The organism is Nocardioides ginsengisegetis, from assembly GCF_014138045.1.
In the GTDB taxonomy this organism is placed as follows: Bacteria; Actinomycetota; Actinomycetes; order Propionibacteriales; family Nocardioidaceae; genus Nocardioides; species Nocardioides ginsengisegetis.
In genome coordinates this window covers 2,378,792-2,434,076 of the sequence record NZ_JACGXA010000001.1, presented here as the reverse complement: position 1 = coordinate 2,434,076, position 55,285 = coordinate 2,378,792, and the positions used below count along the sequence as shown (strand labels likewise).

General features: G+C 70.8%; 61 protein-coding genes (2 of these 61 cut by a window edge). 34 read left to right on the top strand and 27 right to left on the bottom strand.

Features of this window, described 5'->3' with window-relative positions:
* The 3 genes in view from FB382_RS11695 to FB382_RS11685 are tightly spaced (at most 2 nt apart) and all read right to left on the bottom strand, a layout consistent with a single transcriptional unit that may run on beyond the window.
* Positions 1–1,166 carry the 5' portion of a PTS fructose transporter subunit IIABC gene (locus FB382_RS11695; RefSeq protein ID WP_182539321.1) on the bottom strand. 922 nt of this gene lie to the left of the window's left edge, so the window shows 1,166 of its 2,088 coding nt (coding positions 1–1,166); it begins with the start codon at positions 1,164–1,166; the stop codon falls past the left edge of the window.
* 2 nt (positions 1,167–1,168) lie between these two features.
* A complete protein-coding gene (locus FB382_RS11690; protein ID WP_125038745.1) occupies positions 1,169–2,128 on the bottom strand; it encodes a 1-phosphofructokinase family hexose kinase in 960 nt (319 codons plus the stop codon).
* On the bottom strand, positions 2,125–2,898 hold the full coding sequence (locus tag FB382_RS11685) for a DeoR/GlpR family DNA-binding transcription regulator (protein WP_246377162.1): 774 nt from the start codon (positions 2,896–2,898) through the stop codon (positions 2,125–2,127). Before FB382_RS11685 ends, FB382_RS11690 begins: the two co-directional genes overlap by 4 nt.
* A 95-nt stretch (positions 2,899–2,993) precedes the next feature.
* Between FB382_RS11685 and ptsP the strand changes: the two genes are divergently transcribed.
* Positions 2,994–4,703 carry a phosphoenolpyruvate--protein phosphotransferase gene (ptsP, locus tag FB382_RS11680; protein WP_182539319.1) on the top strand — a complete coding sequence of 570 codons (1,710 nt, stop codon included), beginning with the start codon at positions 2,994–2,996 and terminating at the stop codon, positions 4,701–4,703.
* 17 nt (positions 4,704–4,720) lie between these two features.
* Here the strand turns inward: ptsP and FB382_RS11675 are convergent, their stop codons facing one another.
* The gene (locus FB382_RS11675) at positions 4,721–6,877 is read right to left on the bottom strand and encodes a molybdopterin-dependent oxidoreductase (protein WP_343055576.1); all 2,157 of its coding nucleotides are present in this window, start codon (positions 6,875–6,877) and stop codon (positions 4,721–4,723) included.
* A 133-nt stretch (positions 6,878–7,010) separates the two neighbouring features.
* On the opposite strand from FB382_RS11675, the gene FB382_RS11670 reads away from it, so the two are divergent.
* The 4 genes from FB382_RS11670 to FB382_RS11655 all read left to right on the top strand — a co-directional run bounded on the left by FB382_RS11670 (position 7,011) and on the right by FB382_RS11655 (position 11,697).
* A complete protein-coding gene (locus tag FB382_RS11670) occupies positions 7,011–7,259 on the top strand; it encodes a DUF6458 family protein (RefSeq protein WP_182539315.1) in 249 nt (82 codons plus the stop codon).
* Between the two features lie 197 nt (positions 7,260–7,456).
* Positions 7,457–7,732, top strand: coding sequence for a 30S ribosomal protein S15 (rpsO, locus tag FB382_RS11665; protein WP_125038736.1), 276 nt, complete (start codon positions 7,457–7,459; stop codon positions 7,730–7,732).
* A 355-nt stretch (positions 7,733–8,087) separates the two neighbouring features.
* Positions 8,088–10,322 (top strand): polyribonucleotide nucleotidyltransferase, encoded by a 2,235-nt coding sequence (locus tag FB382_RS11660; RefSeq protein WP_182539312.1) that lies wholly within the window; start codon positions 8,088–8,090, stop codon positions 10,320–10,322.
* Positions 10,323–10,329: 7 nt separating this feature from the next.
* Positions 10,330–11,697, top strand: a complete 1,368-nt coding sequence (locus FB382_RS11655; RefSeq protein WP_182539310.1) for an insulinase family protein — start codon at positions 10,330–10,332, stop codon at positions 11,695–11,697.
* A 9-nt stretch (positions 11,698–11,706) separates the two neighbouring features.
* On the opposite strand, the gene FB382_RS11650 is transcribed toward FB382_RS11655, so the two are convergent.
* The 3 genes from FB382_RS11650 to FB382_RS11640 form a co-directional block, all read right to left on the bottom strand.
* Positions 11,707–12,246, bottom strand: coding sequence for a hypothetical protein (locus tag FB382_RS11650; protein WP_182539308.1), 540 nt, complete (start codon positions 12,244–12,246; stop codon positions 11,707–11,709).
* Positions 12,239–12,847, bottom strand: coding sequence for a transposase (locus FB382_RS11645; RefSeq protein WP_182539306.1), 609 nt, complete (start codon positions 12,845–12,847; stop codon positions 12,239–12,241). The genes FB382_RS11650 and FB382_RS11645 overlap by 8 nt, the downstream gene beginning before the upstream one ends.
* 81 nt (positions 12,848–12,928) lie before the next feature.
* The gene (locus FB382_RS11640) at positions 12,929–13,444 is read right to left on the bottom strand and encodes a class I SAM-dependent methyltransferase (RefSeq protein ID WP_125038731.1); all 516 of its coding nucleotides are present in this window, start codon (positions 13,442–13,444) and stop codon (positions 12,929–12,931) included.
* Between the two features lie 112 nt (positions 13,445–13,556).
* Between FB382_RS11640 and dapB the strand changes: the two genes are divergently transcribed.
* Together dapB and FB382_RS11630 are read left to right on the top strand one after the other, a co-directional pair.
* Positions 13,557–14,300: a 4-hydroxy-tetrahydrodipicolinate reductase gene (gene dapB, locus FB382_RS11635; RefSeq protein WP_182541488.1), complete on the top strand. Its 744-nt coding sequence runs from the start codon at positions 13,557–13,559 to the stop codon at positions 14,298–14,300.
* A 109-nt stretch (positions 14,301–14,409) separates the two neighbouring features.
* Positions 14,410–16,011 (top strand): M4 family metallopeptidase, encoded by a 1,602-nt coding sequence (locus tag FB382_RS11630; RefSeq protein ID WP_182539304.1) that lies wholly within the window; start codon positions 14,410–14,412, stop codon positions 16,009–16,011.
* 299 nt (positions 16,012–16,310) lie between these two features.
* Here FB382_RS11630 and FB382_RS11625 read toward each other — a convergent pair whose 3' ends face one another.
* From FB382_RS11625 to FB382_RS11610, 4 genes are all read right to left on the bottom strand, one after another.
* Entirely contained in the window at positions 16,311–16,613 is a 303-nt protein-coding gene (locus FB382_RS11625; protein ID WP_182539302.1) for an AzlD domain-containing protein, read from the bottom strand.
* Positions 16,610–17,278 carry an AzlC family ABC transporter permease gene (locus tag FB382_RS11620; protein ID WP_343055680.1) on the bottom strand — a complete coding sequence of 223 codons (669 nt, stop codon included), beginning with the start codon at positions 17,276–17,278 and terminating at the stop codon, positions 16,610–16,612. The genes FB382_RS11625 and FB382_RS11620 overlap by 4 nt, the downstream gene beginning before the upstream one ends.
* Positions 17,279–17,313: 35 nt before the next feature.
* On the bottom strand, positions 17,314–17,532 hold the full coding sequence (locus FB382_RS11615; protein ID WP_182539300.1) for a hypothetical protein: 219 nt from the start codon (positions 17,530–17,532) through the stop codon (positions 17,314–17,316).
* 101 nt (positions 17,533–17,633) lie between these two features.
* Positions 17,634–18,179 (bottom strand): GNAT family N-acetyltransferase, encoded by a 546-nt coding sequence (locus FB382_RS11610; RefSeq protein ID WP_182539298.1) that lies wholly within the window; start codon positions 18,177–18,179, stop codon positions 17,634–17,636.
* 86 nt (positions 18,180–18,265) lie between these two features.
* On the opposite strand from FB382_RS11610, the gene paaA reads away from it, so the two are divergent.
* Genes paaA through FB382_RS11580 form a run of 6 tightly spaced genes read left to right on the top strand, consistent with a single transcriptional unit; the run spans position 18,266 to position 22,908 of the window.
* Positions 18,266–19,273 carry a 1,2-phenylacetyl-CoA epoxidase subunit PaaA gene (gene paaA / locus FB382_RS11605; RefSeq protein WP_343055575.1) on the top strand — a complete coding sequence of 336 codons (1,008 nt, stop codon included), beginning with the start codon at positions 18,266–18,268 and terminating at the stop codon, positions 19,271–19,273.
* A complete protein-coding gene (gene paaB / locus FB382_RS11600; RefSeq protein WP_125038725.1) occupies positions 19,270–19,572 on the top strand; it encodes a 1,2-phenylacetyl-CoA epoxidase subunit PaaB in 303 nt (100 codons plus the stop codon). The genes paaA and paaB overlap by 4 nt, the downstream gene beginning before the upstream one ends.
* Positions 19,569–20,312 carry a 1,2-phenylacetyl-CoA epoxidase subunit PaaC gene (gene paaC, locus FB382_RS11595; protein WP_182539294.1) on the top strand — a complete coding sequence of 248 codons (744 nt, stop codon included), beginning with the start codon at positions 19,569–19,571 and terminating at the stop codon, positions 20,310–20,312. The genes paaB and paaC overlap by 4 nt, the downstream gene beginning before the upstream one ends.
* Positions 20,312–20,800 (top strand): 1,2-phenylacetyl-CoA epoxidase subunit PaaD, encoded by a 489-nt coding sequence (gene paaD, locus FB382_RS11590; RefSeq protein WP_148099315.1) that lies wholly within the window; start codon positions 20,312–20,314, stop codon positions 20,798–20,800. Before paaC ends, paaD begins: the two co-directional genes overlap by 1 nt.
* Positions 20,800–21,870, top strand: a complete 1,071-nt coding sequence (gene paaE / locus FB382_RS11585) for a 1,2-phenylacetyl-CoA epoxidase subunit PaaE (protein ID WP_182539292.1) — start codon at positions 20,800–20,802, stop codon at positions 21,868–21,870. The genes paaD and paaE overlap by 1 nt, the downstream gene beginning before the upstream one ends.
* A 33-nt stretch (positions 21,871–21,903) precedes the next feature.
* Positions 21,904–22,908, top strand: a complete 1,005-nt coding sequence (locus tag FB382_RS11580; RefSeq protein ID WP_182539290.1) for an aldo/keto reductase family protein — start codon at positions 21,904–21,906, stop codon at positions 22,906–22,908.
* Here the strand turns inward: FB382_RS11580 and FB382_RS11575 are convergent.
* On the bottom strand, positions 22,826–23,713 hold the full coding sequence (locus FB382_RS11575; RefSeq protein ID WP_182539288.1) for a hypothetical protein: 888 nt from the start codon (positions 23,711–23,713) through the stop codon (positions 22,826–22,828). The genes FB382_RS11580 and FB382_RS11575 overlap by 83 nt on opposite strands.
* A complete protein-coding gene (locus FB382_RS11570) occupies positions 23,710–24,303 on the bottom strand; it encodes a DUF3043 domain-containing protein (RefSeq protein ID WP_260430964.1) in 594 nt (197 codons plus the stop codon). The genes FB382_RS11575 and FB382_RS11570 overlap by 4 nt, the downstream gene beginning before the upstream one ends.
* 148 nt (positions 24,304–24,451) lie before the next feature.
* On the opposite strand from FB382_RS11570, the gene FB382_RS11565 reads away from it, so the two are divergent.
* Genes FB382_RS11565 through pspAB form a run of 4 tightly spaced genes read left to right on the top strand, consistent with a single transcriptional unit; the run spans position 24,452 to position 27,027 of the window.
* Entirely contained in the window at positions 24,452–25,237 is a 786-nt protein-coding gene (locus FB382_RS11565; protein WP_182539286.1) for a PspA/IM30 family protein, read from the top strand.
* The gene (pspAA, locus tag FB382_RS11560; RefSeq protein WP_182539284.1) at positions 25,234–25,512 is read left to right on the top strand and encodes a PspA-associated protein PspAA; all 279 of its coding nucleotides are present in this window, start codon (positions 25,234–25,236) and stop codon (positions 25,510–25,512) included. The genes FB382_RS11565 and pspAA overlap by 4 nt, the downstream gene beginning before the upstream one ends.
* Positions 25,513–25,544: 32 nt before the next feature.
* On the top strand, positions 25,545–26,453 hold the full coding sequence (gene htpX, locus FB382_RS11555) for a zinc metalloprotease HtpX (RefSeq protein WP_182539282.1): 909 nt from the start codon (positions 25,545–25,547) through the stop codon (positions 26,451–26,453).
* 1 nt (position 26,454) lies between these two features.
* Entirely contained in the window at positions 26,455–27,027 is a 573-nt protein-coding gene (pspAB, locus tag FB382_RS11550) for a PspA-associated protein PspAB (RefSeq protein ID WP_182539281.1), read from the top strand.
* Positions 27,028–27,058: 31 nt separating this feature from the next.
* Here pspAB and nadA read toward each other — a convergent pair whose 3' ends face one another.
* Together nadA and FB382_RS11540 are read right to left on the bottom strand one after the other, a co-directional pair.
* On the bottom strand, positions 27,059–28,231 hold the full coding sequence (nadA, locus tag FB382_RS11545; protein ID WP_182539279.1) for a quinolinate synthase NadA: 1,173 nt from the start codon (positions 28,229–28,231) through the stop codon (positions 27,059–27,061).
* A 20-nt stretch (positions 28,232–28,251) separates the two neighbouring features.
* Positions 28,252–29,160 (bottom strand): GNAT family N-acetyltransferase, encoded by a 909-nt coding sequence (locus FB382_RS11540; protein WP_343055574.1) that lies wholly within the window; start codon positions 29,158–29,160, stop codon positions 28,252–28,254.
* Positions 29,161–29,194: 34 nt separating this feature from the next.
* On the opposite strand from FB382_RS11540, the gene FB382_RS11535 reads away from it, so the two are divergent.
* Positions 29,195–30,280: a glycerate kinase family protein gene (locus FB382_RS11535; protein ID WP_182539277.1), complete on the top strand. Its 1,086-nt coding sequence runs from the start codon at positions 29,195–29,197 to the stop codon at positions 30,278–30,280.
* Positions 30,281–30,363: 83 nt separating this feature from the next.
* Entirely contained in the window at positions 30,364–30,726 is a 363-nt protein-coding gene (gene erpA, locus FB382_RS11530) for an iron-sulfur cluster insertion protein ErpA (RefSeq protein ID WP_125038714.1), read from the top strand.
* A 62-nt stretch (positions 30,727–30,788) separates the two neighbouring features.
* Here the strand turns inward: erpA and FB382_RS11525 are convergent, their stop codons facing one another.
* Positions 30,789–31,031 (bottom strand): hypothetical protein, encoded by a 243-nt coding sequence (locus FB382_RS11525; protein WP_182539275.1) that lies wholly within the window; start codon positions 31,029–31,031, stop codon positions 30,789–30,791.
* A 92-nt stretch (positions 31,032–31,123) separates the two neighbouring features.
* Between FB382_RS11525 and FB382_RS11520 the strand changes: the two genes are divergently transcribed.
* A complete protein-coding gene (locus tag FB382_RS11520; protein WP_125038712.1) occupies positions 31,124–32,098 on the top strand; it encodes a carbohydrate kinase family protein in 975 nt (324 codons plus the stop codon).
* Positions 32,099–32,102: 4 nt separating this feature from the next.
* Here the strand turns inward: FB382_RS11520 and FB382_RS11515 are convergent, their stop codons facing one another.
* A complete protein-coding gene (locus FB382_RS11515; RefSeq protein ID WP_182539273.1) occupies positions 32,103–32,336 on the bottom strand; it encodes a sulfurtransferase TusA family protein in 234 nt (77 codons plus the stop codon).
* Positions 32,333–33,475, bottom strand: coding sequence for an aminotransferase class V-fold PLP-dependent enzyme (locus FB382_RS11510; protein ID WP_182539271.1), 1,143 nt, complete (start codon positions 33,473–33,475; stop codon positions 32,333–32,335). Before FB382_RS11510 ends, FB382_RS11515 begins: the two co-directional genes overlap by 4 nt.
* 93 nt (positions 33,476–33,568) lie before the next feature.
* Between FB382_RS11510 and ctaC the strand changes: the two genes are divergently transcribed.
* The 4 genes from ctaC to FB382_RS11490 all read left to right on the top strand — a co-directional run bounded on the left by ctaC (position 33,569) and on the right by FB382_RS11490 (position 38,004).
* On the top strand, positions 33,569–34,495 hold the full coding sequence (gene ctaC / locus FB382_RS11505) for an aa3-type cytochrome oxidase subunit II (RefSeq protein WP_182539269.1): 927 nt from the start codon (positions 33,569–33,571) through the stop codon (positions 34,493–34,495).
* Complete coding sequence (ctaD, locus tag FB382_RS11500) at positions 34,492–36,255, top strand: aa3-type cytochrome oxidase subunit I (RefSeq protein WP_182539267.1); 1,764 nt, start codon at positions 34,492–34,494, stop codon at positions 36,253–36,255. Before ctaC ends, ctaD begins: the two co-directional genes overlap by 4 nt.
* Positions 36,255–36,653, top strand: a complete 399-nt coding sequence (locus tag FB382_RS11495) for a cytochrome c oxidase subunit 4 (RefSeq protein WP_125038707.1) — start codon at positions 36,255–36,257, stop codon at positions 36,651–36,653. The genes ctaD and FB382_RS11495 overlap by 1 nt, the downstream gene beginning before the upstream one ends.
* 124 nt (positions 36,654–36,777) lie before the next feature.
* Entirely contained in the window at positions 36,778–38,004 is a 1,227-nt protein-coding gene (locus FB382_RS11490; RefSeq protein WP_246377160.1) for a L,D-transpeptidase, read from the top strand.
* Positions 38,005–38,442: 438 nt separating this feature from the next.
* Here the strand turns inward: FB382_RS11490 and qcrB are convergent, their stop codons facing one another.
* From qcrB to ctaE, 4 genes are read right to left on the bottom strand one after another with little or no spacing between them, the layout of a single operon-like run.
* Positions 38,443–40,179, bottom strand: a complete 1,737-nt coding sequence (gene qcrB, locus FB382_RS11485) for a cytochrome bc1 complex cytochrome b subunit (RefSeq protein ID WP_182539265.1) — start codon at positions 40,177–40,179, stop codon at positions 38,443–38,445.
* Positions 40,180–40,187: 8 nt separating this feature from the next.
* Positions 40,188–41,255, bottom strand: a complete 1,068-nt coding sequence (gene qcrA / locus FB382_RS11480) for a cytochrome bc1 complex Rieske iron-sulfur subunit (RefSeq protein ID WP_125038704.1) — start codon at positions 41,253–41,255, stop codon at positions 40,188–40,190.
* A complete protein-coding gene (qcrC, locus tag FB382_RS11475; protein WP_343055573.1) occupies positions 41,252–42,133 on the bottom strand; it encodes a cytochrome bc1 complex diheme cytochrome c subunit in 882 nt (293 codons plus the stop codon). Before qcrC ends, qcrA begins: the two co-directional genes overlap by 4 nt.
* A 33-nt stretch (positions 42,134–42,166) precedes the next feature.
* Complete coding sequence (ctaE, locus tag FB382_RS11470; RefSeq protein WP_182539263.1) at positions 42,167–42,808, bottom strand: aa3-type cytochrome oxidase subunit III; 642 nt, start codon at positions 42,806–42,808, stop codon at positions 42,167–42,169.
* A 73-nt stretch (positions 42,809–42,881) separates the two neighbouring features.
* On the opposite strand from ctaE, the gene FB382_RS11465 reads away from it, so the two are divergent.
* Genes FB382_RS11465 through trpD form a run of 3 tightly spaced genes read left to right on the top strand, consistent with a single transcriptional unit; the run spans position 42,882 to position 45,320 of the window.
* Positions 42,882–43,853 (top strand): cytochrome c oxidase assembly protein, encoded by a 972-nt coding sequence (locus FB382_RS11465; protein WP_182539261.1) that lies wholly within the window; start codon positions 42,882–42,884, stop codon positions 43,851–43,853.
* Positions 43,854–43,863: 10 nt separating this feature from the next.
* A complete protein-coding gene (locus FB382_RS11460; protein ID WP_221767661.1) occupies positions 43,864–44,277 on the top strand; it encodes an Rv3143 family two-component system response regulator in 414 nt (137 codons plus the stop codon).
* A gap of 14 nt (positions 44,278–44,291) precedes the next feature.
* Positions 44,292–45,320: an anthranilate phosphoribosyltransferase gene (gene trpD, locus FB382_RS11455; RefSeq protein ID WP_343055572.1), complete on the top strand. Its 1,029-nt coding sequence runs from the start codon at positions 44,292–44,294 to the stop codon at positions 45,318–45,320.
* Between the two features lie 2 nt (positions 45,321–45,322).
* On the opposite strand, the gene FB382_RS11450 is transcribed toward trpD, so the two are convergent.
* The 3 genes from FB382_RS11450 to FB382_RS11440 are packed head-to-tail and all read right to left on the bottom strand — an operon-like array spanning position 45,323 to position 47,038.
* Positions 45,323–45,949, bottom strand: coding sequence for a hypothetical protein (locus tag FB382_RS11450; RefSeq protein WP_343055571.1), 627 nt, complete (start codon positions 45,947–45,949; stop codon positions 45,323–45,325).
* Between the two features lie 10 nt (positions 45,950–45,959).
* The gene (locus tag FB382_RS11445) at positions 45,960–46,355 is read right to left on the bottom strand and encodes a DUF2304 domain-containing protein (protein WP_182539257.1); all 396 of its coding nucleotides are present in this window, start codon (positions 46,353–46,355) and stop codon (positions 45,960–45,962) included.
* Positions 46,352–47,038, bottom strand: a complete 687-nt coding sequence (locus FB382_RS11440) for a glycosyltransferase family 2 protein (RefSeq protein ID WP_343055570.1) — start codon at positions 47,036–47,038, stop codon at positions 46,352–46,354. The genes FB382_RS11445 and FB382_RS11440 overlap by 4 nt, the downstream gene beginning before the upstream one ends.
* Positions 47,039–47,263: 225 nt before the next feature.
* On the opposite strand from FB382_RS11440, the gene FB382_RS11435 reads away from it, so the two are divergent.
* The 4 genes from FB382_RS11435 (at position 47,264) to FB382_RS11420 (ending at position 51,446) form a co-directional block, all read left to right on the top strand.
* Positions 47,264–48,724, top strand: coding sequence for a DUF2142 domain-containing protein (locus FB382_RS11435; RefSeq protein WP_182539255.1), 1,461 nt, complete (start codon positions 47,264–47,266; stop codon positions 48,722–48,724).
* Positions 48,717–49,571: a glycosyltransferase gene (locus FB382_RS11430; RefSeq protein ID WP_182539253.1), complete on the top strand. Its 855-nt coding sequence runs from the start codon at positions 48,717–48,719 to the stop codon at positions 49,569–49,571. Before FB382_RS11435 ends, FB382_RS11430 begins: the two co-directional genes overlap by 8 nt.
* Positions 49,568–50,200, top strand: coding sequence for a class I SAM-dependent methyltransferase (locus FB382_RS11425; RefSeq protein ID WP_182539251.1), 633 nt, complete (start codon positions 49,568–49,570; stop codon positions 50,198–50,200). Before FB382_RS11430 ends, FB382_RS11425 begins: the two co-directional genes overlap by 4 nt.
* A gap of 133 nt (positions 50,201–50,333) precedes the next feature.
* Positions 50,334–51,446: a hypothetical protein gene (locus FB382_RS11420; RefSeq protein ID WP_182539249.1), complete on the top strand. Its 1,113-nt coding sequence runs from the start codon at positions 50,334–50,336 to the stop codon at positions 51,444–51,446.
* Here FB382_RS11420 and FB382_RS11415 read toward each other — a convergent pair.
* Both FB382_RS11415 and FB382_RS11410 read right to left on the bottom strand, forming a co-directional pair.
* Entirely contained in the window at positions 51,398–51,676 is a 279-nt protein-coding gene (locus FB382_RS11415; RefSeq protein WP_125038694.1) for an Lrp/AsnC family transcriptional regulator, read from the bottom strand. The two genes, FB382_RS11420 and FB382_RS11415, sit on opposite strands and share 49 nt — an antisense overlap.
* Positions 51,677–51,686: 10 nt before the next feature.
* A complete protein-coding gene (locus tag FB382_RS11410) occupies positions 51,687–53,468 on the bottom strand; it encodes a DEDD exonuclease domain-containing protein (protein WP_182539247.1) in 1,782 nt (593 codons plus the stop codon).
* 101 nt (positions 53,469–53,569) lie between these two features.
* Here FB382_RS11410 and FB382_RS11405 point away from each other — a divergent pair, with 101 nt between their 5' ends.
* The 3 genes from FB382_RS11405 to FB382_RS11395 all read left to right on the top strand — a co-directional run.
* The gene (locus tag FB382_RS11405; protein ID WP_125038692.1) at positions 53,570–53,827 is read left to right on the top strand and encodes a hypothetical protein; all 258 of its coding nucleotides are present in this window, start codon (positions 53,570–53,572) and stop codon (positions 53,825–53,827) included.
* 10 nt (positions 53,828–53,837) lie between these two features.
* Positions 53,838–55,112 (top strand): NYN domain-containing protein, encoded by a 1,275-nt coding sequence (locus FB382_RS22860; RefSeq protein ID WP_182539245.1) that lies wholly within the window; start codon positions 53,838–53,840, stop codon positions 55,110–55,112.
* An 89-nt stretch (positions 55,113–55,201) separates the two neighbouring features.
* Positions 55,202–55,285, top strand: the start of a protein-coding gene (locus FB382_RS11395) for a glycosyltransferase (RefSeq protein ID WP_182539243.1). Its footprint extends 858 nt past the window's final position; the window shows 84 of its 942 coding nt (coding positions 1–84); its start codon is at positions 55,202–55,204; its stop codon lies beyond the right edge, outside the window.

The following is a 55,285-nucleotide window of genomic DNA, read 5'->3' as shown; positions in this document are numbered from 1 at the left end:
CCGATGATGAAGAAGATCGCGCCGATGTAGGCCAGGAAGCCGGACCCGAACAGGGCGTGGTCCAGCCCGAGCCCGCTCGCGCTCGGCGGGTCGAAGAGGGTGTTGTTGACCGCGATGTCGCCGTAGGGCCCGACGATCTCGTAGCCGCCGAGCAGGAAGCTCAGTGCGATCAGCAGACCACCGGCCGCGACGAACGGGATCATGTAGGACACACCGGTCATCAGGACCCGGCGCACGCGCCCGCCCCAGCTCTCCTGGGCACCCGCGCCCCCGCCTTCACCGGCGGTGACCGAGCCCTCGACGCGCGGGGCGTTGGGGTCGTCGGCGTAGCGAAGCGCCTCGGCGATCATCTTGTCCGCCTCGTCGATCGGGCGCTTCACGCCCGAGGAGACGACCGGCTTGCCCGCGAAGCGGCCCCGGTCCCGGACGCCCACGTCGACCGCGAAGATCACGGCGGCCGCCTGGGCGATGGTGTCGGGGGAGAGCGGGTGCGAGCCCGCCGAGCCCTGCGTCTCGACGGCGATGGTGATGCCTGCGCGCGCGGCGGCGGCCTCGAGGGCCTCGGCCGCCATGTAGGTGTGCGCGATGCCGGTGGGGCAGGCGGTCACGGCGACGAGGCTCTTGGGAGCCGATGCACCGGCGGACGTCGGCACCGCAGTTGCCGCCGCGGGAGGCGCACCCGCAGCGTGCTTGGCGGTGCTGGCCGGCGCCGGGCTGGTGCCGAGCTCGTGGTTGACGAGGTCCACGACCTCGTCGGGGGACTCGGCCGCGCGCAACGAGTCGGTGAAGGCGGGCTTCACGAGCGCCCGGGCGAGCTTGGTCAGCAGCTGAAGGTGGGTGCTGTCACCACCGGCAGGAGCCGAGATCAGGAAGGCCAGGTCGGCCGGACCGTCCTTGGCGCCGAAGTCGACCGGCGGGGCGAGCCGGACGAAGGCGAGCGTGGGCTCGTCGACGCCGGTGGTGCGGCAGTGGGGGATCGCAATGCCGCCGGGCAGGCCGGTGGGCGACGTGGCCTCGCGAGCGAGGGCGTCCTCCACCAGCTGGGCCACGTCGGTGGCGCGCCCGGCGCCGCCGACCACGTCAGCAAGTGCGCGGATCGCCGACTCCTTGTCGGAGCCGAGGTCCACGTCGAGGCGAACCAGATCGGTCGTGATCAGGTCGGACATCGTCACCCTCCTAGGGTGAGGTTGAGGTCGCGCACCGTGACGAGCTCGGGCTTGACCTGGTGGGGATGCGGGATGGTGGTGCCGGGCAGCCCGGCTGCCGCACTGCCGTAGGCAACGGCGAGCGCGAGTCGTTGGTCGGGGGTCCGACGCTGGATGTCCCCGAGGAGGTAGCCGAAGAGGCTGGAGTCGCCGGCACCGACGGTGCTGACGACGTTCGTGGGAGGCGGGGTGGCGTGCCAGGCCCCACCTGCGGTGACGAGCACGGCGCCGTGCGGGCCGAGCGTGGCCAGGACGGCATCGACCCCCTGCGCGACCAGGCCCATGGCCGCCTTGGCGGCGGCGTGCGGGTCGGACTCGAGCAGCTCGGGGTCGCCGCCGGTGAAGGAGGCGAGCTCCTCGCCGTTGGGCTTCATCAGGTGGGGTGCGGCCTCAGGCAGTCGGCCGACCAGGGCGCGGAGCGGCTCGTCGGAGGTGTCGACGGCGATCCGGGCGCCGTACTCGCGGAGCGCGGCGACCAGGTCGGCGTACCAGTCGACGGGGGCGCCGGGCGGCAGCGAGCCGGCGAGCACGATCCAGTCGGCGGTGCCGGCCCGGCGACGCAGGGCCTCGAGGAGCCCGGTCAGCACCTCGGGCGTGACCGTCGGGCCGGGGCTGTTGAGCTTGGTCGTGGTGCCGTCGGGCTCGCTGATGGTGATGTTGACGCGGGGACCGCCGTCGCTGGGGACGGTGCGGCAGTCGATGCCGGCCGCGAGCAGCTCGAGGACGAAGGGGTCGTCCTTGGGGGCGGGCAGGACGGCCAGGGACGGGATGCCGGCCGAGACGGAGGCACGGGAGATGTTCACGCCCTTGCCGCCGGCCTGCGAGGTCACCGACTCGGCGCGCTGGACCGCGCCGCGCTCCAGGGGAGCGCTCAGGGTGACCGTCCGGTCGTGGGAGGGGTTGGGGGTCAGGGTCACGATCATGCGACGACCACCTCGAGGCCGGCTCTGGTCAGGGCCTTGTGGTCGGCCTGGTGGATGGAGTCGTCGGTGACCAGGACGTCGACCTCGTCGAGCGCGGCGAACCGCACCGGGGTCTCGGTCCCGATCTTGCTCGCGTCGGCGAGCACGACCACGCGCCGGGCGCTGGCGACCATGGCGCGCTTGGTGGCCGCCTCGTCGTGGTCGGGGGTGGACAGTCCGTGCTCGACGGTCAGCCCGTTGGTGCCGAGGAAGACGATGTCGGCGCGGAGGTTGCCCAGGGCCACCACCGTCTCGGAGCCGACGGCGGCGTGCGTGGTCGAGCGCACCCGGCCGGGCAGCAGGTGCAGCTCGATCTGGGGGCTGCCCGCGAGTCGCGCCGCGATCGGGACGGCGTGGGTGACGATCGTGAGCCGGTGGTCGCGGGGGAGCATGCTGGCCAGCCGGCTGGTCGTGGAGCCCGCATCCATCAGCACCGTCGAGCCGGCCGGCGGCAGCAGCTCGAGGGCGGCGCGGGCGATCCGCTCCTTCTCCGCGGTGAAGGCCTGGTCGCGCTCGCCGAGGCCCGATTCGATCACTGCGAGGCTGTCCGCTGGGACGGCGCCGCCGTGCACCCGCCGGACCAGGCCCATCCGCTCGAGCGCGGAGAGATCGCGCCGGACGGTTTCGGTGGTGACGTCGTACTGCTCGGCGAGTACGTTGACCGAGAGACGCCCGTGCTCGGCCACCAGTTGGGCCATCGCCTGCTGCCGCTCTTCGGCATACATGCTCATCCGGGCCCTTTCTCTCGTCGCGTCAATCTGTGTATCTGTGGTTTTACGCCCGAATGTGTTGACTGTCAAGGGGTACGAGGCGTTAACTTGTGACCATGGTCACCAGTTCGGACACCCAGGCACAGCCCACGTCCCCGACCCTCCTGCGCGGCACCCCGGTCGTCCCGGGCGTGGCCCACGGGCCCGCGCTGGTCGCGCGCGGGGAGGTCTCGCCCGAGGCCATCGCGGCCTACGGGGTGGGCTCCTTCGCCGACGCCGAGGCCGCCCTCGCGGCGTACGACGAGGCGGCGGCAGCGGTCTCCGAGGGCTTCTCCCGCAAGGCGGCGAAGGCCTCGGGTGCGGCCGCGCAGGTGCTCACCGCGAGCGCCGGCCTGGCCACCGACAAGGGACTGCGCGGTGCGGTGCGCAAGCAGCTGCGGGCCGGCGACGACCTGCTGTCCTCGGTGCACGCGGCCGTCGAGCAGTTCGTGGGCATCTTCACCGGCATGGGCGGCCTGATGGCCGAGCGGGTCACCGACCTGCGCGACATCGAGCGGCGCGTGGTGGCCCACGTCGTCGGCGAGCCCGAGCCCGGCGTGCCGGTCCCCGACGTGCCGTCGGTGCTGGTGGCCGAGGACCTCGCCCCCGCCGACACCGCGGGTCTGGACCCGGCGGTCGTCGTCGGCCTGGTGACCGAGCGCGGCGGCCCGACCAGCCACACCGCGATCATTGCCCGCCAGCTCGGCATCCCGTGCATCGTCGGCACCGCCGGCATCCTGGCCGTCCCGGGCGGCACCCGCCTGCTCGTCGACGGCACCGCCGGCACGGTCGAGGTGGAGCCCGACGAGGCCTCCGCCGAGGAGCGGGTGCGCACCGACCGGGAGGCCCGCGCCGCGCTCGCGACGTGGTCCGGGCCCGGTCGCACCGCCGAGGGCACCCCGGTCAAGATCCTGGCCAACGTCGCCGACGGCGAGTCCGCCCGCACGTCCGCTCAGGCCCCGGTCGAGGGTGTCGGCCTCTTCCGCACCGAGCTGTGCTTCCTCAACCGCAAGGAGGAGCCGTCGGTGGAGGAGCAGGCCGAGATCTACGGGGAGGTGCTGGCGGCCTTCTCCGGCGACAAGCAGTACGTCGTGGTCCGCACGCTCGACGCCGGCTCCGACAAGCCGGTGGCGTTCGCGACGCACGAGGGCGAGGAGAACCCCGCCCTCGGCGTCCGCGGGCTCCGGCTCTCCTTCAGCAACCCCGCGCTGCTCGATCGCCAGCTCGACGGCATCGCGGCCGCGGCGCAGCAGACCGGCACCGAGACCTGGGTGATGGCGCCCATGGTGGCCACCGTCGCCGAGGCCGAGGAGTTCGCGACGAAGGTCCGCGCCCGCGGGCTCAAGGCCGGCGTGATGGTGGAGGTGCCGAGCGCGGCCCTGCTGGCCCACCGGATGCTCGAGGTCGTCGACTTCCTGTCCATCGGCACCAACGACCTCACGCAGTACACGATGGCCGCCGACCGGATGGCCACCGACCTCGCGCACCTCACCGACCCGTGGCAGCCCGCGGTGCTCCAGCTGATCGCGATCACGGCCGAGGCCGGGCGCCAGGCGGGCAAGCCGGTCGGGGTGTGCGGCGAGGCTGCCGCCGACCCGCTGCTGGCCTGCGCCCTGGTCGGCATGGGCATCACCTCGCTGTCGATGGCCGCGGCCGCCGTACGCCCCGTGGGTGCGCGGCTCGCGACGGTCGGGATGCAGGCCTGCGAGGACGCCGCCGAGGCCGCGCTGGCCGCCTCGGACCCGATGGCCGCGCGCGCCGCTGTGCTCGAGGTCCTCGGCGGGTAGCGCAGTCCGCCGGCCCTTCAGGCGGTGACGGTGACCGGTACGCCGTTGAGCGCGGCGTTCCCCGAGACGTCGAGTCGCTCGGGGTCGGTGAGGTCGTTGATCGAGACGCCCGGCACCTTGACCGCGTGGCCGAGACGGGTGCCGTCGACCTGGTGGCCGTAGCCGTGGGGGAGGGACACGACGCCGGGCATCATGTCCTCCGCGCCGGCGACCTCGACGACCACCGACCCGACCCGCGAGGTGACCGTCACGTGCGTGCCGGGCTCGATGTCGCGCGCGGCCAGGTCGTCGGGGTGCATGAGGAGCTGGTGGCGCGGCTTGCCCCGGGTGAGCCGCTCGGTGTTGTGCATCCAGGAGTTGTTGTCCTGCTGGTGGCGCCGCCCGATCAGCAGCAGCTGGTCGGGGTCGGGGACCTCGGTCGACGCCAGCGACGCACGCAGCCGGGCCAGGTCGTCGGTGACCAGGGTCGGGTTCAGCGAGATCCGCTTGTCCTTCGTCTGGAGCCGCCCGGGCAGCGTCGGGCGCAGGGGCCCGAGGTCGACGCCCTCGGGGTGGGCGCGCATCTGCCGCATCGAGACCTTGCGTCCGGTGGCGAGCAGCGCCGTGAGCTGGATCGTCGGCGACAGTGCGAAGCGCGCACGCTGCGCCAGCCGCTTGCGCAGCCCGGGCTTGCTGTCGAGCCGGTCCTGCACGCGGCGCGCCAGCTCGGCGAAGACCTGCCAGTCGTGGCGCGCGTCGTCGGGCTTGGCGAACACGGCAGGGGTGAACCGCGCGGTGTTCCGCACGGCCAAGCCGTGGAAGACGATGTCGTAGTGGTCACGCTCGAGCGCGGTCGTCGGCGGCAGGATCACGTCGGCGTGCCGGGTCGTCTCGTTGAGGTAGATGTCGACCGCCGCCATGAAGTCCAGCGAGTCGAAGGCACGCGCGAGCGACTTGCCGTCCGGGGTCGACAGCACCGGGTTGCCCGCCACGGTCAGGACCGCCCGGATCTGCCCGTCGCCGGGCGTCTCGATCTCCTCGCGCATCACCGAGACCGGCAGCTCCCCGCCGTACTCCGGGATCCCGCGCACGCGGCTCCGCCAGATGTCGAAGTGACCGCGCCCGATGATGCCGCGCCCGACCGCGTCCACCGCCGGCTCCGGGAACAGCAGCCCGCCCTCGCGGTCGACGTTGCCGGTGAGCAGGTTCAGGCACTGGATGGCCCACTGGCAGATCGAGCCGAAGCCGTGGGTGGAGACTCCCAGCCGGCCGTACGCCGCCGCGCCGTCGGCCGCCGCGAACTCGCGGGTGATCCGACGGATCACGTCGGCCGGGACCCCGCTGAGCGGTTCGGCGTGCTCGGGGGTGAAGTCCGAGACGAGGTCCCGGACCGCCTCGACGTCGTCGACGTACGCCGCGGGGGAGATCAGGTCCTCCGCCAGCAACACCTGGAGCATCGCCAGCAGCACCACCGCGTCCGAGCCCGGCCGCACGAAGTGGTGCTCGCTCGCGACCTTCGCGGTCTCGGTGCGACGCGGGTCGAGGACGACCATCCGACCACCGCGCTTCTTGAGCGCGCGCAGCCGCTTGGGGAAGTCCGGCACCGTCATCAGGGAGCCGTTGGAGGCCATCGGGTTGGCCCCGAACACCAGGAAGTACGACGTGCGGTCGATGTCCGGGATCGGCAGCAGCAGCTGGTGGCCGTACATCTGCCAGGCCACGAACTGGTGGGGGATCTGGTCGACCGAAGAGGCGCTGAACCGGTTGCGGGTGCGCAGCGTCTTGATCATGGGCAGTCCGTGCGTGGACGAGCCGAGCGAGTGGGCGTTGGGATTGCCCAGGTAGATCCCGATCGCGTCGCGGCCGTGCCGGTTGGCCGCGGTCGCCAGCCCCTCGGCCACCAGGTCGAGCGCCTCGTCCCAGTCGATCTCGACCCACTCGGCGTCGGCGCCGCGACCGATCCGTCGGACCGGGCGACGCAGCCGGTCGGGATCGTCGTAGATGTCGGCCAAGGCGACGCCCTTGGGGCAGATGTGGCCGCGGGACAGCGGGTCGGCCTCGTTGCCCCGGATCGAGGTCACCCGACCGCCCTCGATGCTCAGCTCGAGCCCGCAGATCGCCTCGCAGAGGTTGCACACGCCCAGGCGCGTGCCGGTGAAGTCGTCGGGAACCGGTCCGTTCGTCAGGATGCCCACGGCCGCCATCGTGCCACCGGAACTGTCACGGTGACAGGGGGCCGCGTCCACCGGATGGCCACCCCACCCGGCTAACCTGCGGGTGCAGAGCCGCCCGCCACCCGGGCGGCCACGTCTGAAAGGGACCCCCGCCATGGGATACGGACTCGGTGTCTTCCTCCTCGCGATCGGCCTGATCCTGGCCCTCGCGGTGACCGACAACATCAACAGCGTCGACCTGACGATGGTCGGGTGGATCCTCACGCTCGCCGGCGTGCTCGTCATCGCCCTGACGGCCGTCCAGGCCAACCGCAGCCGCCGCTCCACGGCGGTCGTCACGCACGCCGACGGCTCCCAGACGGTCAGCGAGCGCCGTGACGACGTGCCGCCGCCCGCCGTCTGAGCTCGATCACGCGACAGCACCCAGTTCCACCCGGCGCCCGGCGCGGGACCGCGATTCGGCGGTGCCGCCCGGGCGTTGGTAGTCTCTCCCGGTTGCCCCCGTGAGGGGTGACACGCCGTCCAACGGCCGCGGACAGAGAGCGCCCCGGGCACCAGGCCCGGAGCACCGCGCAACGGAAGAACTGGAAGGAGCCCCGCATGTCGATCGGTACCGACGCGGAGACCAAGAAGAGGATCATCGCCGAGTACGCCACGGGCGAGGGCGACACCGGTTCGCCGGAGGTCCAGATCGCGCTGCTCAGCCACCGCATCAGCCACCTCACCGACCACCTCAAGACGCACAAGCACGACCACCACAGCCGTCGTGGCCTGCTGCTGCTCGTCGGCCAGCGCCGCCGCCTTCTCAACTACCTGCAGAAGACGGAGATCGACCGCTACCGGTCGATCATCGAGCGTCTCGGCCTGCGTCGCTGATCTCCAGCTTCGAAGGGTGGAGCGGCTGCCCTGTCCGGGTGGCCGCTCCGCTCACATTTCGGGTCTTTCCCGCTAGGGTCTGACCGTCGGCGGTCACCGGCCGTGCCCGGAGCCGCCACAACTGAACAAACACACCACACCAGGAGCGACCCGCACGTTCTGGCCCGGTCCTCGGTAGTGGCTCTCAGGGCTCCCGCCCCGCTCACGCGGGCGAGTCGCTGCGAGCCTCGATCGAAGACCGGCCCCCTCCCAGCAGACACGGGGAGGGACCACAGGGCGGGATCCTCGAGAGAGAGACACCCCGCCACCGAAGCGGGACGCCGCGGATCGCTCCGCGAACAGAAAGGGACACCCCTTGAACGAGGGCCCCGTCATCTCCGCCGTCGAGACCGTTCTCGACAACGGCAAGTTCGGCAAGCGCACCGTCAAGTTCGAGACCGGCCTGCTGGCCCGTCAGGCGGCCGGTTCGGTCACCGCCTACCTCGACGACGACACGATGCTGCTCTCGGCCACCACGGCCGGCAAGCACCCCAAGGACCACTTCGACTTCTTCCCCCTGACGATCGACGTCGAGGAGCGGATGTACGCCGCCGGCCAGATCCCCGGCTCGTTCTTCCGCAGCGAGGGTCGTCCCGGTGAGGACGCCATCCTCACCTGCCGCCTGATCGACCGCCCGCTGCGCCCGACCTTCAAGAAGGGTCTGCGCAACGAGGTCCAGGTCGTCATCACGGTCATGGCGCTCAACCCCGACACCCCCTACGACGTGCTCGCGATCAACGCCGCGTCCATCTCCACCCAGCTCTCCGGCCTGCCGTTCTCCGGCCCGGTCGGCGGCGTCCGCGTCGCCCTCATCGAGGGCCAGTGGGTCGCCTTCCCGACGCACAGCCAGCTCGAGGACGCCGTCTTCGACATGGTCGTCGCGGGTCGCGTGACCGACACCGGTGACGTCGCGATCATGATGGTCGAGGCCGAGGCCACCGAGCAGACCTGGACGCTCGTCCAGGGCGGCGTGCAGGCTCCGACCGAGGAGGTCGTCGCCGGCGGTCTCGACGCGGCCAAGCCGTTCATCAAGCAGCTCGTCGAGGCGCAGCAGGAGCTCGCCAACGTGGCGGCCAAGCCCGTCCAGGAGTTCCCGATCTTCCTCGACTACGAGGACGACGTGTACGACGCCGTCGAGGCGTCCGTGAAGGCCGACCTGGCTGCGGCGATGACCATCGCGGACAAGCAGGAGCGCGAGGCCAGGACCGACGAGCTCAAGGCTGCGCTGCTCGACGACCTCTCCGGCAAGTTCGAGGGCCGCGAGAAGGAGATCGGTGCGGCGTTCCGCTCGGTCAACAAGCAGGTCGTGCGCGAGCGCGTGCTGCGCGACCAGATCCGCATGGACGGCCGCGGCCTCGCCGACATCCGCCCGCTGCACGCCGAGGTCGCGGTCCTGCCGCGGGTCCACGGCTCGGCGCTGTTCGAGCGTGGCGAGACCCAGATCCTGGGCGTCACCACCCTCAACATGCTGACGCTGGAGCAGAAGCTCGACACCCTCTCCCCGGAGAAGTCGCGCCGCTACATGCACAAGTACGTCTTCCCGCCGTTCTCCACCGGCGAGACCGGTCGCGTGGGCTCGCCCAAGCGCCGCGAGGTCGGCCACGGTGCGCTCGCGCGCCGTGCGCTGCTGCCGGTCCTCCCGACCCGCGAGGAGTTCCCCTACGCGATCCGCCAGCTCTCCGAGGCCATGGGCTCCAACGGCTCCACCTCGATGGGCTCGGTCTGCGCCTCGACGATGTCGCTCCTGCAGGCCGGTGTCCCGCTCCGCGCGGCCGTCGCCGGCATCGCCATGGGCCTCATCTCCGACCAGGTCGACGGTGAGACCAAGTACGTCGCGCTGACCGACATCCTCGGTGCGGAGGACGCGTTCGGCGACATGGACTTCAAGGTCGCCGGCACGCGCGAGTTCGTCACCGCGCTCCAGCTCGACACCAAGCTCGACGGCATCCCGGCCGAGGTCCTCGCTGCGGCGCTGACCCAGGCCAAGGACGCGCGCCTCGCGATCCTCGACGTCATGGCCGAGGCCATCGACGAGCCCGAGGAGATGTCGGTGCACGCGCCGCGCATCATCACGGTGCGCATCCCCGTCGACAAGATCGGCGAGGTCATCGGCCCGAAGGGCAAGGTGATCAACCAGATCCAGGACGACACCGGTGCGTCGCTGTCCATCGAGGACGACGGCACGATCTACATCGGTGCGACCAACGGTGAGGCTGCGGAGGCGGCCCGCCAGGCGGTCAACGCGATCGCCAACCCGACGATGCCCGAGGTCGGCGAGCGCTACCTCGGCACCGTCGTGAAGACGACCAACTTCGGTGCGTTCGTCTCGCTGCTGCCCGGCAAGGACGGCCTGCTGCACATCAGCAAGCTGCGTGGCCTCGCCGGTGGCAAGCGCGTCGACGCCGTCGAGGACGTCCTCTCGGTCGGCCAGAAGATCCAGGTCGAGATCGGCGAGATCGACGACCGCGGCAAGCTGTCGCTGGTCCCGGTCCTCGAGGAGGGCGCGGCCGAGGCCGAGGCCGAGGCACCCGAGACCGAGTCGGCCGAGTGATCACTGCGTGACGCAGAGCAACAACGCCGCGACGACCGGCCAGCAGGCATCTGCTGGCCGGTCGTCCGGTCTCACCCAGAAGTCCGGCTCCACCCGCACCCTCCAGACCGTGCGCGACCCCGACGGACAGGTCACCTCGCGGGTGCGCCGTACCCTCCTGCCCGGTGGCCTCCGCGTCATCAGCGAGCAGATGGCGGGCGTGCGGTCGGCCAGCATCGGCGTGTGGGTCGGTGTCGGCTCGCGCGACGAGACGCCCACCCTGCACGGCTGCTCGCACTTCCTCGAGCACCTGCTCTTCAAGGGCACCGCGGAGCGGTCCGCCCTCGACATCTCGATCGCGCTCGACGCGGTCGGCGGTGAGTTCAACGCCTTCACCGCCAAGGAGTACACCTGCTTCCACGCCCGGGTCCTCGACGAGGACCTCGGCCTGGCCGTCGACGTGATCGGCGACATGATCACGAGCTCGACGATCACCGACGCGGACGTCGAGGCCGAGCGCGACGTGATCCTCGACGAGATCGCCATGCACGACGACGACCCCGACGACGTGGTGCACAACCTCTTCGCCCAGCAGGCGTGGGGTGACTCGCCGCTGGGCCGGCCGATCGCCGGCACCGACGCGTCGATCACGGCGCTCACCCCGGCGCAGATCAAGCGCTTCTACGCGCGCCACTACCGCCCGGCCAACATGGTCGTCTCGGCCGCCGGCAACGTCGACCACGCCGCGCTCGTGCGAATGGTGCGCAAGGCCTTCGGCCGCAACGGCTGGCTGGACCGCGAGGAGTCCCCGGTCCCGCCGCGGCACGGCCGGACCCGCCGCGTCTCGCCGGGCGAGGTGCACGCGACCCGGCCCTTCGAGCAGGTCAACGTCGTGCTCGGCATGGAGGGCCTGACCCGTCAGGACGAGCGGCGCTTCGCGCTCGGCGTCCTCAACACCGCCCTCGGTGGCGGCACGTCCTCGCGGCTCTTCCAGGAGGTGCGCGAGCACCGCGGCCTGGCCTACTCCGTCTTCTCCTTCGCCAGCCACCACGCCGACTCCGGCCTCGTCGGGGTCTCCGTGGGCTGCCTGCCCAGCAAGCTCGACGACGTGCTCGCCGTGGTGCGGGCCGAGCTCGCCAAGGTCGCCGCGGAGGGCATCACCGCCGAGGAGCTCGCCCGTGGCAAGGGCCAGATGCGCGGGGGACTGGTGCTGGGCCTGGAGGACTCCGGCTCGCGGATGTCGCGGCTGGGCAAGGCCGAGCTTGTCTACGACGAGCTGCTGGCGATCGACGAGGTGATGGCGCGCATCGACGCCGTGACGCTCGAGGAGGTCCGGGCGGTGGCCGCGGACCTGTTCGCCAAGCCCGAGATCCTCGCCGTCGTCGGGCCTGCCTAGTCCGTCTGGTCAGAGCCAGAGGACGAGCCGCACCGTGCCCGCGCACGCGGCGGCCCAGAGCACGCTGGTGAACGTGCCGATGATGAAGCGCTCGGCGGCGCCGGCCACCTCGCCGCTGCGCAGCTCGGGGTAGCGGCCCAGGCCCTTGAGGCCGAGCACGATCGCCACGCCCTCGGGGATCCCGGCGGCGAGGCTGGCGAAGACCGCGGCGCGCTCGAGGGCGCCGATCCAGGTGCCGCCGCGCAGGACCTCGCCGGCCCGGCTCACCGAACCGTCGTCCTGCGTGTGGCGCGGCCCGTCGACGAGCGCGAAGACGCGCGTCGTGACCGGGCCGCCGCCCGCGATGGCCAGGAGGGCCGAGACGGCCACGATCAGCGCCCGCTCGCCCTCGTTGAGGACCGGGTCGGTGACGTTGGCGGCCGCGAGGTAGGCCGTCACCGCGAGCCCCAGCAGCGTCAGCGGCAGCGCGACGACGACCGCGCGGCGCAGCCAGGCCAGGCCCGCGGCCACGAGCGTGAGGGTGAGCAGGAGCAGGAACACGTCAGGCATCCTGCCCGAGCAGGCGGGCGGTCAGCGCGGAGGCGAGCTCCCGGGCGCGTCGGCCCTCCACGATGCCGGCGGCCTGGGCGCGCTGGCTGACGGCCGACTGGGTGACACCGAGCCGCTCGGCGGCCTCCTGGTAGGTCAGCACCGAGTCCGCGCCGTCGACGAGGTCGGCGACCTCCCACCCGCGCTCGGTGCGCCGGCCCAGGACCGCCGCCCACAGCCACAGCGTGGTCTCGAGCGACCGGACGTCCGGGTCCTCGCCGCAGACCCGCAGGTGCCACGGGCTCCCCTTGGCGGTCGTCACGGCCTCGCGGGCCGCGAGGTAGGCCGGGCCGCGGCCGGCCCTCGCGGTCTCGGGGGCGGGGTCGTCGATGACGCCGATGCCGATGCCGATGTTCCAGGCGTCCTCGCGGAGCAGCCGCTCCACGATCCGGGGGAGCGTCGCCGGGTCGTCGGTGACGCCCTGGAACTCGTCGCCCGCGGTGCGCTCGAAGGGCAGCAGCATCGGGACGCCCGACAGGGCGTCCACCGTGGCGGGGACCAGGTCGGGACCCAGGCGGCTGCTGCGCTGGTCGACGGTGAGGACCGCGACGGAGCGGCTCATGCGGTTCCTCCTCGGCTCGTTCCTGATGACGAGCGTACGTTAGGGAAAAACCTAATGCAAGAGTCCTATAAGGCTGAAACCTTATCGGCGCCCGATGATGCCCACGACCGCGGGGGCCTTCTGCTCCACGACCGAGACCCGGAAGCCGCCGTCGGCCAGGGCCTTGGAGGACTTCTCCACGATCGTGCGCACCAGCTCGGGGCTCTTGGCCTCGTAGAACAGGAACACCGCGCCGCCCGGCACCACCCGCTCGTGCAGCAGGGCCACCTCGTCGGCGCACGCGCGCACCCAGAACAGGTTGACGTTGAAGGAGTAGACCTTGTGCAGCCGCTTGACCGGGACGCGCAGGGTGGCGAGGTCGATCTGCCGCACGGTGAGCCGGCCGGACTCCACGAAGGCGTGGTTGCGGCGCTTGGTGCGGTCGACGCCCGACTCGGAGCGGTCGATGGCGAAGAGCTTGCCGGTGGTCAGGCGGTTGCAGATCAACTCGGCCCCGGCGCCCGCGCCGCACCCGATCTCGAGGACGTGGTCGGAGGGTTGGACATCCATGAGCTCGACCGCCCACCGGATCCGCGCCGGAATCTGATGCAGTGCCATGGGGCCAGCCTGCCAGAAGCCCACCGACGCAGTCAGAGACCCTCCGGCCATGAGCCGGAGGCCGCGTCGGCGGGGCGCTGGGATGGCCTAGGTTTGGGGGGTGAGCGAGCAGATGAAGGTGGGCGTGCTGGGCGCGCGCGGCAAGGTCGGGTCCGAGGTCTGCCGGGCGGTGGAGGCGGCTGAAGACCTCGCGCTGGTCGCGCAGGTCGACGCCGGCGACGACATCGCCGAGCTGGTCGAGGCGGGGGTCGAGGCGGTCGTCGACTTCACCCACCCCGACGTCGTGATGGACAACCTGGAGTTCTGCATCCGCCACGGCATCCACGCCGTCGTCGGCACGACCGGCTTCGACGCCGGGCGGCTCGACACCCTGCGTGGCTGGCTGGCCGACAACCCCGCTGCCGGCGTGCTCATCGCCCCCAACTTCTCCATCGGCGCGATCCTGATGATGCGGTTCGCCGCTGCGGCCGCGCCGTTCTACGAGTCCGTCGAGGTCGTCGAGCTGCACCACCCGGACAAGGCCGACGCACCCAGCGGCACCGCCCGGCGTACGGCGGAGCTGATCGCCGCTGCCCGGCGTGAGGCCGGCTGCCCGCCGGTCCCGGACGCCACCACCACCTCGCTCGACGGCGCGCGGGGCGCCGACGTCGACGGGATCCGCGTGCACGGGCTGCGGATCCGCGGCCTCGTCGCCCACCAGGAGGTCGTGCTGGGCGGGGTGGGGGAGACCCTCACCATCCGGCACGACTCGCTCGACCGGGCCTCGTTCACGCCCGGCGTGCTGACCGGCCTGCGCGCCATCGCCGCGCACCCCGGCCTCACCGTCGGGCTCGAGCACTTCCTCGACATCGACTGACGCTTGCACCTTTGTGCGATGCACAAACCTGCAAGTGACGATGCGTTACCCGTCTCGTTGGGCTGGGCAAGAAGGTGCAAACCACCCATGCACGACGAGAGGGATTTTCATGCGTAGAACCTTGGGGCTCGCCACTGCCGCGGTGCTCGCCGCCGGCACGTTGGGCGTCCAGGCCGCCGACGCGTCGGGTCAGACCGCTCGCACGGCGAACACCGGAGTCTCGGCGATCACGGCGCTCCAGCAGCACCCGGGCGCGGCCCGCGCCACGGACGGGCAGGCCTTCCGGGTCACCGACACCATCATCGACAAGGACGGCACCAGCCACGTGCGCATGTCCCGCACGATCGACGGCGTCGCCGTCCTCGGCGGCGACCTCGTCGTCCACCGCGGCCCGCAGGCCGGCTGGCGTGGGGTCAGCCAGACGCTCGCCGCCCCGCTGGACCTCTCGACCACCCCGGTCGTGACCGTCGCGGCCGCCAAGGCGAAGGCCCTGGCGCCCGCCGCGGCCACCCGCACCATCACCGGCGCCACGGCCACCGGGTCGCGCCTGGTCATCGACGCCACCTCCGGCACCCCGCGCCTCGCGTGGGAGGTCATCACCGGCGGTGTCCAGAAGGACGGCACGCCCAGCCGCCTCGCGTCGTACGTCGACGCCCGCACGGGCGCCGTGATCCGCCGCGAGCAGCAGATCGAGACGATCGACGGCTCGGGCCAGACCCTCTACTCCGGCACGGTGCCGCTGAGCGTGACGCAGTCGGGCTCGACGTACCAGCTGAAGAACCAGGGCATCCGCGGCAACACGTACACGACCGACATGAACAACAAGTCGGACTCCTACCTCTGCCAGGTCCTCGGCAGCGGCTGCTCGGCCGGCACGCTGATCACCAGCACCACCACGACGTTCGGCAACGGCAGCAACACCAACCGGGCCACTGCAGGCGCCGACGCGCAGTACGGCTCCAACGAGACGTGGGACTTCTACAAGGCCACGTTCAACCGCGACGGCATCTTCGGCAACGGCAGCGGCTCCTACAACCGGGTCCACTACGGCAGCGGCTACGTCAACGCCTTCTGGGACGGCACGAAGATGACCTACGGCGACGGCGACGGCACCAACTACGGTCCGCTCGTCTCGCTCGACGTCGCGGGCCACGAGATGAGCCACGGCGTCACCGAGAACACCGCGGGCCTCGACTACTCGGGTGAGTCGGGCGGCCTCAACGAGGCCACGTCCGACATCTTCGGCACGATGGTGGAGTTCTACGCCGCCAACGCCAACGACCCGGGCGACTACCTCATCGGTGAGGAGTTCGACCTGAAGAACCACGTCGGCTTCCGCCGGATGGACAAGCCCAGCAGCGACGGCGCGTCGTACGACTGCTGGTCGGCGCTGGCCGGCCAGGACGACGTCCACTACTCCTCGGGCATCGGCAACCACTTCTTCTACCTCCTCTCGGAGGGATCGGGTGCCAAGACGCTCAACGGGGTGGCCTACAACAGCCCGACCTGCAACGGCTCGACCGTGACCGGCATCGGTCGCGCCGCCGCCGGCAACATCTGGTACCGGGCGCTGACGGTCTACATGACCTCCAGCACCAACTACTCCGGTGCCCGCACCGCCACGATGAACGCCGCCCGGGACCTCTACGGCGCCGGCAGCGCCCAGCAGAACGCGGTCGCGGCCGCGTGGAGTGCCGTCAACGTCAGCTGACCCTCCCACCCCCGGTCAGGGGGGTGAAGGCCCGCATCTCCATGGGGGGTGCGGGCCTTCGCCGTCCCACTGGGTTGCTGCCGGGGGTGAATCGGCGCCCGCGCGCGTGGCGCGCTTGTCGGCACGGCTTCGCCGCGCCGCCCGCATGCGCGGGCGCCCTGGACCCGTGGCTGGGTCTGGGGTCGCATGTGCGCAGGATCATCATCTCGGGGTGCGCAGTGATGATCCTGCGCACTTCTGCGGTCGGGATCGCCGGTTAACCGGTGATCCCGACCTACGCGGCGCACCCCAGCGACACGTCACCCGAGCAGCCGCAGCAGCGCCGCCGCGAGCGCCGCGCCGAAGACCACGACGAGGAACGGCGCACGCAGCAGGAGCAGCACGACCGCCACCGCCAGGCCCGCGGCCCGCGCGTCCAGCACGAGGTCGTGGCCGCTGGCCACGACCTGCACCGCCACGAGGCCGGCGAGCAGGGCGACGGGGATCAGGTCCGCGATCCGCTCGACCAGCGGTCGCTCGAGGACCAGTGGCGGCACGGACAGCCCGGCCAGCTTGAGCAGGTAGCAGCCGAGGCTGCCCGCGAGGATCGCCGCCCAGGTCATCGGTCCTCCACGGGCAGGTCGGCGACGCGGAAGTGGGTGAGCAGGCCGATCAGCAGGGCGACGCCCGCGGCGGCGAGGACGGGCACCCCGGCGGCCGTGAACGGTACGGCGCCCAGCGCGACGGCCGCGGCCGCGACGGCGACCCAGCGGTGCAGGGCCGAGTGGAGGCGCGGCCAGAGCAGGGCGAGGAACGCGGCCCCGACCGCGGCGTCGAGGCCGTAGTCGCGCGGGTCGCCGATCGCGGTCCCGGCGACGGCCCCGACCGCGGTGGCGACGTTCCAGAGCACGAAGATCGTCACGCCCGTGGTGAGGAAGCCGGTCCGCGCGGCGGCCGTGGACGTGCGGTTGACCGCCATCGCGGTCGACTCGTCGATGAGCACGTGGGAGGCCGCAGCCCGGCGCCACCCGGCGTACGAGAGAAGGCGGGCGAGGCGCAGCCCGTACAGGGTGTTGCGGGTGCCGAGGAGCAGGGCCGCGAGGGCTCCCGACAGGGGGGCGCCGCCCGCCGCGAGCACACCCACGAGGGCGAACTGCGAGGCGCCCGTGAACATCAGCAGGGAGAGCGCGCAGGTCTGCGCCACGCTCAGCCCCGAGGCGACCGCCACGGCGCCGAAGGAGACGCCGTAGGTGCCGGTCGCGAGGCCGACGCCCAGGCTGTCCCGGATGATCGCCGACCGTTCGGCCGACGCGTCTGGCGCCCTCAGTGCCGGTGCACGCGGACGGGGCGGGGCCGGTGCGACCAGTCGTGCACGAGCACGTAGCCGAGCAGCACCCCGGCGAGCGCACCGAACGCGGCGCCGACGGTCGCGGCCACCGGGAGGACGGTGAAGTGTGCGATCCAGGCGCCCGAGGCGAGGCCGACGACGAGGGCGGTCGTGAGCAGCAGCCAGCGGTGCAGCTGAGGCAGTGGTCCGAGCACGTGCGCCTCCTTCATCGGGGCCCCGGATGTCGGGGTGACGCTCTCCATCGTCGCCCGGATCGGGCGGAAATCAAGGCGCGTCGTGGGGAACTTTCCGGGCATCAGGAGAACGCCGTGTGCAACCGCACCTGCTTGACCACGGTCGTGCCCTCGCCGTCGAGGTCGAGCTCGCGATGCGCGGTGTCCGGCGCCCAGCCGGCCTCGGTCAGGAAGGCCCGGAGCGCGTCGTCGCCGGCGATCGCCCACGTCACGGCGCGGGTGAAGCGGTCGGCGACCATCGTGTCGACGGCGGCCTGGAGCAGCCGCGAGCCGTGGCCCTTGCCGCGCTCGGCCGGGTCGACGGTGAGGTCGGCCAGCTCGGCGTCCTGGACCGGGTCGCAGTCGGGGTCGCCGGCGGGGGAGGTGATCGCGAAGCCGCACACCCGGTTGCGCTCCAGCGCCACGAGCACCCGGTTGCGGGCGTCCTTGGGGGCCTGCAGGCTGCTCCGCCAGGCGGCTGCCGCAGTCTCGACGTCGGCGGGCAGGGCGTCGTCGGGGAGGAGGTCGGCGTACGCCTCGCGCCAGGTCCGCAGCTGCAGCTCGGCGATCGCGGGCGCGTCGTCGGCCCAGGCGATCCGCACGGACACGTCGGAGGTCGGGCTCGTCATGCCGTCAGTCTCCCCCCTCGGCAATCTGTTACGAAATCAAGTCCGCAATGCATATCGGCGTAACAACCACTGGTAGCGTGGGGGACGTGTACGGCAACGACTTCAGTGCCCCCGACGAGACGGCCCCGCGGGCCGTCCCGTCCGGTGCCGACGGCGACCCCGAGAGCTTCCGCGAGCTGCTGGCCGGCGACGGCCGGGTGGAGCCGCGCGACGAGATGCCGGAGGCCTACCGCAAGACGCTGATCCGCCAGATCGCCCAGCACGCTCACTCCGAGATCATCGGGATGCAGCCCGAGGGCAACTGGATCAGCCGGGCGCCCAGCCTGCGCCGCAAGGCGATCCTGATGGCCAAGGTGCAGGACGAGGCAGGCCACGGCCTCTACCTCTACGCCGCCGCCGAGACGCTCGGCGTCGACCGGGCCGACCTGCTCGACCAGCTGCACTCCGGCCGGCAGAAGTACTCCTCGATCTTCAACTACCCGACGCTCACCTGGGCCGACGTCGGCGCGATCGGCTGGCTCGTCGACGGCGCCGCCATCGTCAACCAGGTGCCGCTGTGCCGCTGCTCCTACGGGCCCTACGCCCGCGCGATGATCCGCGTCTGCAAGGAGGAGTCCTTCCACCAGCGGCAGGGCTTCGAGATCCTGCACACGCTCTCGCACGGCACGTCCGCGCAGAAGGCGATGGCCCAGGACGCGGTCGACCGCTACTGGTGGCCCAGCCTGATGATGTTCGGCCCGCCCGACGACGACTCGCCCAACTCGGCCCAGTCGATGGCGTGGGGGATCAAGCGGTTCTCCAACGACGACCTGCGCCAGCGCTTCGTCGACATGACCGTGCCCCAGGCCGAGGCGCTCGGGCTCTCCCTGCCCGACCCCGAGATCCGCTGGAACGACGAGCGCGGCCACTACGACTTCGGCACCGTCGACTTCACCGAGCTCTTCGAGGTCATCAAGGGCAACGGTCCCTGCAACGAGCAGCGGATGTCCCACCGCGTGCGCGCCCACGAGGACGGCGCGTGGGTCCGCGACGCCGCCAACGCGTACGCCGACAAGCAGGCGGCCCGCGCGGCCCGCACGGAGGTCGTGGCATGAGCACCCCCACCAGCACCCGGCGCGACTGGCCCCTGTGGGAGGTCTTCGTGCGGTCCCGCCGCGGGCTCTCGCACGTCCACGTCGGGTCGCTGCACGCCCCCGACGCCGACATGGCGCTGCGCAATGCCCGCGACGTCTACACCCGCCGCCAGGAAGGCGTCTCCCTCTGGGTGGTGCCCGCTGCCCAGATCGTCGCGAGCAGCCCCGACGAGCGCGACTCCTTCTTCGACCCCGCCGCCGACAAGATCTACCGGCACCCCACCTTCTACGACGTCCCCGAGGGAGTCGAGCACCTGTGACCGCCCTGTTCGACTACGTCCTCGGGCTCGCCGACGACGCCCTGGTCTCCGCCCAGCGGATGGGCTGGTGGATCAGCCGCGCGCCGCAGCTGGAGGAGGACGTCGCGTTGGCCAACATCGGCCTCGACCAGCTCGGGCAGGCCCGCACCCTGCTCGCCTACGCCGGCAGCATCGAGGGACAGGGCCGGGGTGAGGACGACCTGGCCTACTTCCGTGACGAGCGCGAGTTCCGCAACGTCTGGCTCGTCGAGCGCGCTCAGACCGACTTCGGCGTCGCCATGGCCCGGCTGCTGCTCTTCGCCACCTGGCAGTCCGAGCTCTACGCCGCCCTTGTGCACAGCACCGACCCCACCCTGAGCGGGGTCGCCGGCAAGGCCGTCAAGGAGGTCGCCTACCACGTCGACCACGCCGCCCACTGGGTCGTGCGGCTCGGCGACGGCACCGAGGAGTCCCACCAGCGCATGCAGGCCGCGCTCGACGCCGAGTGGCCCTTCCTGGAGGAGCTGTTCGGTCCGGTCGACGACCAGCTGGTCGCCGACGGTGTCGCCGTCGACCCGGCCCGCCTGCGGTCCGCCGTACTCACCCGGATCGAGGCGGTGCTCGCCGAGGCGACGCTGACCGTGCCCCAGGGCCGGACCGCCGTCGGCGGCGGCCGCGACGGCCGGCACACCGAGGAGATGGGCTTCCTCCTCGCCGAGCTCCAGCACCTCGCCCGCTCGCACCCCGAGGCGACCTGGTGATGACCACCTCCCCCTTGTCGCCCGCCTGGAAGATCGCCGCCGACCTGCCCGACCCCGAGCTGCCGGTCGTGACGATCGCCGACCTCGGCATCCTGCGCGACGTCACCGAGGACGACATGGGACGGGTGCACGTGCAGATCACGCCGACCTACTCCGGCTGCCCTGCCATGGAGACCATCAGCACCGACCTGGTGACCGCCCTGACCGAGGCCGGCTACCGCCACGTCGACGTGGAGTTCGTGCTGTCCCCGGCGTGGACCACCGACTGGATGACCGACGAGGCCAAGGACAAGCTGCGCGCCTACGGCATCGCGCCGCCGGGCAACCGGGACGAGCGCACCGCCGTACCCCTCGCGCTGTCGGTGCGCTGCCCGCAGTGCGGCAGCCTCGACACCCGCGAGTCCAGCCGCTTCGGCTCCACCGCCTGCAAGTCCCTGTGGGTGTGCCGGTCCTGCCGCGAGCCCTTCGACCACTTCAAGGCGATCTGATGTCCGGACCCCGTGCCGCGTTCCACCGCCTCAGGATCTCGGCGATCGACGAGCTGACCGACGACGCCGTCGCGCTGACCTTCGCCGTGCCGGAGGAGCTCGCCGACGACTACGCCTTCGTCCACGGACAGCACCTCAACATCAAGGGCGGCGACGACGTGCGCCGCAGCTACTCCATCTGCGCCGCGCCCTCGTCGAAGGTGCTGCGGATCGGCGTGAAGAAGCTGCCGGGTGGCGCGTTCAGCGAGGGCGTCCTCGCGGGGCTGCGCGTCGGCGACGAGCTCGACGTGATGCCGCCCGCCGGCCGCTTCACCACCACGCTCGACCCCACCTCCCGCAAGACGTACGTCGCCCTCGCGGCCGGATCGGGCATCACCCCGGTCCTCTCGATCGTGGCGGCGATCCTCGAGGGCGAGCCGCACGCGGCAGTGACCCTGGTCTACGCCAACCGTACCCACCGCACGGTGATGTTCCTCGACGAGGTGCACGACCTCAAGGACCGCTTCCCGGAGCGGTTCCAGGTCCTGCACGTGCTGTCCCGCGAGACCCAGGACGTCGAGCTGCTCTCGGGCCGCCTCGACGCCGAGCGGCTCGGCCGGATCCTCGACGCGTTCGTGCCGCCCGAGGAGGTCGACGACTGGTTCCTGTGCGGGCCGCAGCAGATGGTCTCCGAGCTGCGCGAGGTGATCGAGAAGGTCGGCCGTGCCGACGCCCACATCCACACCGAGCTCTTCCACGCCGACCCGGTCCCGCGGGCACCGGTCGTCGAGCTGGCCGGAGCGGCTGACGGCGCCGCCCAGGTGACGATCCGGCTCGACGGCCGCGGCTCGGACTTCGCCCTGCGGCCCGACGACGTGGCCGTCCTCGAGGCCGCGCTGCGGGTCCGCTCCGACCTGCCTTTCGCGTGCAAGGGCGGCGTCTGCGGCACCTGCCGGGCCAAGGTGGTCGAGGGCAGCGTCGCGATGGACGTCAACTACGCGCTGGAGCCCGAGGAGGTCGAGCGCGGCTACGTCCTGACCTGCCAGTCGCACCCGACGTCCGAGCGGGTCGTGCTCGACTACGACGCCTGATCCGGGTGTGGCGGTCTGGGTAGGGTCGGGTCCATGAAGACTCGCAACCTCGGTTCGTCCGGTCTCAAGATCTCGGAGATCGCCTACGGCAACTGGCTCACCCACGGTTCCCAGGTCGAGGAGGACGCCGCCACGGCGTGCGTCCGCCAGGCCCTCGAGGAGGGGATCACCACCTTCGACACGGCCGACGTCTACGCCAACACGGCCGCCGAGAGCGTGCTCGGGCGAGCCCTGAAGGGGGAGCGGCGCGAGGGCCTGGAGATCTTCACCAAGGTCTACTGGCCGACCGGCCCCGGCAAGCACAACGACCACGGCCTGTCCCGCAAGCACATCATGGAGTCGATCAACGGCTCACTGACGCGGCTCGGCACCGACTACGTCGACCTCTACCAGGCCCACCGCTACGACTACGAGACGCCGCTCGAGGAGACGATGGAGGCCTTCGCCGACGTCGTCCGCCAGGGCAAGGCGCTCTACATCGGCGTCTCGGAGTGGCGCGCTGAGGAGATCCGCGAGGCGCACGCGCTGGCCCGCGAGCTGCGGATCCCGCTGGTCTCCAACCAGCCTCAGTACTCCATGCTCTGGCGCGTCATCGAGTCCGAGGTCGTCCCGACCTGTGAGGAGCTCGGCATCGGCCAGATCGTCTGGTCGCCGATCGCCCAGGGTGTGCTGACCGGCAAGTACCTCCCGGGTCAGGCCCCGCCGGAGGGCTCGCGCGCCACCGACGAGAAGGGCGGGGCGAACATGATCTCCCGCTGGCTCCAGGACGACGTCCTCGAGCGGGTCCAGCAGCTCAAGCCGCTGGCCGACGAGGCCGGGCTCAGCATGGCCGAGCTGGCCGTGGCCTGGGTGCTGCAGAACGACAACGTCTCGGCCGCGATCATCGGCGCGAGCCGGCCAGAGCAGGTCACCCAGAACGTCAAGGCGGCCGGCGTCACCCTCGACGCCGGGCTGCTCAAGAGGATCGACGAGATCGTGGACCCGGTCGTGGAGCGCGATCCGGCGAAGACGGTGTCTCCTCCGCGACGGGACTTCTGACCCCGTCCTCGTTGCTCAGCAGGATGGCGCCGGCCGTCGACAGGACCAGTCCTGCCACGACGGCCGGCCACCATCCGGGGCGCACGCCGTCGCCGAGGAGCAGGACGCCGATCACGGCCGGGACGAACGTCTCGCCCACGATCAGCGGGGCAGTGCTCGCCGAGACCGGCGCCCGGTCCAGCGCGATCGAATAGAGCCAGAAGGCCAGCACGCCGTAGACGGCGACCGCCGCGGCCGCCACGACGATGGCCACCGTGACCGGCGTCCCGACGCCGCGCACGGCGATCGCGGACCCGGCGTAGCCCAGCCCGCCCAGCCAGCCCAGCGAGCTCCCGCTGAGGCCGGTGCCGCGCCAGCCGGCCAGCGCCAGCGCGATCGCGCCGGCCCACACGGCCACGGCGAACCACACGTGCACCACCAGCGCGCCGGGGTCGCCGGAGCCGACCGAGAGCAGCACCAGGCCGACCACGACGACCGCGACCGCCCACCAGTGCATCGGGGTGAGCCGCTCGTGCACGACGGTCGAGGCGATCGCGGTGACCGGCAGGGACATCGCGACCGCAGCCTGGGCGAGGTAGAGCGGCAGCAGCCAGATCGCGACCGCGTGCAGGACGAAGCCGACCAGGTAGGCCACCACGACGCCGACCGTCCACGGGTCGCGCGCCGAGCTGACCAGGAAGGCCCGCAGGTTGGTCGGCGAGCCGTCGAGGCGCCGTACGGCGTGGGCCTGGACGACGGCGCCGAGCCCGAAGAGCAGGGCCGCGACGAGCGCGGCGGCGATCCCGAGGACGAACCCGCTCGTCACCGGTAGTGCTCGGGGAGCTCCTGGCCGATCTTGACCTTGGCCTTGGGGAGCCGCATGAACTTCATCTGCAGCGCACGGGTGATCGCGTAGTAGGTCAGGCCCTTGCCCGACTCGTCGGGGAAGCGCGCGGCGAGCTGCTTCTTCAGGCGGAAGCGGAGCAGCAGCATGTCCAGGATCACCAGCAGGATGGTCCCCATCAGGATCGTGTTGCCGATGGCGGCCAGGCGCGCGTTGCCGCTGTAGCCGAGCACCATCGTCACGACGAGCAGCGGCACCATCAGCTCGATGAACGAGAAGCGGCTGTCGACGAAGTCGCGCACGAACCGGCGCACCGGGCCCTGGTCGCGGGGGAGGTAGTAGCGCTCGTCGCCGGCCTTCATCGCGGCCCGGACGTTGCGGCTCGACTCGGTGCGGGTCTCGCGCTGCGCCTGGGCGAGCTCCTTGCGGGTGCGCGGCACCTTCGCGCGCGCCCGGGCGGCCGCCTCGGCCTCCCGGCGGGTGGGCGTGGGACGGCCCTTGCCGCCCTCCTTGGCGAGTGCCTCGGTGGCGGGGGCATCAGACTTGGTACGACGGAACACGCGTGGCCTCACGACGAGCTCGATCCGGGTCTGACCGAGCGGTGGAACTTGGGTCCTGCCAACCCTACCGGCGTGCTCGCACGGCCTTGTGTTTGCGCCTAGGGTGAATCACACAGACCCACCACGTCACCACCGCACCGCCACGAGAGGCCGTCACCCCATGAGTCTCATGAAGCGCATCAGCCTGATCTTCCGGTCGAAGGCCAACAAGGCCCTCGACCGTGCCGAGGACCCACGCGAGACCCTCGACTACAGCTACCAGCGCCAGCTCGACCTCCTCTCGAAGGTGCGCCGCGGTGTCGCCGACGTCGCCACCAGCCGCAAGCGCGTCGAGCTCCAGGTCAACCAGCTGGAGTCCCAGTCCGCCAAGCTCCAGGACCAGGCCCAGAAGGCGCTGGAGATGGGCCGCGAGGACCTCGCTCGCGAGGCGCTGACCCGCAAGTCCGGCGTCACGGGGCAGATCACCGACCTCAAGGCCCAGCACGCGCAGCTCCAGGGCGAGGAGGAGAAGCTCACCCTCGCCCAGCAGCGGCTGCAGGCGAAGGTCGAGTCGTTCCGGACCCGCAAGGAGACCATCAAGGCGACCTACACCGCGGCCGAGGCGCAGACCCGCATCAACGAGGCGATGTCGGGGATCGGCGAGGAGATGGGCGACGTGGGCCTGGCGATCCAGCGGGCCGAGGACAAGACGGCGCAGATGCAGGCCCGGGCCGGCGCGATCGACGAGCTGATCGCCTCCGGAGCCCTCGACGACGCGAGCGCGATCGGCCGCGGTGACGACATCGCCCGCGAGCTCGACGCCATGAGCTCGCAGGCCGACGTGGAGGCCGAGCTGGCCCGGCTCAAGGCCGGATCGACTCCGCAGGCCATCGAGGCGGCCGAGGACGGCGGCGACATCCTCGCCGCCGAGCCGGAGAAGAAGTCAGCCGAAGGCGGCACAGAATGATCGTCCGCATCCTCGGCGAGGGCCAGTACGACGTCTCCGACGACGCCCTGCCCCGGCTCAACGAGCTCGACGCGGCGGTCGAGACGGCCGTCGAGGGCGGCGACGAGGCCGCGTTCGCGACCGCGCTGGAGGCGTTGCTCGAGGGCGTCCGGACCGTCGGCGTGCCGCACGCCCTGGACGCCCTGGACGAGTCCGACCTGATCCTCCCTGGCGGCGACGCGACCCTCGAGGAGGTCCGCGAGCTGCTCAGCGGCGACGGGCTCATCCCCGGCTGACGCTGTTTGGCACCTCGGACCACACTGGACCCATGGCTCGCACCCGCTTCGTCCCAGACCGTGGGCTCACCGCGCGGATGACGCTGGTGATGTTCCTGCTCGGCGCGCTCTTCGTCGCGCTGGTCGTGGCCCTCATGTATGCCTTCAGCAGCTTCGCGCTGATCATCGGGATCGGCGGCCTCGGCGTCGCCTGGTACCAGTGGTACTCCTCCGACACCCTCGCCATGCGGGCCATGCGAGCCCGGGAGGTCACCCCGGAGGAGGCTCCCGAGCTGCACGGCATGATCGACCGGCTCTGCGCGATGGCCGACATGCCCAAGCCGCGCGTCGGGGTGGCCGACCTCGACCTGCCCAACGCCTTCGCCACCGGCCGCTCGCCGGACCGGGCCGTGGTCTGCGTGACCACCGGCATCCTGGGCCGGCTCACCGCCGAGGAGCTGGAGGGCGTGCTGGCCCACGAGCTCTCGCACGTGGCGCACCGCGACGTGCTGGTCATGACGGTGGCGTCCTCGGCCGGCATCGTCGCCGGCATGCTGACCCGCGGCGCCCAGTGGGGCGGCCTCGGCTTCTTCGGGCGACGCAACAACAACAACGGGGGAGCGCCGGCGTTCCTGGTCGCCCTCGTGGTCAGCCTGGTCGTGTACGCCGTGAGCTTCCTGCTGATGCGGCTGCTCTCGCGCTACCGCGAGCTGTGCGCCGACCGGGCCGGCGCCTACCTCACGATGAAGCCCGGTGCCCTGGCCTCGGCCCTGCAGAAGATCACCGGCGAGATCTCCACGATCCCGCAGCGGGACCTGCGCGCCTCCAGCGCCATGAACGCCTTCTTCATCGCGCCGGCGATCAGCGGGATCTCGATGCGCAGCATCACCTCGACCCACCCCTCGCTGGAGCAGCGGCTCGAGCAGCTCGCCCGGATCCAGGCCGAGCTCGGGCGGGCCTGACGTGGGCCTCTGGGAGACGCTCACCGGGCGCACCCGCCCCAAGCAGGCCAACCTGGATTCGCTCTTCCTGGTCCCCAGCGCGGCGGTCACGCTCCAGACCGCGGCCGGGCTGACGCCCACGGGGGACGGCGCCGTCTGCTTCCGGGCGGTGGCCGGCCCGGCCTTCCAGCAGGTCCGGGACGACGTGGTCCGGCTGCTCGACGACGACCCGGACGCCCCCGACGTACGCCTCTCGACCGACGAGTTCGGCTACACGTGGCTGGTCGCCCACCGTGAGCCCGACGACGTGTCCGGCCTGTGCACCGACCTGCACGCGGTCAACACCGCGCTGGAGGAGCAGGGCTTCGGTTCCGGGCTGCTGTGCTCGGTCGTGCCGTTCGCGGACACCGCCGGTCGCCGGGTGGGGCTCGTCTACCTCTACAAGCAGGGCACGTTCTACCCCTTCGCGCCGACCGCCGCCCAGGCGCGGGACAACCTGTTGGAGATCCAGGTCCGCGACCTGCTCGCCGCCGAGCTCCCCGTGGAGAAGGAACTTTCCCGCTGGATGGCGCTGTGGGGCGCACCCGGCCTGTGAGTTGTCGCTGGCATCTGACGCCGACCCGCGGTCAGTCCTTGTGGGACCGGCCCGGCAGGTCGAGCATCCGCTGCAGCGCGACCTGCGCCCAGCGCTCGGTCTCCGGGTCGACCTCGATCTGGTTGACGACGGTGCCGGCCACGAGCGACTCCATGGCCCACACGAAGTGGGGGAGGTCGATGCGGTTCATCGTCGAGCAGTAGCAGACCGTCTTGTCCAGGAAGGCGATGTGCTTGTCCGGGTGGGCCGCTGCGAGCCGCTTGACCAGGTTGAGCTCGGTGCCGATCGCCCAGCTGGAGCCGGCGGGCGCCGCCTCGATCGTCTTGATGATGAACTCCGTCGACCCGACGAGGTCGGCCTTGAGCACGACCTCGTGCTGGCACTCGGGGTGCACGAGGATCTGCACGTCCGGGATCGTGGCGCGCAGCTCGTCGACGACGGCGGGCGAGAAGCGGCCGTGGACGGAGCAGTGCCCCTTCCACAGGATCATCTTCGCGTCGCGCAGCTGCTCGGCGGTCAGGCCGCCGTGGGGGCGGTGCGGGTCCCACACGACGCAGTCGTCGAGGGTCAGGCCCATCTTGAGCACGGCGGTGTTGCGGCCGAGGTGCTGGTCGGGCAGGAACAGGACCTTGGCATCAGGCTTCTGGTCGAAGGCCCACTCCAGGGCCACCTCGGCGTTGGAGGAGGTGCAGACCGCGCCGCCGTTGCGGCCGCAGAACGCCTTGATGTCCGCCGAGGAGTTCATGTAGGTCACGGGCACGACGGAGTCGGCGATGCCGGCCTCGGTCAGGGCGTCCCACGCGTCCTCGACCTGCCGGAGCCGGGCCATGTCGGCCATCGAGCACCCCGCGGCGAGGTCGGGCAGGATCACCTTCTGCTCCGGCCCCGTCAGGATGTCGGCGGACTCGGCCATGAAGTGCACGCCGCAGAAGACGATGAACTCCGCCTCCGGCCGGGCGGCCGCGTCGCGGGCCAGCTTGAAGGAGTCACCCGTGACGTCGGCGAACTGGATGACCTCGTCGCGCTGGTAGTGGTGGCCGAGCACGAAGACCCGGTCTCCCAGCGCCTCCTTGGCGGCCTGGGCCCGCGCCACCAGGCCCGGGTCGGAGGCTGCAGGCAGGTCGCCCGGGCACTCGACGCCGCGCTCGGCGGACAGGTCGGTGCCGCGTCCGAGCGGCAGCAGGGGGAGGTCGACGGTGGTCATGGGCCCAATCCTAGGGTCCGCTACAGCAGGGCGCCGTTGTGGAGGTACGGCGTGGGCGGCTCCATGCCGCGCAGCCCGAGGTAGCCCTCGGTCCGCAGCTCCAGCCGCGCCGCGAGCCCGACGTCGATCGCCCAGTGGTTGGCGGCCGTCACGTGGGGCACCGACGCGGTGCCCCCGTCGTCGGCCCCCGCGTCGGCCAGGGCCGTCCACAGCAGCCTGCTCGCCGTACGCCGGTTGGTGGCCGCGAGCAGCGCGACCGAGCCACCGCCGACGTACGCGTAGCCCGCCCCGGTCGTGGTGTCGGAGACGAGGAGCCGCCAGGCGTCGAGCAGGACCGCGTGGTCGGGGCCGTGGGCGGCGCCGCGGGTCAGCCGGTCCACGGAGTCCATCAGGTCGATGTCGCCGGCCGACCCTTCGCGGACCTTCTCGCCCGTCCCGACCGGGATCGCCGTGCGGTCGACGGTGCCGTGCAGGTACATCTGCGGGTGCAGCGTGAATCCCGCCAGCCGGTAGCGGCGCACCGCCCGGGGGTCGCTGGAGCTGGACAGCATCCCGCGCAGCGAACCCCGTCCGTGGTGCAGGGCCGCGGCGAGCAGCGGCTTGCCCAGCCCCCGGCCCTGGAGCGCCGGCCGCACGGCGTAGGTCGCCAGGCACCAGAGCTTCTCGCGGTTGTACGACGTGGCGAAGCCGAGCATGCCGGTCGCGTCCTCGGCCACCCAGCAGCCCTCGGGGTCGGTCTCGAGGAAGTGCCGGGTGCGACGCACCCAGGCGGCGCCGCGCTCCGGCGGACGGATCACGGGCTCGGCCAGTGAGCGGGGGTGCATCCGCAGGTCGAGCTCGTGGAACGCCTCGGCGCTCAGCCGTTCGGCGGTCTCGACGTCGTCGGGTCGCATCGGCCGGATCGTCGCCTCGGGGTGCTGGTCGCTCACCCGCTCAACCTAGGCGTCGGCAACAATGCCGCGCATGCGCATTCTGGTCGCCCCCGACAAGTTCGCCGGCACGCTCTCGGCGGTCGAGGCAGCCGGCGCGATCGCCACGGGGTGGCGACGCCACGCGCCTGACGACGAGCTCGACCTCGCCCCGATGTCCGACGGCGGTCCCGGCTTCGTGGCCGTGCTGCACGCCGCCCTCGGAGGCCAGCTCCTCGCGGTCACCGCCTCGGGTCCGTTCGGCACGACCATCCCCGCGACCGTGCTGCTGGTCGACGGGACGGCCTACGTCGAGAGCGCCCAGGCCTGCGGCATCCACCTGACCGGCGGCGAGGGCACCGAGTCCGCCTCGACCTTCGGGGTCGGCGAGCTGGTGCTGGCGGCGGTCGGCACCGGCGCGCGCCGGGTAGTGGTCGGGCTCGGCGGCAGCGGCACCAACGACGGCGGAGCAGGACTGCTCTCCGCCCTCGGCGCGACCGCCGACCGCAGGCTCGACGCGGGGGCCGCCGGCCTGGACGGGATCACCCGCATCGACGTGGGGACGGCCCGGGCGCGGCTCGGTGACGTCGAGCTGGTCGCCGCCTCCGACGTCGACAGTCCGCTCACCGGGCTCTTCGGGGCCACCAAGACCTTCGGCCCGCAGAAGAACATCCCCGAGGACCGGCTGCCCGTCGTCGACGGCTGGCTGGAGCAGCTCGCCGCCGCCGTCGATCGACGTACCTCGCTCGAGAAGGGGGCGGGGGCCGCCGGCGGCCTCGGCTTCGCCCTGCTGGCGCTCGGTGCGACCCGCGAGCCCGGCATCGGGCTGGTGGCGGGAGCGGTCCGGCTCGCCGAGCGCGCCCGGCAGGCCGACCTGGTCGTCACCGGCGAGGGAGCCTTCGACTTCTCCAGCCGCAGCGGGAAGGTGCCCTACGGCGTGGCCGAGGTGGCAGCGCAGGCGCTCCGGCCGTGCGTGGCCGTCGCGGGCCAGGTGCTGGTGGGCTCCCGTGAGATGCGGGCGCTCGGCGTGGAGTCGGCGTACTCCCTGGTCGACCTGGTGGGGGAGGAGCGCGCCTTCGCCGACCCGGCTGGCGCGCTGGCCGACGTCGCCGCCCGGGTGGCGCGGACCTGGTCACGGTGATGCGGTCGGGAGGGTGGGAATAACCGCGGATGTGCGACCATTGACCCAGTACCAGACCTCCACCGACCCACGGGAGCATGCACATGACCGAGCAGGTCGAGACCACCACTGAGCGCCGCACGGACCAGATCAACCTGAGCGACGTCGCGGCCGGCAAGGTGAAGAGCCTCCTCGAGCAGGAGGGCCGTGACGACCTCGCGCTGCGGATCTCCGTCCAGCCGGGTGGCTGCTCGGGCCTCCGCTACCAGCTCTTCTTCGACGAGCGCACCCTCGACGGTGACGTCGTCACCGACTTCGACGGCGTGTCCGTCGTCGTCGACCGGATGAGCGTCCCCTACCTCAACGGCGCGATGATCGACTTCGTCGACTCGATCGAGAAGCAGGGCTTCACGATCGACAACCCCAACGCGACGGGTTCCTGCGCCTGCGGCGACTCGTTCCACTGAGCTGAGACAACGAAGAAGCCCCCGGCCGATGGCCGGGGGCTTCTTCGCATGTCTGGGGCAGATCAGTCCAGGTGCAGCTGGAGCGCGTTGGCGATCCGCGCCGCGGCGTCGCTGATCTGGATGTCGCGCTTGGCGATCTCGCGCGGGTAGTCCTCGAAGTGGATCGAGGGGGCCGGCTCGACGGCGGCCTTCGCAGCCTTGCGGAACCGGGGGTTCTCACCGAGCGCACGGCAGTCGGCGGACATCTCCTGCACGGTGCTCGCGTCGTCGTAGGGGAGGCGCGTCGTGGGCTTCGCTGCAGTCATGTCAGCGACGTTATTGGCTACCGATGGGTACTCCTAGTCGTACCCGTCAGTAGGAATTCGTGCCGTCGCCGGGGCGTCGGTAGGGTCGCAGCATGTCGCTGCTGATCGCCGGCTCCATCGCCACCGACCACCTCATGACCTTCGGGGGCAAGTTCGCCGACTCCCTGGTGGTCGAGCAGCTGGACAAGCTGTCGGTCTCCTTCCTCGTCGAGGACCTCGAGATCCGGCGCGGGGGCGTCGCCCCCAACATGTGCTTCGGCCTGGGCCGCCTGGGCCTGCGCCCGGTGCTCGTCGGCGCGGCCGGCGAGGACTTCGCCGACTACCGCTCCTGGCTGGAGCGCCACGGCGTCGACTGCGAGTCGGTGCACATCTCCGACACCAAGCACACGGCCCGCTTCGTCTGCACCAGCGACTCGACGATGGCGCAGTTCGCCTCGTTCTACCCCGGCGCGATGAGCGAGGCCAGGCTGATCGAGCTGGCCCCCATCGTGGCCCGCGTCGGCGCCCCCGAGTACGTCCTGATCGGCGCGGACGACCCCGACGGCATGCTCCGCCACACCGAGGAGTGCCGCCAGCGCGGCTACCCGTTCATCGCCGACCCGAGCCAGCAGCTGGCCTTCGGCGAGGGTGACCTGATCCGCAAGCTCATCGACGGCGCGACGATCCTGTTCTCCAACGAGTACGAGTCGCACATGATCGAGAAGAAGACCGGCTGGTCCGGCGAGGAGGTGCTGGCCCGCGTCGGCACCCAGGTCACCACCCTCGGCGCCGACGGCGTCAAGATCCTGCGCACCGGCGAGGACCCGATCGAGCTGCCCGCCGCCAAGAACGTCACCGCCCTCGAGCCGACCGGTGTCGGCGACGCCTTCCGGGCCGGCTTCCTCGGCGCGATGACCTGGGGCGTCGGGCTCGAGCGGTCCGCGCAGGTCGGCTGCGTGCTCGCGGCGTACGTCGTGGAGACGGTCGGCACGCAGGAGTACACCTTCACCGCCGAGCAGTTCCTCGGGCGGCTCGAGGAGTCCTACGGCCCCGAGGCGGCGGCCGACATCGCTCCACACCTGGGGTGAGGGCTCAGCTGACCCGTCGCACGGTGTAGCGGGGGGCGCCGTCGGCCGCGGAGTCCTCGCCGACGTACTCCTGACCGCGCATGCGGCAGAACGCCGGGACGTCGACGCGGGCGGCCGGGTCGTGCGCGACGACGGCCACGGTGCCACCGACCTCGACGTCGGCCAGGTGCCGTCCGAGCTCGATGATCGGGCGCGGGCAGAGCAGGTCGCGGCAGTCCAGCTCGAGGTCCGGCGTCACAGCCCGGCCTCCCGCCGGATGCCCGCGACCACGTCGGGCAGGACCGCGAGGAACCGCTCGACGTCGTCGGCGGTCGTCTCGCGCCCGACCGAGACGCGGACGTTGCCGTGGGTGAGCACGCCCATCGCGGCCAGCACGTGGCTGGGCGCCAGGGTCGAGGCGGTGCAGGCCGAGCCGCTCGCCACGGCGAAGCCGCGACGGTCCAGCTCGGTGACGAGCGCCTCGCCGTCGACGTAGAGGCACGAGAAGGTCACGAGGTGGGGGAGACGCTCGACCGGGTCGCCGACCACCTCGACGTCGGGGATGTCCGCGACGCCCGCTCGGATCCGGTCGACGAGCGCCGACTGCCGGGCGTTGGCCGCCTCGCGCTCGGCCACCACGGCCTGGAGTGCGGCGGCCGCGGCCAGGGCGGCCGGGACGTTCTCGGGACCGGCGGTCCGCTCGTCGGGATCGCCCGGGAAGGGATTGGCCCACCGGACGCCCTTGCGCACGAGCAGCACGCCGAGGCCAGGCGGCCCGCCCCACTTGTGGGCGCTGCCGGCCGCTGCCGCCCAACCGGACGGGAGGGGGAGGCGGCCCATCGAGGCTCCCGCGTCCACGAAGAGGGGAGTGGGGCCGATGGCGGCGGCGATCTCGGCGACCGGCTGGAGCGTGCCGACCTCGTGGTTGGCGCTCTGCAGGGCCGCCACAGCCACTCCCGGCGCCGTGGCCGCCGTGACGAAGGCCCCCGCGTCGACGCGCCCGAGGCGGTCGACCGGCACCGGGACGGCCTCCCGGTCGGGCCAGGAGGCGGCGTGCAGCACGGCGGAGTGCTCGACCGCGGAGTGGACGATGGCCGTGCCCACCCGGGCGCGGCCGCGGGCCAGCCCGAGGAGCCCCCGGTGGACCGCCTCGGTGCCGGACCCGGTGAAGGACACCTCGTCGGGGCGCACCCCCAGGCACTCGGCCACCACGGCGCGGGCGTTGTCCAGCACCAGCCCGGCCGAGCGGGCGGGCCGGTGCAGGCGGCGGGGATCGGCGTACCCCTGCTCGAGGGCGGCCGGCAGGACCTCCCGCGCGGCGGGGTGCAGGGGCTCGGCGGAGGCGTGGTCGAGGTACGCCGGCGCGTCGGGCTGCCCGGACCCGGAGGCTTTGGTCACACGCCGAACGTACCGGGTGCCCCACCCGCCACCGGCGGCGGTGATTCCGATAGTCTGCCGCGTATCCGTGATCGTTGAGAGAGAGGCTCGTTCGTGGGTCTGCAACTCCCCAAGCGTGCGGCTGGGAACGCCCGTAAGGTCGCCCTGCCGCTGGCGCTGGGCTCCAGCCTGTTGTTGCTGAGCGGCTGCTCGTTCGGAACCGTCGATGAGTGGAAGCGCGTCGCGATGCCGGAGCCGGCGTCCACCCAGGGGGAGCACATCCTCGCCCTGTGGCAGGGCGCCTGGATCGCCGCGATGGTCACCGGCGTCATCGTCTGGGCGCTGATCTTCTACGCCGTGATCGCGTTCCGTCGCAAGAGCGACGACGAGGTGCCGGTGCAGACGCGCTACAACCTCCCGCTCGAGATCTTCTACACGATCGCCCCGATCATGATGGTGATCGTGTTCTTCGCCCACACGGTGAAGGTGCAGGACGCCGTCCTGGACGACTCGGTCGTCCCCGACAACACCATCGAGGTCGTCGGGCAGCAGTGGTCGTGGACCTTCAACTACGGCGTCGGCGAGCAGGACAACGCCGCCAACGACGACGCCACGGACGACAAGTTCCCCTACTCGTCGTACGTCTACACGGCCGGCACCGCGTCGCACATCCCGACCCTGGTGCTGCCCGTCAACGAGACCACGCGCTTCAACCTGCACTCGCCCGACGTGATCCACGACTTCGGCGTGCCCGGCTTCCTCATGAAGATGGACGTCGTGCCCGGTCGCGTGAACCACTACGCGATCACCCCGACCACGATCGGCACGTACGACGGCAAGTGCTACGAGCTCTGCGGCGTCTACCACTCGCGGATGCTCTTCCAGGTCAAGGTCGTCACCCGCGCCGAGTACGACCAGTACATCCAGGACCTCGCCCAGGACCCCAACAGCAGCTCTGACACGCCGCTGCTCGGTGGTAGCGAGGCCTACACCCAGGCCGGGCTCGAGTCCGGCGACGAGTCCACCGGAGGCGCGGAGTGACCGCCACAGCTGCACACCCGACGACCGTCGCGGGTCGCAAGTCCCTCGGCCAGCAGGTCGTCCGGATCCTCACCACGACCGACCACAAGCTGATCGGCAAGCTCTACCTGGGCACGTCGTTCGCGTGGTTCCTCATCGGTGGCGTCATGGCGTTGCTGATCCGGTCCGAGCTCGCCTACCCCGGCATGCAGGTCGTCAACGACGAGCTCTACAACCAGCTCTTCACGATGCACGGCACGATCATGCTGCTGCTCTTCGCGACGCCGCTGTTCTTCGGCTTCGGCAACGTCGTGATGCCGCTCCAGATCGGTGCGCCCGACGTGGCGTTCCCGCGCCTGAACATGTTCAGCTACTGGCTGTTCCTCTTCGGCGGCATCATCGCCGGCTCGGGCTTCCTCACCCCGCAGGGCGCGGCCGACTTCGGCTGGTTCGCCTACACGCCGCTCTCCGACGCCGTCCGCTCGCCGGGCGTCGGCGGTGACCTGTGGATCATGGGCCTGTGGATGGCCGGTCTCGGCACCATCCTCGGTGCCGTCAACTTCATCACCACGATCATCTGCATGCGTGCGCCCGGCATGACCATGTTCCGGATGCCGATCTTCGTCTGGAACACCCTGGTCACCAGCCTGCTGGTGCTCATCGCGTTCCCGGTGCTCGCCGGCGCACTGCTGTCCCTCGAGGCGGACCGGCAGCTCGGCGCCCACGTCTTCGACGCCGCCCACGGCGGCGCGATCCTGTGGCAGCACCTCTTCTGGTTCTTCGGCCACCCGGAGGTCTACATCATCGCGCTGCCGTTCTTCGGCATCGTGACCGAGATCCTCCCGGTCTTCAGCCGCAAGCCGATCTTCGGCTACGTCGGCCTGGTCGGCGCCACGCTCGGCATCGCGATCCTCTCGGTCGCCGTGTGGGCCCACCACATGTTCGTCACCGGCGCGGTCGACCTGCCGTTCTTCTCCGGCATGACGTTCCTGATCGCGGTGCCGACAGGAGTGAAGTTCTTCAACTGGATCGGCACCATGTGGGGCGGGTCCCTGTCCTTCGACACCCCGATGCTGTGGTCGGTCGGCTTCCTGACGACCTTCCTCTTCGGTGGCCTGACCGGCATCATCCTGGCGAGCCCGCCGCTCGACTTCCACGTGTCCGACTCCTACTTCGTGGTCGCGCACTTCCACTACGTCGTCTTCGGCACCGTCGTGTTCGCGATGTTCGCGGGCTTCTACTTCTGGTGGCCCAAGATGACCGGCCGGATGCTCGACGAGCGCCTCGGCAAGATCCACTTCTGGCTGCTGTTCGTCGGCTTCCACACCACGTTCCTCGTGCAGCACTGGCTGGGTGTCGAGGGCATGCCGCGTCGCTACGCCGACTACCTGCCCTCCGACGGGTTCACCACGCTCAACCAGGTCTCCACGGTCGGCGCGTTCCTGCTGGCCAGCTCGACCCTGCCGTTCCTCTACAACGTCTACATCTCGCGCCGGGCACCCCTGGTCGAGGTCGACGACCCGTGGGGCTGGGGCCGGTCGCTGGAGTGGGCCACGTCGTGCCCGCCGCCGCGGCACAACTTCCACACCATCCCGCGGATCCGCTCGGAGTCGCCGGCCTTCGACCTGCACCACCCGGAGGTCGCCGCGATCGAGCTCGACCAGAACGAAGCCGCGCGTGACGGCGACCTGGCCGACGCCCCCGACATGGAGGGCCGCGAGGACCACCTGAAGGGCCGCCACGCCGATGAGACCCGCTCCGCGGGGGAGGAGAACGCCTGATGAAGTCCGAGGCCTGGATCTTCGGGATCTGCACGGTGTTCTTCGTGCTGGTCAGCCCCGCCTACTGGTTCATCACCGGTGACTGGACGGGCACGTCCGCCCTCACCATGACGACGCTGCTCTCGGGCATGGTCACGATGTACCTCGGCTTCCACGCCAACAAGATGGACCCCCGCCCGGAGGACCGCAAGGACGGCGAGATCGCCGACGGCGCCGGCGAGCTCGGGTTCTTCCCGCCGTACTCTTGGTGGCCCCTGTGGTGCGGCGCCACGCTCGGTGTCTGCGTCTTCGGCATCGCGGCCGGCGCCTGGTGGATGTTCATCATCGGTGGCGTCCTGGGCGCCCTGGCCCTGAGTGGCTGGATCTACGAGTACTACCGCGGAGAGCACGCCCACTGAGGGCTGCACCGCACCTGAGGCCCCGCGTGACCGATCTGACGGTCACGCGGGGTCTTCGGTTTGAGGGGGCGGCGGTTAGGGTGGAGACGGACCCACACACGCAATGCCACGGGGAGCTTTCTGCATGACCGACCGTCACCGCATCGTCTCGGCGATGCCGCGGCTCCGCCGCGGCCTTGCAGGTGCAGCGACCTTCGCGCTGGCCAGCACGCTGCTGGCCGCCTGCAACTCCGACACCCCCATCGTGGGCTCGGAGCCCTCCACGGGTGAGTCCTCCTCCTCGGCTCCGGCCGTCGACCCGCTGCGTGTGCAGACCAGCGTGGCCCGTGGCGCCCGCAACGTCCCGGTCGACGAGACCCTCACGGTCAAGGCCACCGGTGGCGAGCTGCGCACCGTCACGGTGACCTCGCCGCTGGGCGAGGTGGCCGGTGCGCTCCAGGGCGGCACCTGGACCGCGACCGGCCGGCTCGAGCCCGGCACGGACTACACGATCACGTCCGTCTCCGACCGCAGCGACGGCCGCAAGGTCACCCGCACCTCGCGCTTCCACACCCAGGACCTGACCCTGGCCGAGCAGACCTTCGCCTCGGTCGCGCCGCTCCAGGACGAGACCGTCGGCGTCGGCATGCCCGTCATCGTGACCTTCGACGTGCCGGTCACCGACAAGGCCTCCATGGAGAAGCACATGTCGGTCACCGCCTCACCGCGGCAGGCCGGCACCTGGCACTGGCTGAGCAGCACCGAGGCGCACTGGCGCCCGCGCCACTACTGGAAGGCCGGGTCCGACGTCAGCGTCGACCTCGACATCAACAGCATCTCCGCCGGCGCCGGTGTCTTCGGCCAGGAGGACCGCCACGTCGACTTCCACATCGGTGACGCCCACGTCTACAAGGTCAACGCCCAGACCGACCAGATGCAGGTCTTCTCCAACGGTCGACTGCTGCGCACCCTGCCCATCACCACCGGCAAGCCCGGCTTCGTCACCCGCTCCGGCACCAAGGTGATCATCGAGAAGTTCGCCAGCAAGCGGATGAACTCCGAGACGGTCGGCATCGGCAAGAACAGCCCCGAGCACTACGACCTGGACAACGTCCAGTGGGCCATGCGCGTCACCTACTCGGGCGAGTTCATCCACGCCGCCCCGTGGTCGGTCGCCGACCAGGGCCATGCCAACGTCTCGCACGGCTGCACCGGCATGAGCACCGCCAACGCCGCGTGGCTGTATGCCATGTCCCGCCGCGGAGACGTCGTCGAGTACACCGGCACCGACCGCCAGATGACCCTCACCAACGGCTACGGCGACTGGAACGAGTCGTTCCCCGACTACCGCGCCGGCTCCGCCCTCAGCTGACCGACCCGTCGCTTCTTGACGCAGTAGAGCGTCGACCCGTCGCCTGTTGACGTCGTACGGCGCCGAGCCGTCGCCCGTTGACGCGGTTGTCCACAGGTCACCAGCTCGACGGTGTCGGAGAGCGGGGGAGTGGGCAGTCAGGGAGGCATGACATCTCCCGACAGACCTGGCAGTCGTCACCGACCGCACCGCGGGATGGCTGCACGGAGCACCCATGGTGCTGGCGCCCAACGACTTCGGTGCCGAGTGGCACAGTCCGGATCGTTGACGTCTTTCGGCTGAGGGACGTGTTCGGGCCGGTCAGGGACGGCACTGACAACGAGCGACGGGTCGGCGTCGTACGGCGTCAACGAGCGACGGGTCGGCGAATGACTTCGAGCCCGGAACGACGAAGCTCCCGCCCGGACAGGTCCGGGCGGGAGCTTCGTGGTGTGCGGCTCAGTGGCCGCGGAGGTGCTCGTCCTCGACCAGGTGGTGGCCGTCGAACTGGTGACCGTCAGCCGAGCGACCGTCCATGGCTGCCTGCAGCTCGTGCTCGTGGTCGGCGTGGTGGTGCGCCTCCTCGAGCTCCTCGGCCGTCGGCTTCTGGACGTTGTCGGCGTAGTAGAGCGTCGCCAGGCGGGCGCGGAGCTTCTGCGCCCGGGTGCCCGTGGCGGCCACGCCGTTGCTGTCGGTGTCCGGGGTGATCTCCGGCATCTCGTCCCGCTCGCGCGCGGTCATCGAGTAGGCACGCGACGGGGTGACCGGCAGGTGCTTCTCGCTGTACTCGCCCGTGGGGGAGCGCATGATGATGCCGGTCTCGTAGCCGTGCAGCAGCGTCTCGTTGTCGTGGCGCTGGAGCGAGATGCACCAGCGACGCGCGATGAAGAACGCGATGGCGGGGCCGATGAAGACCGCAGCACGCATGAAGTACGTGATCTGGTTGATGCTCGCGTGCAGCTTGATGGCGATGATGTCGTTGCCACCCGCGGCCCACATCAGGCCGTAGAAGGTCATCAGCGAGACCATCACGGCGGTGCGGGTCGGGGCGTTGCGCGGACGCTGGAGCAGGTGGTGCTCCCGCTTGTCGCCGGTGATCCAGGACTCCACGAACGGCAGGAGCAGCAGGATCGTGAACATCAGGCCGGGGAGCACGATGATCGGCAGGAACACGTTGAACGGGAACGTGTGACCCCAGAACGAGAACTCCCAGCCGGGCATGATGCGCAGCGCGCCGTCGGGCCAACCCATGTACCAGTCGGGCTGCGAGCCCGCGGTCACCTTGGTCGGGTCGTAGGGGCCGAACTTCCACACCGGGTTGATCGACAGCAGGCCACCCATGAGGGCGGTGACGCCGAACACGATGAAGAAGAAGCCACCGGCCTTGGCGGCGTACACGGGGAGCATCGGGAAGCCGACGACGTTCTCCTCGGTGCGGCCGGGACCAGGCCACTGGGTGTGCTTGTGGTAGACGAGCAGGAGCATGTGCGCCGCGATCAGCGCCAGCAGCAGGCCCGGGATGAGCAGCACGTGGATGGTGAACAGGCGCGGGATGATCGCGTCACCCGGGAACTCGCCACCGAAGAGGAAGAACGACATGTAGCTGCCGACGATCGGCATCGACTTCATGAAGCCGTCCGCCGCGCGGATGCCGGTGCCGGAGAGCAGGTCGTCGGGGAGCGAGTAGCCGGTGAAGCCCTCGAGCGTGCCGAGGAGCAGCAGCAGGCAGCCGATCACCCAGTTGAGCTCGCGCGGCTTGCGGTAGGCGCCCGTGAAGAACACCCGCAGGAGGTGGATCATCATCGAGGCGACGAACAACATCGCGGCCCAGTGGTGCATCTGGCGCATCAGCAGGCCGCCGCGCACGTCGAAGGACAGCTTCAGGCTGGAGGCGTAGGCCTCGGAGACCGTCACGCCGCGCAGCGGGTTGTAGGAGCCTTCGTACTGGACCTCGCCCATGCTGGGGGTGAACCACAGCGTGAGGAAGACACCGGTCAGCAGGAGGACGACGAAGCTCCACAGGGCGATCTCGCCGAGCATGAAGGACCAGTGGTCCGGGAAGACCTTGCGGAGGTTCTTCTTCGCCAGGGAGCCGAGGCCCAGTCGCTCGTCGGCCCAGACCGCGGCGGCGCCGGCCTTGCTGGGCTTGCTCGCCGTGGCCGCCTTGGTGGCGTTGGTCGTGGCGACCTTGCTCATGTCAGTGCTCAATTGGAGTCACGCTCCCAGAAGCTCGGTCCGACGGGTTCGGTGAAGTCGCTCTGCGCGATGAGGTAACCCTCATCATCCACGGCGAGCGGCAGCTGCGGAAGCGCGTGACCGGCCGGCCCGAAGATGACCTTGCCCGAGTCGGTCAGGTCGAAGGTGGACTGGTGGCACGGGCACAGCAGGTGGTGCGTCGTGCGCTCGTTCAGCGAGATCGGGCAGCCCACGTGGGTGCAGATCTTGGAGTAGCAGACGATGCCGTTGACGGACCAGTTCTCGCGGCCCTTGCCCGGGATGATGTCGTCGGGCTGCATGCGGTGCAGGATCACGGCCGCCTTGACCTTCTGGACCTGCAGGTCGACGCCCTCGATCTCGGGGTAGCCGTTCTCCTCGGTGGGGAACAGCGCCTCGGGCTCGGCGTTGACCAGGTCGCCGATCTCCAGGTCGGCCACGTGGATCGGGGTGCCGACGACGTCGCGGACGACGCGCATGCCCTTGGCCCAGATCGTGTGCTGGAGCTTGTCGCCCGGCAGCGGGCCGAGGTCGCGCAGCATGACCACGGCCGGCAGGCCGAGGATGCCGACGGCGCCGAGCAGGGTGTTGCGGATCAGGGGACGACGGCCGATGCCGGACTCCTCGAGACCCGCCTGGAGGGCGGCCACGGTCGCCGCGCGGTCGTCCTCGGAGGACGACGCGGTGTGGCGGTACTCGGAGATCTCGTGGTCACCCATGAGCTTGCGGGCCCACTGGATGATGCCGATGCCGATGAGCAGCAGCGCGCCGCCGAGCGTCGCGCCGAGGGTCACGTTGGAGGCGCCCAGGCCGGCGAAGGAGTCGGCCGAGGCCGCGTCGCCGCCCACCTTGAACGTGAAGTAGCAGACGAGGAACAGCACCGCACAGAGCATCGAGAGCCCGAACAGGGCCGCGACCTGGCGCTCGGCACGCTTCTCGGCCTTCGGGTCGACGTCGGTGGGACGCCACGTGTGGGCCGGGAGGCCCGGGTTGCCGATGGGCTCGTCCGCGAACGTCGCGGGGACCCGGTCGTCGTGGTCGTTGTGGGAGTCGCTCACGCTTCCACCTTCTCCTTGTTCGAGCGCGTGGTGTGGGCTGCGATCCAGACCGCGAAGCCGACGAGCGACCCCAGTCCGACCAGCCAGGCGAAGAGGCCCTCGCTGACGGGGCCCATGCCGCCGAGACCGAAGCCGCCGTAGCCGGGCGCCTCGTTCAGCGAGCCGAGGTAGGCGATCACGTCACGCTTCTCCTCCGGCGACAGGTTGCCGTTGGAGAAGGTGTCCATCGCCTGCGGGCCGGTCAGCATGGCCTCGTAGATGTACTTGGGCTCGACGCCGCGGATCTTCGGGGCGTAGCCGCCGCGCGGCATAGCGCCGCCGGCGCCCTCGAAGTTGTGGCACGCGGTGCAGTTGGTCAGGAAGATCTGGCCACCGCGGACGATCGCGGCCTCACGCTCGTCGGCGGAGAGGCCCTCGGTGCTGTAGTCCTGCTCGGTGGGGACCGACGGACCGGGGCCCAGCGAGGCGACGTACGCCGCGAGGGCGGCGACCTCGTCGTCGCTGTAGGCGACGTCCTTGCGGGGGGCCTGCGCACCGGGCTGGGCCATCGGCATGCGGCCGGTGCCGACCTGGAAGTCGACCGCGGCGGCACCGACGCCGACCAGCGACGGGCCGATCTGGTTGCCGTCCTCGGTCAGGACGCCCTCGCCGTTCTGGCCGTGGCAGAACGCACAGCCGACGAGGAAGAGCTGACGGCCCTTGGCGACCTCGTCCGCGCTCGTCTGCGCCTGCTGGGCGGAGGCGGGGGAGAAGGCGGCGTACAGGCTGCCGGTCAGGATGAGCCCGAAGAGGAGCACCATCAGGCCGGCGAGCGGTCCGCGGCGGTGCCGGGAGATTCGACCTGCCCATCCGTTGGCAGAGCGGTTCAGGAGACGCACGTTGAGTCCTTGCTGAAGGGGATCCGGGGTGGACTACTTGACGAGGTAGATCGTGGCGAAGAGCCCGATCCACACGACGTCGACGAAGTGCCAGTAGTACGACACGACGATGGCGCTCACGGCCTGCTCATGGGTGAACTTGCGGGCCAGGAACGTGCGCCCCAGGACGAGCAGGAACGCAATCAGACCGCCGGTCACGTGGATGCCGTGGAAGCCGGTGGTGAGGTAGAACATCGTGCCGTAGGCCGAGTCCTGGATGGTGGTGCCCTCCTTGACGAGCGAGGCGTACTCGGTGGCCTGGCCACCGATGAACACCGCGCCCATGAAGTAGGTCAGCACGAACCACTCGCGCAGGCCCCAGCCCTTGATCTGGAACAGCGAGCCGGAGCGCCCGACCTGGCCGCGCTCGGCGGCGAAGACGCCGAGCTGGCAGGTGAGGGAGGACAGCACCAGGATCGTGGTGTTGACCGAGGCGAACGGCACGTTCAGCTTCTCGGTGTTCTGCGCCCAGAGGTCGGGGCTGACCGCACGGATCGTGAAGTACGACGCGAACAGGGCCGCGAAGAACATCAACTCGCTCGAGAGCCAGATGATCGTCCCCACGCTGACCATGCTCGGGCGGTCGTGGTGCCCGTGAAGCCGGGATGCCGGAATAGCTGCTGCTGTCGTCGCCACGGGCTCATTATGTCGTGACGCGTCGTGAGGGCCACCCCGACCCCCTCACTTGGCGCGTCATAAAGTTCACAGCGTGCTGGACCCCTCCTTCTCCCTCGCCCTGACGGCCTCCGAGAGCCTCCCGAGGTTCACGCTGGGGAGTGTCTTCACGGCGTGGTCGCTGGAGCCGCTGCCCCTCGTGATCACGGTCTGGGTGGCCGGTCTCTACCTCGTCGGGGTGGCCGCGATGCGACGCCGCGGCGACCACTGGCCGGTGGGCCGGACGCTGGCGTTCGTGGTCGCCGGGATGGGGTCGTTCTACGTCGCGACGTCGTCGGGGTTGGGCACCTACGACCTCACGCTGCTGAGCGTGCACATGGTCCAGCACATGGTGCTGTCGATGCTGGTGCCGCTCGCGCTGGCTCTGGGGGCGCCGATCACGCTCGCACTGCGCACCCTCCCGCCGCGGCCGCGGCGCTGGCTGCTCGCCGTGCTCCACTCCCGGGTCGCGACGGTGCTGTCGTTCCCGCCGCTGACGCTGTTGCTGTACGTCGTCTCGCCGTGGGCGCTCTACTTCTCCGGCTGGTACGCCGCTTCCCTGCACTCGACGTTCGTGCACGAGATGATGCACGTGCACCTGGTGCTGGTGGGGACGCTCTTCTTCTGGCCGCTCATGGGGATCGACCCGCTGCCGGGTCGCGTGGGCTACCCCTTCCGGGTGCTGCTCACGGTCCTGACGCTGCCGTTCCACGCCTTCCTCGGCGTCACGATCATGGGGCAGGAGAACCTGATCGGGGGCAGCTGGTACCCCGACCTCCACGACGGCCCCATGGGTGCCTGGTTGCCCGACCCGCACGACGACCAGCACCTGGCCGGCGGGATCCTGTGGGGATCCGGCGACCTGATCGGGCTCGTCTTCTTCGGCGTGCTGTTCACCCAGTGGGTGCGGTCCTCGATGAAGGAGGCTGCCCGGGAGGACCGGCGTCTCGACCTGCTGGAGGCCCGCGCGGCGCGCGCGGCGGCCCAGTCGGCGACCCCGCCCGTGGACAGCGGTCTCGACGGGTAGCATCGCCGCCGTGACTGACTCTCCCGCGAAGCCGCTCCAGGTGCTGGTCTACAGCGACGACGTCAACACGCGCCAGCAGGTCATCCTGGCGCTGGGCCGTCGCCCTCACCCCGACCTGCCCGAGGTCGAGTACATCGAGGTCGCGACCGAGCCCGTCGTGCTCCAGAACATGGACGCCGGTCGCGTCGACCTCGCCATCCTCGACGGCGAGGCGGTCCCCGCCGGGGGCATGGGCATCGCCAAGCAGCTCAAGGACGAGATCTACAACTGCCCGCCGGTCGTCGTCCTGACCGGCCGGCCGCAGGACGCCTGGCTGGCGACCTGGTCGCGCGCGGAGGCCGCCGTACCCCACCCGCTGGACCCGATCCAGCTGGCGGAGACGGTCGTGGGCCTGCTGCGCTCGCGCGTCCCCGCCACCCGCTGATCGGCGCCGGTCCCGTGACCTTCACCTGGGCCGACGTCCTCACCACGCTCGTCGCGCGCCAGGACCTGACGTCCGAGCAGACCACCTGGGCCATGAGCGAGATCCTCGCCGGCGGCGCGACGCCCGCGCAGGTGTCCGGCTTCGCGGTCGCGCTGCGTGCGAAGGGCGAGACGCTCGACGAGGTGTTCGGGCTCGTCGATGCGATGTACGCCGAGGCGACGCCCTGCCACGTCCCGGGACGCCTCCTCGACATCGTCGGCACCGGCGGTGACAGGTCGATGTCGGTCAACATCTCGACCATGGCCGCCATCGTCGCCGCCGGCGCGGGCGCACGCGTCGTCAAGCACGGCAGCCGCTCCGCGTCGTCGACGTCGGGGTCCGCCGACGTCCTCGAGGCGCTGGGCCTGCGCCTCGACCTGCCCACGTCGCGGGTCCCCGAGATCGCCCTGGAGGCAGGCATCACGTTCTGCTTCGCGGCCGCCTTCCACCCGGCCATGCGGCACGCCGCCGCACCCCGCCGCGAGCTGGGCATCGCCACCACCTTCAACATCCTCGGGCCGCTGGCCAACCCGGCCCGGCCGCAGGCGCAGGCGGTCGGGTGCGCCGACGTCCGGATGGCCCCGGTCATGGCGGGTGTCTTCGCCCGTCGCGGTCAGTCCGCCTGGGTCGTCCACGGGGACGACGGGCTCGACGAGCTCACCACCACGACGACGTCCTCGGTCTGGATCGCCCGCGACGGCGAGGTGACCGCCACGACGATCGACCCGGCCGACCTGGGCATCGCGCGGGCCACCGCCGAGTCGCTGCGGGGAGGCGACACGGCGTACAACGCCGCCGTCGTACGCCGGGTGCTCGAGGGTGAGGCAGGCGCCCCGCGTGACGCCGTGCTGCTCAACGCCGGCGCCGCGCTGGCCGTGCACCAGGAGTCGCCGACCACGGTGCTCGACGACCTGGCCGCCGGCATCGAGCGGGCTCGGGAGTCGATCGACTCCGGTGCCGCGCTCGCCACGCTCGACCGCTGGATCGCCGCCTCAGCGAGCTGAGGTCACAGGTCCAGGACGTAGGACTCCCCGTCGCGGCGGAAGCCGAGACGGTCGTAGTAGGCGCCGACCATGTGGGGCGAGGTCACGACCCGCGCGAACCCGAGGTCCTTCAGCACGCCGCTGCGGCGCCACACGAACTCGCCGGGGGAGAAGTCGCGGTAGCGGGGCGTCACGTAGTCGAGCAGCACCCGAGCCGCGCCCCCGTCCTGCTCGAGCAGGACGACGCCGACGGTCTCGTCGCCCTTGAGGACGATGAAGGCGTGGCCGTGCTCGTCGGAGGGGTCCCACACGAAGTCGGGCTGGAAGCGCAGGATGTCGGCGCCGTGGACGCGGAGCACGTGGCGGAGGTACTCGTCGCGGCCGCCGACCTCGATGACCTCGAAGACGGCGTCGTCATGCCGCTCGCCGAGCAGCTTGACGATGAAGTAGATGTTGATCGCGGCGAGGACGGCGTTCATGCCGACCATCGGCCACACCCCGATCGCGGCGTTGAACCCCAGCAGGATCACGCAGGCGACCAGGTTGAGGGTCCGGAAGCGGAGCACGCGGGCCTGGAGCAGCGAGAAGACCAGCAGGGCGCTGCCGCCCCAGCCGACGATGTCGAGCCAGTGGTTGTCGAGCCAAGTCACCGGGCGAAGGTTAGTGCTGTCCGCTCTGTTGAGACGAAACATGGCGGTCCGAGGCGTCGGCGAGGACTTCGCGAAGGCCGACCAGCTCGGCTTCGAGCAGCGCCTGTTGGCGCGTGAGCTCGACGAAGCGGTCATGCATGTCGGTGTGACGCGTGTAGAGCGAGGTGGACACGAAAAGGAAGGCCACGCAAAGGACGTACAGAACTAGATCAGTGCCCCGGCCGACGCCGACCAGCTCGGCTGTCCGGGTCACGGCTGAGGGGAAGAGTACGGCGAGTCCTCCGCAGGCGATCGCCCCGAGGGTGAGGGCACGGCGTACTAGGAGGTTCAGCGCACTGCGGTGACCGCGCAGCACGAAGAGGCCGGCAGAACCCAGCGAAGCCAGGAGCAGCACCTTGATGATCATGCTGCGGTCCGAAGCCGGTCGAGGGCCAGGTCGAAGGCGATGTTGAGCGCGTTGTAGCCCGGCTGTCCTTTCCTCCGGGAGTAGTCCGTGTATCGGATGGAGACCGGGAACTCGGCGTACCGCCAGCCCCCGCGCGCTATTTGCCCGAGAATCTCGCTCGCATGCGACATTCCGTGCATCCGCAGCCTGACGTGCGTGGCGAGGTCGCGATGCAGCACCCGCAGGCCGTTGTGGGCGTCGGTGATTGTGAGGCCGGAGGTCATACGCGTGAACCGGACAGCGGCATGAAGCAGGGCACGGCGAAGAGGGGGAGCTCCGCTCACCGTGCCGAGGAATCGGGATCCCAACACGGCCTGTAAGCCATGCTCGCGCGCGAACGCGACCATGGCGGTGGCATCGGCGGCGGCATGCTGGCCGTCAGCGTCGAATGTCACGACGTACTCGACGTCGAAGGTGGAGACTGCGTAGCGGAGTCCGGTCTCGAGGGCCGCTCCCTGCCCGAGGTTCGTGGCGTGCCGGACCACATGTGCGCCGAGGCCACGCGCCACCTCCGACGAGCCGTCGCGACTGCCGTCGTCCACACAGACGACGTGACGGAACTCGGCGAGGACCTCCGTCAGTACGGCACCCAGAACCGACGACTCGTTGTGCACCGGGATCACCACGACGACGCGATCGTTCACGGGTTCCTCCCTGTCTGCCGCCCGAGCGTGCCCGAGCATCCTCACGCACCGCGAGGTGTGTGGGCGAGGGGTGCGCGGGAAGTCCAACCTTTCGGGATCTGCCGGTAGTCCAAGTGAGCCATGCGTCCGGGTTGTTCGGTGGAGACTCGGCGAGGGCGCGCGCTGGAGTCGCGGACGAGTGGTTGACTGTCGGGCACGGGTAGGCGTGAAGGGCAGGTTTTGCACGTGAGGAGCTGGCTGCGCCACGGGCTCTTGATGCTGGTTGGGGTCCTGATTGCCCAAGTGGCTTGGGTGTTCGCCCTCCCGCCGTTCCGCGGCAGCGATGAGTTCGATCATGTGTTCCGTGCTGCTGGTGTGGCGAATGGGCAATGGCGACTCACCCAGGAGGCATCAGACGGTCGTGGGCTCGTCGTTGCGGTACCGGCCGATCTCGTGGCAGCCGCTCACGACCAATGCTCGGCACTCAAGTACACGGGCCCGGACAACTGCAACCCGATCTCCCGGGTGTCGGCCGACACAGTCACCGTTGCCACTGGTGCGGGGAACTACAACCCCCTTTACTACTGGGTCGTGGGGACCGTCGCGAAGCCGTTCAGCGGGGCCACTGCCCTCTATGCGATGCGGGCGGCCAGCGCCTTCATCTGCGCCCTGGGGATCGCCCTCTCGCTCACCTTGCTGCGCAGTGCCACCTCGACGCCCAGGTGGGTGGTGCTGGGGCTCCTCGCGTCCCTGACACCCACCGTCGTCTATTCATCCGTCGTTGTGGCCCCTAACGCACCCGAGATGGTTGCGGGCCTAGTCCTGTGGTCCGCGTTGCTCGCGCTCGGGGTGCCCGGGCGGCGGCCCCGTGAGATCACCGGGCTCGTGGTGCTGGCGACGTCGGCGGCGATACCGCTGGCATTGCTGCGCACGCTCGGCCCGCTCTGGCTAGTCCTCATCGTGCTCATCGCTGCCGCTTACGAGGGAATGCGACAGACAGTGGAATTGGTCCGGAGCCGGCCAGGCGTGTTCACGGCGGCCGGTGCCCTGGTCGTCTCGTCCGTGGCGGCGGCGGTCGCCTGGGCGGTGACTTCCAGTTCGTACGTCGTGCATGCAGGGACCGACTCGTTGGGGACCGTCGGCTCCGTCCATGACGTCCGAGCCTCGTGGACCGACGCCCTTCAGGTCCCGGTGTGGATGCTTCAGATCGTCGGAGCGTTTCCCCTCCGTGACGAGCCCGCGCCGACGGCGGTCTACCCGATGGTGCTCGTCGTAGTAATAGGAATGTTGCTTGCAACGTTTGTGAAGGGGCGCGGGCGCAGACGCTGGCCGGTCCTTGCGGCGGTGGTGGTCGCCATGGTCTTGCCGGTGGTCCTGACGCTTGCAACATTGAGCACGCGTGGAGCGATCTGGCAAGGCCGCTACGAGCTTCCCTTTGTGATGGGGATCCTGCTCCTCGCCGGCCTCACGATGGACCACCGCGCGGCCCGGGCAAGTGACGAACACAGGTTGGCCCTACTCGGTGTGGTGCTGTTGGGCGCCGCACAGGTGATCAGCGTCGTGGGCGTTCTGCGCAAGGAACTCGCCAGCGGCGTCTCGAGTGGCGATTCACACTGGGTGCATCCTCCCGTCGTTGTCGTTGGAGCGCTCATGGCGATTGCCTGGGTTGGGTTCGCCGGCCTCATGCGAGGCGTCGCGCGTGGCTGAGGCGGTCGCCATCTCGGCGCTCATTCCCGTTCATGCAGGCGTCGCCGTTGAGCACTGGGAGGCTGCGCTGGACAGCCTGATCGCCCAGTCCATGCCAGCTGACGAGGTCGTTGTGGTGGAAGACGGGCCGGTATCGAGGGCTCACCGTGTGGCCCTGGACGTCCGAGCGGACCGGCTGCCACTTGTTCGCATCGCGCTACCAGTGAACCGTGGCGCCGGAGTGGCGAACCAGGCAGGACTCCTTGCCGCCTCCGGCACGTGGGTCGCCAAGGTCGACTCGGACGACGTGTCCCTTCCGCATCGCTTCGAGCAACAGGTTCGCGCGTTGGAATCCACCGGGTCGGACGTGTGCGGAACCGCGATGTTGGAGTTCGTTGACGACCCCCACCACCCCATCGCCCTGCGTCCGGCCCCGCTCTCGCATGCTCAGATCGCGCGTCGGATGCGTGTCAACAATCCGATCAATCATCCGAGCTCCATCTTCCGACGAGAGGACGCCCTCGCGGCAGGCGGCTACCCGGACCTGCGTTACATGCAGGACTACGACCTGTTCGCACGGATGCTTCGACGGGGGGCGCGGATGATGAACCTCGCCGAGCCGTTGGTCCTGTTTCGGGCGGGAGCCGCGATGCGTGGGCGCCGATCCGCATCAGACTTCACGCGGCTCGAGTGGGATCTACAGCACCGTCTGCGTGACTACGGCATCATCGGCACCCCACGGATGGTCGCCAACCTCTGTTTGCGGCTGGCGTTCCGACGCCTCCCGGAGCCCGTCATGCGTGAGGCATACGCTCGATTGCTCTCGAAGCCCGTGAGGTCCGGTAACCACCGAGGAGACATGACGTGAAGGTCACCCCGCGGATGCTCGCCCATCAGGTGAGGCTGATCGGGCGCAGCGCGCGCGACATCGTGCTCGAACCGGGTCGAGGTCGTGATCTCCATCGACTGCTCGCGACCCGTGGTCGAAGCACATTGACCCTGCGTCTGCCCTGGCTCCCGTTTGCCCTGATCGATCGGCTGGATGAGGTCATCGGCGCCGGCTCGCGAGTGTTCGAGTACGGGGGTGGCGGTTCGACGTTGTGGTTCCTGGATCGTGGCGCCGAGGTGGTCACTGTGGAACACGACCACGGCTGGACAGACGCCCTCACAGTCGCTGTGTCGTCCGAGCAGTGGACCCTCATCGAGCGGTCATCCGCCGATGCTTACGCCGCCTACGTCGGGGCGATCAACGACTATCCAGACGGCTACTTCGACCTCGTGGTCGTCGACGGCCGCGAGCGCGCCCGATGCGTGACAGCGGCCAGGTCGAAGGTCCGCCCGGGCGGCCTGCTCTTGGTTGACGACGTCGACCGTGAACCCTATGCATCGGCCCTGACCAACACGCATTGGCCGCGGGAAGACTTCGTGGGGTTTGCGCCGGCAAAGCCGTCACTGGCCTACTCGGCCATCTTCCGCCGCCCCGGCGGCGATGGCTGAGACAGGCCTTGCGGCCAAGCGCGGTCGGTTGGCGTGGCCCGCCTTCGGGGGCGTACTGACCGGCCTCCTGGGCTGGGCGACGCTCGTCCTGGTGGCGCGCAGCGGGGGGCCCAGCGCCTATGCAGACTTCGCCGTGCTCTGGGGCGTCTTCTTCGGTGTGGGTGGTGCGTATGCGGGCCTGCAGCAGGAGGTCATGCGTTCAGCGACCCGGGCCGCTGGTGCGGAGGGTTGCTCGGGGCTGGTCCCGCGTGCGGTGCTTGTCGGAGCCCCTCTGAGCTTGCTCGTGCTGGCGTTCGCCTGGTCACTTCCAGACCAGACCCAACTCGATCCAACCGCGGCGCTTGGCCTCATGACAGGGCTACTCGGTCTGTGCGTGCTCACAGCTCTCGCAGGCGTCCTCGGTGCGCGCGGGGCTTGGGGAACACTGGCCGCGCTGCTGATCGCCGATGCTGCGCTGCGCGGGCTGGGGGTTGCTGCGGCCGTGATGCTCGGCGACGGTAGCGACTCCGCGCTGGCGTGGGGGATCGGGGCCGCTACCTTTGCCTGGCTCCCTCTGTCATTGAGCAGGCACGTGAGGGGCGCATGGTCGGCCGAAGGGACCGACAAGTTCGGGGGGCTTGCGGTTCGCGGGGCCGCGGCGATGCTTGCGTCGGGCAGTGCCGCACTTCTCGTGACGGGTCTGCCCCTGCTCCTCGCACTCCAGACCCGTCAGGGGCTGGATGAGCGTGCCGGCGTCCTGTTGGCCGCACTGGTGCTTGTCCGTTCGCCTGTACTCGTAATCGTCTACGGCTACCGGCCGGTTCTGATGGGCATGCTGTTGACTGGCGGTGGCGTCACCACTGTGTGGCGGTGGTGGAGAGTCTCCCTGGTCGTGGGCGGGGCAGCGGTGGCCGGGGCAGCGTTCGTGGGGCCGACCGCAATCCAGGTAATCCTTGGCCCGGACTTCAGCACCTCCAGGTTTGACGTCGCCTTGTTGGCCGCCGGTGCTGTCAGTCTGGTCATGCTGGTGCTGTCCGGTCTGGCACTCGTCGCGGACGACCGTCATGCGATGGCGACTATGGGTTGGCTGGTAGCCCTCTGCGCGACGGTGCTGGTGCTGGCCTGGGCCCCGTCCGCAGGGACGGGATTGTTGCTGGCCAGCAGCTCAGGCCCGACCGCCGGTGTGGCAGTTCACGCCCTTGCCTTGCGCCGGGGAGGTCAGTCGAGTCCCAGCGAGAACGCCGACTCGAGGTCGTGCTTGGAGTAGGCGCGGAACGCGATGTGGGTCTCCGTCGACGTGACACCCGGGACCTTGTTGAGGGTGTCGGCCACGACCGTCGCGACGTCCTCGTGGTTGCGGACCCGGACGAGTGCGATCAGGTCGATCTGGCCGGTCACGGAGTAGACCTCGCTGACGCCCTCGATGGCGGCGATCGCCTCGGCGACCTCCGGGATGCTGGCGACGTCGGCCTTGACGAAGACGATGGCGGTGATCATGGAGGTGAGGTTATCGGGCCGGTTGGTGCACCGGCGACAGGTCACGCCGGTCGTCGAAGGGCACCAGCGAGACTCGCGACTGGTTGACCGCGTCGTGGAGCGCGAGATGCCGGGTCGCCCCTGCCACGGGGCAGGTCCACTCGCCGTCGACCTCGACGAGGCGGACGCCGGGAGACTCCAGCCAGCGCAGCACCTTCTCGGTCTCCTCGGCGGTCGCGGCCGGCACCGGCCCCGGCGCCCCGGTCACCGTCTCGGCCGAGGCGCGCAGCTCGACGACGTACTGGTGGGCGTCGGCGCCCGGCGGGATGATCCCGGCGGCGGCGAGACGGCCGTGTCGGACGACGTGCACGGCCCAACGACCGTCGTCCTCGCGCCGGGCGGCGACGACCTCCGGACAACCGGTGAGCGCGGAGAGTCGCTGGGTGCGGGCCGCTGCCCGGATGAACGAGGCGAGCCGGTCACGATGGATGCCGGCCTCCTCGAAACGCTCGTCGGCCGCGAGGGCCGCCATCCGGACGTTGATCGCCTCCACGACCTCGTCGGGTCGGCGCAGCAGGGTGTCGCGCAGCTGGCGGACCACGGCGGCGTAGGTGGTGGCGTCGACGCTGCCGTCGCACGGGGCCAGGCAGCGCCCCATCTCGGCCAGCACGCACGCGGCGCGCGAGGGCTGGATCGCGAGCCGGTCCGCGCACTGGCGCACCGGGAACGTCTCGTGGAGGGCCGCGAGACACTTCTCGGCGGTCTTCTTCGAGGAGAACGGTCCGAGGTAGTCGGCCTCGTCGTCGAGGACCCGGCGCACGAGAGAGAGACGCGGCCAGGGCTCGCGGGTCAGCTTGATGAAGTGGACCTTCTCGGGGAAGCGCGAGCGCCGGTTGTAGCGCGGCTTGTGCTCGGCGATCAGCCGCAGCTCGCGCACCTCGGCCTCGAGCGCCGTGGCGCACTCGATGCCGGTCACGGTCGACGCCAGCCCCACCATCTCGCCCATCCGGGACCGGGTCTCCGACGCAGTGAAGTAGGAGCGGACGCGGGTGCGCAGGTCGCGGGAGGTGCCGACGTAGAGCACACGGGAGCGGTCGTCGCGGAAGAGGTAGACGCCCGGCTTGTGGGGGAGGGTCTCGGCGAGGTGGCGCTTGCGTCGCTGGGCGGTGCTGACCCGAGCGGAGAAGGTCTGCAGCTCCTCGATGGTGTGCACCCCGAGGCCGCCGAGGCGCTCCATCAGCCCGTGCAGCACGTCGACCGTGGCCCGAGCGTCCGAGAGGGCCCGGTGGTTGGGCGTCGTCTGGGAGTTGAACACCTTGGCCAAGGAGGAGAGCTTGCAGTTGGGGGCGTCGTCCCGGGTGATCACGCGGCGGGCCAGCTTGGCCGTGTCGAGCACCTCGAAGGTCGGCCAGGCGCGCCCCTGCTGCTCGTTGAAGTGCTTGAGGAAGCCGACGTCGAAGGGGGCGTTGTGGGCCACCAGCACCGTGCCGGCCGCGAACTCCAGGAAGGCCGGCAGCGCCGACTCGATCGGGGGCGCATCGGACACCATGGAGTTGGTGATGCCGGTCAGGACCGCGATGAACGCGGGGATCTCCGAGCGCGGGTTGACCAGCGTCTGGAACTCGCCGAGGATCTCGCCGCCCCGGACCTTGACGGCGCCGATCTCGGTGATCATCGACCCACCCGCGGCGGAGCCGCCCGTGGTCTCGAGGTCCACGACGCAGAACGTGATGTCGCGCAGCGGGCGCCCGAGCTCGTCGAAACTGCGTTGCGACTCCCACGTGGAAGGCGCACCCTGAACGCCGCTGCTCATGTCCTCGACGCTAGATGTGGGCGCCGACAATCCGCGTGCGGCGCGCGGAACTAGGCTGTGGGCACCCGTCCGAGCCCCGAGACCCGTCCGAAGGAGCCCTCGTGAGCCCCGTGATCCCCGACGCGGGCCACCGCTGGCGTTGTGGTGGCTGCGGCAACCTGACGCGCTTCGACGTGACCCGCACGCGGCGTACGACGGAGTACTGGCACTTCGACCTCGGGGGCGACCACCGGATCGAGGACACCGACGTGCGCGACGAGACCGTCGAGTCCGTGACCTGCCGGTGGTGCGGACGCAGCGACGCGATCGAGACCGTCTCCCGCACCGACGCCGTGGTGGACGACCCGGCGGCGAGCTGACGGGCCGGCCGTGACCGAGCAGATCCAGCCGACGCTGGGTGACCTCCCCGAGGGCGTGCGCACGCGCGTCGTCGGCCTGACGGCCGACGTCCTGCCCTCCGTCGTACGCCTCCCCGCCTCGCTCCGCCGCGTGGCGACGTTCGCCCCTGCACGCCGGGCGAAGCTGGGTGGCGGCGCCATCGCCGAGGCGCTCGAGGCGGACGACGACTTCCGCGAGCGCGTCGCGACGCAGCTGTCGGCGCGGATCGCCCCCGACCTGGACGTCCCGTCGGCCGAGACGGCGGCCTTCGCGTGGTTGGTCCGCCCCGACGGGTGGGAGCTCGTGGTCAAGCGCGCGGCGGCGCAGCTCGCGGACGCCGAGGTCGCCACCCGCGTCGACCAGGGCGAGCTCGACCGCCTGCGGGATCGGGCCGTCGAGGCGGAGCAGGCGGTGCGCGACCTGCGTCAGCGACACCGCGCGCAGGTCGAGGAGTACAAGTCCGAGAACGCCTCCCTGCGGCGCAAGCTGGGGGAGTCGCGCGTCACGGAGAAGACCGCGAAGGCCGAGCTCGACGCTGCTCTCAAGGACCTCGACGAGCTGCGGGCCGCCGCCGACGCTGCCACGTCCGCCCAGGAGAAGGAGGTACGCCGCCTCCGTGCCCAGGTCGCCCAGCTCGAGAGCGAGGCGACCGCCGAGCGGCGTACGGCCCGGTCCGAACGGGACGACGCGACGCTCCGCGCCCGGCTGCTCCTCGACACCGTCATCGACGCCGCATCCGGCCTGCGCCGCGAGCTCGGCCTCCCCGCCGTCTCGGGGGCGCCGGGTGATCGCGTCGAGTCGGAGGTCGAGAGCGCGACAGCGGCCCGCACCCCGAGCGGCACCCAGGCGCCGATGAGCGCCGCCGTGCTCGAGCAGCTGCTCGCGATGCCGCGCGCCCGGCTGATCGTCGACGGCTACAACGTCAGCAAGTCCGCGTGGCCGAGCTCGTCGCTCGAGGCCCAGCGGATCCGGCTCGTCAACGCGCTCGCGCCCCTCGTGGCCCGGACCGGCGCCGAGACCACCGTCGTCTTCGACGCAGCGGCCTCGACCGCACGCCCGGTCGTCAACGTGCCGCGCGGCATCAAGGTGCTGTTCAGTCCCGAGGGCGTGATCGCCGATGACGTGATCCACGACCTCGTCGAGGCCGAGCCAGCCGGCCGGGTGATCGTCGTGGCGTCCAGCGACGGTGAGGTCGCGTCACACGCTCGCCGGGCGGGAGCGCGGACGGTCGAGGCCCTGCGCCTCGCCGACCTGCTCGGTCGCTGAACCGGACCTGTTCCGGACGGCCACGGGCAGGCCACGCGTGGCTCACTGTCCGTTCACCCCTGCCCGCCACGCTGCCGGGGACCTGGTCAGTGAACGGAAGGGAGCACGTCGTGCTCTGGGTGGTCGTACCCGCGCTCAACGAGGCCGACAACCTGGCCGTGCTCGTCCCGAGG

What these genes read in the sequence shown, in the direction of transcription:
- FB382_RS11690 (WP_125038745.1), bottom strand. Translation starts at nt 2,128, where the DNA reads ATGATCGTGACCCTGACCCCCAACCCCTCCCACGACCGGACGGTCACC.
- FB382_RS11685 (WP_246377162.1), bottom strand. Translation starts at nt 2,898, where the DNA reads ATGAGCATGTATGCCGAAGAGCGGCAGCAGGCGATGGCCCAACTGGTG.
- ptsP (WP_182539319.1), top strand. Translation starts at nt 2,994, where the DNA reads ATGGTCACCAGTTCGGACACCCAGGCACAGCCCACGTCCCCGACCCTC.
- FB382_RS11670 (WP_182539315.1), top strand. Translation starts at nt 7,011, where the DNA reads ATGGGATACGGACTCGGTGTCTTCCTCCTCGCGATCGGCCTGATCCTG.
- rpsO (WP_125038736.1), top strand. Translation starts at nt 7,457, where the DNA reads ATGTCGATCGGTACCGACGCGGAGACCAAGAAGAGGATCATCGCCGAG.
- FB382_RS11650 (WP_182539308.1), bottom strand. Translation starts at nt 12,246, where the DNA reads ATGCCTGACGTGTTCCTGCTCCTGCTCACCCTCACGCTCGTGGCCGCG.
- FB382_RS11645 (WP_182539306.1), bottom strand. Translation starts at nt 12,847, where the DNA reads ATGAGCCGCTCCGTCGCGGTCCTCACCGTCGACCAGCGCAGCAGCCGC.
- FB382_RS11640 (WP_125038731.1), bottom strand. Translation starts at nt 13,444, where the DNA reads ATGGCACTGCATCAGATTCCGGCGCGGATCCGGTGGGCGGTCGAGCTC.
- dapB (WP_182541488.1), top strand. Translation starts at nt 13,557, where the DNA reads ATGAAGGTGGGCGTGCTGGGCGCGCGCGGCAAGGTCGGGTCCGAGGTC.
- FB382_RS11630 (WP_182539304.1), top strand. Translation starts at nt 14,410, where the DNA reads ATGCGTAGAACCTTGGGGCTCGCCACTGCCGCGGTGCTCGCCGCCGGC.
- FB382_RS11625 (WP_182539302.1), bottom strand. Translation starts at nt 16,613, where the DNA reads ATGACCTGGGCGGCGATCCTCGCGGGCAGCCTCGGCTGCTACCTGCTC.
- FB382_RS11610 (WP_182539298.1), bottom strand. Translation starts at nt 18,179, where the DNA reads ATGACGAGCCCGACCTCCGACGTGTCCGTGCGGATCGCCTGGGCCGAC.
- paaB (WP_125038725.1), top strand. Translation starts at nt 19,270, where the DNA reads ATGAGCACCCCCACCAGCACCCGGCGCGACTGGCCCCTGTGGGAGGTC.
- paaD (WP_148099315.1), top strand. Translation starts at nt 20,312, where the DNA reads ATGACCACCTCCCCCTTGTCGCCCGCCTGGAAGATCGCCGCCGACCTG.
- paaE (WP_182539292.1), top strand. Translation starts at nt 20,800, where the DNA reads ATGTCCGGACCCCGTGCCGCGTTCCACCGCCTCAGGATCTCGGCGATC.
- FB382_RS11580 (WP_182539290.1), top strand. Translation starts at nt 21,904, where the DNA reads ATGAAGACTCGCAACCTCGGTTCGTCCGGTCTCAAGATCTCGGAGATC.
- FB382_RS11565 (WP_182539286.1), top strand. Translation starts at nt 24,452, where the DNA reads ATGAGTCTCATGAAGCGCATCAGCCTGATCTTCCGGTCGAAGGCCAAC.
- pspAA (WP_182539284.1), top strand. Translation starts at nt 25,234, where the DNA reads ATGATCGTCCGCATCCTCGGCGAGGGCCAGTACGACGTCTCCGACGAC.
- htpX (WP_182539282.1), top strand. Translation starts at nt 25,545, where the DNA reads ATGGCTCGCACCCGCTTCGTCCCAGACCGTGGGCTCACCGCGCGGATG.
- nadA (WP_182539279.1), bottom strand. Translation starts at nt 28,231, where the DNA reads ATGACCACCGTCGACCTCCCCCTGCTGCCGCTCGGACGCGGCACCGAC.
- FB382_RS11535 (WP_182539277.1), top strand. Translation starts at nt 29,195, where the DNA reads ATGCGCATTCTGGTCGCCCCCGACAAGTTCGCCGGCACGCTCTCGGCG.
- erpA (WP_125038714.1), top strand. Translation starts at nt 30,364, where the DNA reads ATGACCGAGCAGGTCGAGACCACCACTGAGCGCCGCACGGACCAGATC.
- FB382_RS11525 (WP_182539275.1), bottom strand. Translation starts at nt 31,031, where the DNA reads ATGACTGCAGCGAAGCCCACGACGCGCCTCCCCTACGACGACGCGAGC.
- FB382_RS11520 (WP_125038712.1), top strand. Translation starts at nt 31,124, where the DNA reads ATGTCGCTGCTGATCGCCGGCTCCATCGCCACCGACCACCTCATGACC.
- FB382_RS11495 (WP_125038707.1), top strand. Translation starts at nt 36,255, where the DNA reads ATGAAGTCCGAGGCCTGGATCTTCGGGATCTGCACGGTGTTCTTCGTG.
- FB382_RS11490 (WP_246377160.1), top strand. Translation starts at nt 36,778, where the DNA reads ATGACCGACCGTCACCGCATCGTCTCGGCGATGCCGCGGCTCCGCCGC.
- qcrB (WP_182539265.1), bottom strand. Translation starts at nt 40,179, where the DNA reads ATGAGCAAGGTCGCCACGACCAACGCCACCAAGGCGGCCACGGCGAGC.
- FB382_RS11445 (WP_182539257.1), bottom strand. Translation starts at nt 46,355, where the DNA reads ATGATCATCAAGGTGCTGCTCCTGGCTTCGCTGGGTTCTGCCGGCCTC.
- FB382_RS11415 (WP_125038694.1), bottom strand. Translation starts at nt 51,676, where the DNA reads ATGATCACCGCCATCGTCTTCGTCAAGGCCGACGTCGCCAGCATCCCG.
- FB382_RS11410 (WP_182539247.1), bottom strand. Translation starts at nt 53,468, where the DNA reads ATGAGCAGCGGCGTTCAGGGTGCGCCTTCCACGTGGGAGTCGCAACGC.